This window comes from Kitasatospora sp. NPDC058162 (genome assembly GCF_042884005.1).
GTDB lineage: Bacteria > Actinomycetota > Actinomycetes > Streptomycetales > Streptomycetaceae > Kitasatospora.
Genome location: NZ_JBHVUS010000001.1, coordinates 676192 through 733862, shown reverse-complemented (window position 1 = coordinate 733862; position 57671 = coordinate 676192). Strand labels below are relative to the sequence as shown.

The 57671-nt window shown below is 74.2% G+C and carries 44 protein-coding genes (1 of these 44 running past the window's edge); 25 read left to right on the top strand and 19 right to left on the bottom strand.

Annotation, left to right across the window (positions count from 1 at the left end):
- The 3 genes from ACFVXG_RS02955 to ACFVXG_RS02945 all read left to right on the top strand — a co-directional run.
- Nucleotides 1–11657 carry the 3' portion of a non-ribosomal peptide synthase/polyketide synthase gene (locus ACFVXG_RS02955; RefSeq protein ID WP_387923657.1) on the top strand. It extends 8356 nt beyond the left edge of the window, so only the last 11657 of its 20013 coding nucleotides appear in the window; its start codon lies beyond the left edge, outside the window; it ends in the stop codon at nucleotides 11655–11657.
- A gap of 68 nt (nucleotides 11658–11725) precedes the next feature.
- Nucleotides 11726–11929 (top strand): MbtH family protein, encoded by a 204-nt coding sequence (locus ACFVXG_RS02950; protein ID WP_387923655.1) that lies wholly within the window; start codon nucleotides 11726–11728, stop codon nucleotides 11927–11929.
- A 34-nt stretch (nucleotides 11930–11963) separates the two neighbouring features.
- A complete protein-coding gene (locus ACFVXG_RS02945) occupies nucleotides 11964–12476 on the top strand; it encodes a GNAT family N-acetyltransferase (RefSeq protein WP_387923653.1) in 513 nt (170 codons plus the stop codon).
- A gap of 58 nt (nucleotides 12477–12534) precedes the next feature.
- Here the strand turns inward: ACFVXG_RS02945 and ACFVXG_RS02940 are convergent, their stop codons facing one another.
- A complete protein-coding gene (locus tag ACFVXG_RS02940; protein WP_387923651.1) occupies nucleotides 12535–13044 on the bottom strand; it encodes a hypothetical protein in 510 nt (169 codons plus the stop codon).
- A gap of 146 nt (nucleotides 13045–13190) precedes the next feature.
- Here ACFVXG_RS02940 and ACFVXG_RS02935 point away from each other — a divergent pair, with 146 nt between their 5' ends.
- Nucleotides 13191–13718: a DinB family protein gene (locus tag ACFVXG_RS02935; RefSeq protein ID WP_387923650.1), complete on the top strand. Its 528-nt coding sequence runs from the start codon at nucleotides 13191–13193 to the stop codon at nucleotides 13716–13718.
- Here ACFVXG_RS02935 and ACFVXG_RS02930 read toward each other — a convergent pair.
- Both ACFVXG_RS02930 and ACFVXG_RS02925 read right to left on the bottom strand, forming a co-directional pair.
- Complete coding sequence (locus tag ACFVXG_RS02930; protein ID WP_387923648.1) at nucleotides 13705–15078, bottom strand: MFS transporter; 1374 nt, start codon at nucleotides 15076–15078, stop codon at nucleotides 13705–13707. The genes ACFVXG_RS02935 and ACFVXG_RS02930 overlap by 14 nt on opposite strands.
- Nucleotides 15075–15665 carry a TetR/AcrR family transcriptional regulator gene (locus tag ACFVXG_RS02925; RefSeq protein WP_387923646.1) on the bottom strand — a complete coding sequence of 197 codons (591 nt, stop codon included), beginning with the start codon at nucleotides 15663–15665 and terminating at the stop codon, nucleotides 15075–15077. Before ACFVXG_RS02925 ends, ACFVXG_RS02930 begins: the two co-directional genes overlap by 4 nt.
- A gap of 74 nt (nucleotides 15666–15739) precedes the next feature.
- Here ACFVXG_RS02925 and ACFVXG_RS02920 point away from each other — a divergent pair, with 74 nt between their 5' ends.
- Entirely contained in the window at nucleotides 15740–15913 is a 174-nt protein-coding gene (locus ACFVXG_RS02920) for a hypothetical protein (protein ID WP_387923644.1), read from the top strand.
- Nucleotides 15914–15955: 42 nt separating this feature from the next.
- Here the strand turns inward: ACFVXG_RS02920 and ACFVXG_RS02915 are convergent, their stop codons facing one another.
- On the bottom strand, nucleotides 15956–16132 hold the full coding sequence (locus tag ACFVXG_RS02915) for an antitoxin (RefSeq protein ID WP_387923642.1): 177 nt from the start codon (nucleotides 16130–16132) through the stop codon (nucleotides 15956–15958).
- Nucleotides 16133–16279: 147 nt separating this feature from the next.
- On the opposite strand from ACFVXG_RS02915, the gene ACFVXG_RS02910 reads away from it, so the two are divergent.
- Together ACFVXG_RS02910 and lpdA are read left to right on the top strand one after the other, a co-directional pair.
- Nucleotides 16280–17851, top strand: coding sequence for a M28 family peptidase (locus ACFVXG_RS02910; RefSeq protein WP_387923640.1), 1572 nt, complete (start codon nucleotides 16280–16282; stop codon nucleotides 17849–17851).
- A gap of 275 nt (nucleotides 17852–18126) precedes the next feature.
- Nucleotides 18127–19533 (top strand): dihydrolipoyl dehydrogenase, encoded by a 1407-nt coding sequence (gene lpdA / locus ACFVXG_RS02905; protein WP_350506977.1) that lies wholly within the window; start codon nucleotides 18127–18129, stop codon nucleotides 19531–19533.
- 89 nt (nucleotides 19534–19622) lie between these two features.
- Here the strand turns inward: lpdA and ACFVXG_RS02900 are convergent, their stop codons facing one another.
- The gene (locus tag ACFVXG_RS02900; RefSeq protein WP_387923637.1) at nucleotides 19623–21140 is read right to left on the bottom strand and encodes an MFS transporter; all 1518 of its coding nucleotides are present in this window, start codon (nucleotides 21138–21140) and stop codon (nucleotides 19623–19625) included.
- Between the two features lie 113 nt (nucleotides 21141–21253).
- On the opposite strand from ACFVXG_RS02900, the gene ACFVXG_RS02895 reads away from it, so the two are divergent.
- The gene (locus ACFVXG_RS02895; RefSeq protein ID WP_387923635.1) at nucleotides 21254–22105 is read left to right on the top strand and encodes a helix-turn-helix transcriptional regulator; all 852 of its coding nucleotides are present in this window, start codon (nucleotides 21254–21256) and stop codon (nucleotides 22103–22105) included.
- A 49-nt stretch (nucleotides 22106–22154) separates the two neighbouring features.
- Here ACFVXG_RS02895 and ACFVXG_RS02890 read toward each other — a convergent pair whose 3' ends face one another.
- Nucleotides 22155–23129 carry a zinc-binding alcohol dehydrogenase family protein gene (locus tag ACFVXG_RS02890; protein WP_387923633.1) on the bottom strand — a complete coding sequence of 325 codons (975 nt, stop codon included), beginning with the start codon at nucleotides 23127–23129 and terminating at the stop codon, nucleotides 22155–22157.
- A gap of 165 nt (nucleotides 23130–23294) precedes the next feature.
- Between ACFVXG_RS02890 and ACFVXG_RS02885 the strand changes: the two genes are divergently transcribed.
- Nucleotides 23295–23909: a TetR/AcrR family transcriptional regulator gene (locus ACFVXG_RS02885; RefSeq protein WP_387923631.1), complete on the top strand. Its 615-nt coding sequence runs from the start codon at nucleotides 23295–23297 to the stop codon at nucleotides 23907–23909.
- A gap of 122 nt (nucleotides 23910–24031) precedes the next feature.
- A complete protein-coding gene (locus ACFVXG_RS02880) occupies nucleotides 24032–25216 on the top strand; it encodes a PP2C family protein-serine/threonine phosphatase (protein ID WP_387923630.1) in 1185 nt (394 codons plus the stop codon).
- Between the two features lie 40 nt (nucleotides 25217–25256).
- Here the strand turns inward: ACFVXG_RS02880 and ACFVXG_RS02875 are convergent, their stop codons facing one another.
- Complete coding sequence (locus tag ACFVXG_RS02875; protein ID WP_387923628.1) at nucleotides 25257–26510, bottom strand: threonine/serine exporter family protein; 1254 nt, start codon at nucleotides 26508–26510, stop codon at nucleotides 25257–25259.
- A gap of 131 nt (nucleotides 26511–26641) precedes the next feature.
- A complete protein-coding gene (locus ACFVXG_RS02870) occupies nucleotides 26642–27331 on the bottom strand; it encodes a Tat pathway signal sequence domain protein (protein ID WP_387923626.1) in 690 nt (229 codons plus the stop codon).
- Between the two features lie 288 nt (nucleotides 27332–27619).
- Here ACFVXG_RS02870 and ACFVXG_RS02865 point away from each other — a divergent pair, with 288 nt between their 5' ends.
- Nucleotides 27620–29227, top strand: a complete 1608-nt coding sequence (locus tag ACFVXG_RS02865) for an alpha/beta hydrolase (RefSeq protein ID WP_387923624.1) — start codon at nucleotides 27620–27622, stop codon at nucleotides 29225–29227.
- Nucleotides 29228–29257: 30 nt separating this feature from the next.
- On the opposite strand, the gene ACFVXG_RS02860 is transcribed toward ACFVXG_RS02865, so the two are convergent.
- Entirely contained in the window at nucleotides 29258–29923 is a 666-nt protein-coding gene (locus ACFVXG_RS02860) for a DedA family protein (RefSeq protein WP_387923622.1), read from the bottom strand.
- Between the two features lie 276 nt (nucleotides 29924–30199).
- Here ACFVXG_RS02860 and ACFVXG_RS02855 point away from each other — a divergent pair, with 276 nt between their 5' ends.
- From ACFVXG_RS02855 to ACFVXG_RS02845, 3 genes are read left to right on the top strand one after another with little or no spacing between them, the layout of a single operon-like run.
- A complete protein-coding gene (locus tag ACFVXG_RS02855; RefSeq protein ID WP_387923620.1) occupies nucleotides 30200–31609 on the top strand; it encodes an MFS transporter in 1410 nt (469 codons plus the stop codon).
- 25 nt (nucleotides 31610–31634) lie between these two features.
- On the top strand, nucleotides 31635–32318 hold the full coding sequence (locus ACFVXG_RS02850) for a response regulator transcription factor (RefSeq protein ID WP_387923618.1): 684 nt from the start codon (nucleotides 31635–31637) through the stop codon (nucleotides 32316–32318).
- Nucleotides 32315–33682: a sensor histidine kinase gene (locus ACFVXG_RS02845; RefSeq protein WP_387923617.1), complete on the top strand. Its 1368-nt coding sequence runs from the start codon at nucleotides 32315–32317 to the stop codon at nucleotides 33680–33682. The genes ACFVXG_RS02850 and ACFVXG_RS02845 overlap by 4 nt, the downstream gene beginning before the upstream one ends.
- A gap of 15 nt (nucleotides 33683–33697) precedes the next feature.
- On the opposite strand, the gene ACFVXG_RS02840 is transcribed toward ACFVXG_RS02845, so the two are convergent.
- Entirely contained in the window at nucleotides 33698–34069 is a 372-nt protein-coding gene (locus ACFVXG_RS02840) for a fic family toxin-antitoxin system, toxin component (protein WP_387923615.1), read from the bottom strand.
- A 147-nt stretch (nucleotides 34070–34216) separates the two neighbouring features.
- Nucleotides 34217–34912 (bottom strand): hypothetical protein, encoded by a 696-nt coding sequence (locus tag ACFVXG_RS02835; RefSeq protein ID WP_387923613.1) that lies wholly within the window; start codon nucleotides 34910–34912, stop codon nucleotides 34217–34219.
- A 457-nt stretch (nucleotides 34913–35369) separates the two neighbouring features.
- On the opposite strand from ACFVXG_RS02835, the gene ACFVXG_RS02830 reads away from it, so the two are divergent.
- The 3 genes from ACFVXG_RS02830 (at nucleotide 35370) to ACFVXG_RS02820 (ending at nucleotide 37481) form a co-directional block, all read left to right on the top strand.
- Nucleotides 35370–36041: a hypothetical protein gene (locus ACFVXG_RS02830; RefSeq protein ID WP_387923611.1), complete on the top strand. Its 672-nt coding sequence runs from the start codon at nucleotides 35370–35372 to the stop codon at nucleotides 36039–36041.
- Between the two features lie 76 nt (nucleotides 36042–36117).
- Nucleotides 36118–36780 (top strand): adenylate kinase family protein, encoded by a 663-nt coding sequence (locus ACFVXG_RS02825; RefSeq protein WP_387923609.1) that lies wholly within the window; start codon nucleotides 36118–36120, stop codon nucleotides 36778–36780.
- Nucleotides 36781–37142: 362 nt separating this feature from the next.
- Nucleotides 37143–37481 (top strand): hypothetical protein, encoded by a 339-nt coding sequence (locus ACFVXG_RS02820; protein WP_387923607.1) that lies wholly within the window; start codon nucleotides 37143–37145, stop codon nucleotides 37479–37481.
- 38 nt (nucleotides 37482–37519) lie between these two features.
- On the opposite strand, the gene ACFVXG_RS02815 is transcribed toward ACFVXG_RS02820, so the two are convergent.
- From ACFVXG_RS02815 to ACFVXG_RS02785, 7 genes are all read right to left on the bottom strand, one after another.
- Nucleotides 37520–38173, bottom strand: a complete 654-nt coding sequence (locus ACFVXG_RS02815; protein WP_387923606.1) for a hypothetical protein — start codon at nucleotides 38171–38173, stop codon at nucleotides 37520–37522.
- 86 nt (nucleotides 38174–38259) lie between these two features.
- Nucleotides 38260–39234, bottom strand: coding sequence for a TAXI family TRAP transporter solute-binding subunit (locus ACFVXG_RS02810; protein WP_387923604.1), 975 nt, complete (start codon nucleotides 39232–39234; stop codon nucleotides 38260–38262).
- Between the two features lie 119 nt (nucleotides 39235–39353).
- Nucleotides 39354–41180 (bottom strand): alkaline phosphatase family protein, encoded by a 1827-nt coding sequence (locus tag ACFVXG_RS02805; RefSeq protein ID WP_387923602.1) that lies wholly within the window; start codon nucleotides 41178–41180, stop codon nucleotides 39354–39356.
- Between the two features lie 428 nt (nucleotides 41181–41608).
- The gene (locus ACFVXG_RS02800) at nucleotides 41609–42940 is read right to left on the bottom strand and encodes a SufS family cysteine desulfurase (RefSeq protein ID WP_387923600.1); all 1332 of its coding nucleotides are present in this window, start codon (nucleotides 42938–42940) and stop codon (nucleotides 41609–41611) included.
- A gap of 157 nt (nucleotides 42941–43097) precedes the next feature.
- Nucleotides 43098–44513, bottom strand: coding sequence for a family 2B encapsulin nanocompartment shell protein (locus ACFVXG_RS02795; protein ID WP_387923598.1), 1416 nt, complete (start codon nucleotides 44511–44513; stop codon nucleotides 43098–43100).
- A 343-nt stretch (nucleotides 44514–44856) separates the two neighbouring features.
- Entirely contained in the window at nucleotides 44857–45378 is a 522-nt protein-coding gene (locus ACFVXG_RS02790) for a signal peptide protein (RefSeq protein WP_387923596.1), read from the bottom strand.
- Nucleotides 45379–45549: 171 nt separating this feature from the next.
- Nucleotides 45550–47493 (bottom strand): glycoside hydrolase family 5 protein, encoded by a 1944-nt coding sequence (locus tag ACFVXG_RS02785; RefSeq protein ID WP_387923594.1) that lies wholly within the window; start codon nucleotides 47491–47493, stop codon nucleotides 45550–45552.
- Between the two features lie 309 nt (nucleotides 47494–47802).
- On the opposite strand from ACFVXG_RS02785, the gene ACFVXG_RS02780 reads away from it, so the two are divergent.
- From ACFVXG_RS02780 to ACFVXG_RS02750, 7 genes are all read left to right on the top strand, one after another.
- Nucleotides 47803–48612: a YhjD/YihY/BrkB family envelope integrity protein gene (locus ACFVXG_RS02780; protein ID WP_387923592.1), complete on the top strand. Its 810-nt coding sequence runs from the start codon at nucleotides 47803–47805 to the stop codon at nucleotides 48610–48612.
- 102 nt (nucleotides 48613–48714) lie between these two features.
- Nucleotides 48715–49008, top strand: a complete 294-nt coding sequence (locus ACFVXG_RS02775) for a helix-turn-helix transcriptional regulator (RefSeq protein ID WP_387923590.1) — start codon at nucleotides 48715–48717, stop codon at nucleotides 49006–49008.
- A gap of 431 nt (nucleotides 49009–49439) precedes the next feature.
- The gene (locus ACFVXG_RS02770; RefSeq protein ID WP_387923588.1) at nucleotides 49440–49595 is read left to right on the top strand and encodes a DUF6131 family protein; all 156 of its coding nucleotides are present in this window, start codon (nucleotides 49440–49442) and stop codon (nucleotides 49593–49595) included.
- Nucleotides 49596–49699: 104 nt separating this feature from the next.
- Nucleotides 49700–49873 carry a CsbD family protein gene (locus tag ACFVXG_RS02765; protein WP_387923586.1) on the top strand — a complete coding sequence of 58 codons (174 nt, stop codon included), beginning with the start codon at nucleotides 49700–49702 and terminating at the stop codon, nucleotides 49871–49873.
- 145 nt (nucleotides 49874–50018) lie between these two features.
- Nucleotides 50019–50180: a YqaE/Pmp3 family membrane protein gene (locus ACFVXG_RS02760; protein WP_350507016.1), complete on the top strand. Its 162-nt coding sequence runs from the start codon at nucleotides 50019–50021 to the stop codon at nucleotides 50178–50180.
- 236 nt (nucleotides 50181–50416) lie between these two features.
- Complete coding sequence (locus ACFVXG_RS02755) at nucleotides 50417–51835, top strand: APC family permease (protein WP_387923878.1); 1419 nt, start codon at nucleotides 50417–50419, stop codon at nucleotides 51833–51835.
- A 46-nt stretch (nucleotides 51836–51881) separates the two neighbouring features.
- A complete protein-coding gene (locus ACFVXG_RS02750) occupies nucleotides 51882–53519 on the top strand; it encodes an amidohydrolase (RefSeq protein WP_387923584.1) in 1638 nt (545 codons plus the stop codon).
- Between the two features lie 81 nt (nucleotides 53520–53600).
- Here ACFVXG_RS02750 and ACFVXG_RS02745 read toward each other — a convergent pair whose 3' ends face one another.
- Entirely contained in the window at nucleotides 53601–54311 is a 711-nt protein-coding gene (locus ACFVXG_RS02745; RefSeq protein ID WP_387923583.1) for a TetR/AcrR family transcriptional regulator, read from the bottom strand.
- Between the two features lie 426 nt (nucleotides 54312–54737).
- On the opposite strand from ACFVXG_RS02745, the gene ACFVXG_RS02740 reads away from it, so the two are divergent.
- Nucleotides 54738–57518, top strand: a complete 2781-nt coding sequence (locus ACFVXG_RS02740) for an SdrD B-like domain-containing protein (RefSeq protein ID WP_387923581.1) — start codon at nucleotides 54738–54740, stop codon at nucleotides 57516–57518.
- Nucleotides 57519–57671: the final 153 nt, after the last annotated feature.

Below are 57671 nucleotides of genomic sequence, written 5' to 3'. Positions count from 1 at the left end.
CCGCGCTCACCGGCCGCCGCCCCCGACTGCCCGAACTGCCCGTCCGCTACACCGACTTCGCCGCCTGGCAGCGGAGCCGCGGCGACCGCGCCGAGGCCGAACTCGACCACTGGCGCCAGGTGCTGGCCGGGCTGCCGCCGCTGGAGCTGCCCACCGACCGGCCCCGCCCGGCCGTCCGCGGCACGGACGGCGCGCTGGTCACCTTCACCCTGCCCGCCGGGCTGACCTCCCGGCTGCGCGAGCGCGGCCGGGAGGGCGACGGCACCCTCTACACCGTGCTGCTGGCGGCCTGCCAGGTGCTGCTGGCCCGCTGGTCCGGACAGCGGGACTTCGCCGTCGGCACCGTCACCTCCGGCCGCGAGCAGGGCGAACTCCACGACGTGGTCGGGATGTTCGTCAACACCCTGGTGCTGCGCGGTACGGTCCGCCCCGAGGAGCCGTTCCGCGCCCTGCTGGCCCGGGCCCGCAGCACCCTGCTCGACGCCCTCGCCCACCAGGAGGTGCCCTTCGAACGGCTGGTGGACGCCCTCCAGCCCGAGCGGGACACCAGCCGCACCCCGCTGTTCCAGGTCATGGTGGCCCTGCACAACCTCGGCGCCGAGGCGCCCCGGCTGCCCGGACTGACGGTGGAGCCGGTGACCCCGCCGGTGCGCGGCGCCACCTTCGACCTCTCCTTCGACTTCGTCGAACACGACGGCGGCCTCACCGGCCACCTGGAGTACAGCACCGGACTGTTCGACGCCCGCACCGCCGGGCAACTGGCCGCGCGGCTGACCGTCCTGCTGGAGGCCGTCGCCGACCACCCGGACACGCCGGTCGGCGCCCTGCCGCTGATGACCGCCGAGGAGCGCGAACGCACCCTGCGCCAGGGCCGCGGCGAACCGCTGCCCGAGGATCCCGCCACCACCCTGCCCGCCCTGTTCGAGGCCCAGGCGGCCCGCACCCCGCACACCACCGCCCTGGTCGCCCGGGACGCCACCCTCGACTTCGCCGCCCTCAACGCCCGCGCCAACCGGCTGGCCCGCCACCTGGTCGCCCTCGGCGCCGGTCCCGAACGGCTGGTCGCGGTCCGGCTGCCGCGCACCTCGGAGCTGGTGGTGGCGCTGTTCGCGGTGCTCAAGGCGGGCGCCGCGCTGCTCTTCGTCGACCCGGAGCTGCCCGCGGAACGGGCCGCCCGGCTGCTCGACGACGCCCGCCCGCAGGCCGTGCTGACCGAGCGGACCCTGCGCGGGGCGCTCTGGCAGGCCCTGCCCGACCACGACCTGACCGACGCCGAGCGGACCGCCCCGCTGGACCCGTCCAACACCGCCTACGTGGTCTTCACCTCCGGCTCCACCGGCCGCCCCAAGGGCGTCGCCGTCGAACACCGCCAGCTGGCCAACCTCTGCCGCGACCACCGGCTCGGCCTGGTCGAGCCGCACACCGGCGACGGCGGGCGGCTGCGGGTCGCGCTCAGCGCCTCCTTCTCCTTCGACACCAGCTGGGAGGGCCCGCTGCTGCTCGCCCTCGGCCAGGAACTCCACCTGATCGACGAGGACGTCCGGCTGGACCCGCGGGCCTTCTGCGCCCAGGTCGCCGACCGCCGCCTCGACCTGGTCAACGTCACCCCGTCCTTCCTGCGCGAACTCACCGCCGCCGGACTGCTCGACCCCGGCCGCCGCCACCCCCGGCTGCTGCTGGTCGGCGGCGAGGCCGTGCCCGCCGCCACCTGGCGGCAGCTCGCCGCCGCCCGCGCCGAACTGGGCGTCACCGCCTACAACGTGTACGGGCCCACCGAGTGCACCGTCGACGCCACCTGGGCCCGCTGCGCCGACCACCCCGAGCGCCCCGTCATCGGCCGCCCCGGCCGGGGCCTCGGCGCCCACCTGCTGGACGGCGCGCTGCGCCCGGTGCCGCCCGGCATGCCGGGGGAGCTGTACCTGACGGGCGCCCAGGTCGCCCGCGGCTACCTGAACCGGCCCGGGCTGACCGCCGCCCGCTTCCTCGCCGACCCGTACGGCCCGCCCGGCGCCCGGATGTACCGCACCGGCGACCTCGCCCGCCGGGACGCCCACGGGCAGCTGGAGTTCCTCGGCCGGGCCGACGAACAGGTCAAGATCCGCGGCTTCCGGATCGAACCCGGCGAGGTGGAGGCCGCCCTGCTGACCCACCCGGACCTCGCCGACTGCGCGGTGGCCGCGCGCGAGCACGCCGGGCGCACCCTGCTGGTCGGCTACCCCGTGCCGGCCGCCGACCGGGTGCCGCCCGCCGACGAACTGCGGGCCTGGCTGCGGCGCACCCTGCCCGACCACCTGGTGCCCGCCGCCTTCGTCCCGCTGGCCCGGATCCCGCGCACCACCAGTGGCAAGACCGACCGGCGCGCCCTGCCCGCACCGCCCGCCCAGCCCGACCGGTCCACCCCGTACGTCGCCCCGGCGCCCGGCACCGAGGAGCGGCTCGCCGCGATCTGGGCCGAGGTGCTCGGCGTCGAACGGGTCGGCGCCCGGGACAACTTCTTCGCGCTCGGCGGCGACTCCATCCTGAGCATCCAGATCGTCTCCCGGGCCCGGACCGCCGGGCTGGCGCTGACCACCAAGGACGTCTTCCGGCACCAGAGCGTCGCCGAACTCGCCCTGCACGCCCGGGAGATGACGGCCGCAGCGGAAACGGCGGAGCCCGCGCCCGCCGAGGCGCCGCTCACCCCGATCCAGCACTGGTACCTGGACGCCCGCCGCCCCGGCGAGCCGCTGCGCTTCACCATGACCCAGCGCCTGGAACTGGCCCCCGGCACCGACCCGGCGGCCCTGCGCGCCGCCGTCCACGCCCTGGTGGAGCACCACCCGGCGCTGCGCACCCGCTTCCGGCCCGGCGCGGCCGGCTGGCGCCAGCAGGTGGACGGGCAGCCGCCGGACGGCCTGTTCACCCACCACCCGGCGGCCGGCCTCGACGCCGCCGCGCTGGAGGCCGAGGTGCAGCGCACCACCGAGGCCGCCCAGCGCTCGCTCGACCCGGTCGGGGGCCGCACCGTCCGCGCCCTGTTCTTCGACCGCGGCGAGCGGCGGCCCGGCCAACTCGTCCTCACTGTGCACCACTTGGCCGTCGACGGGGTCTCCTGGCGGATCCTGCTGGCCGACCTCGAAACCGCCTACCGCGCGGCCCGCACCGGCGCCCCGGTCGAGCTCCCGCCGGAGGGCACCACCCACGGCCGGTGGGCCGCCCGACTGGAGCGGCACACCCGCGCGGGCGCCCTGGACGGCCACACCGGGTATTGGACCCGCACCGGCGCGGCCCCGGCCGGGCTGCCCGCGGGCCGCCCCGGCGCCAACACCCACGCCACCGCCGCCACCCTCACCGTCACCCTGGACCGCGCGACCACCCAGGCCCTGCTGCGCGGGGCGCCCGCCGCCTACCGCACCCAGGTCAACGACGTGCTGCTCAGCGCCCTGGGCCGCACCCTGGCCCGCTGGTGCGGCCGGGACGAGGTGCTGATCGGCGTCGAGGGGCACGGCCGCGAGGACCTCTTCGACGGAGTGGACCTCTCCCGGACGGTCGGCTGGTTCACCGCCGAGTTCCCGCTCGCCCTGCGCGTCGACCCGGCGGCGGGCTGGCACGACACCCTGCGCGCCGTCAAGGAGCAGCTGCGCGCCGTCCCGCTGCGCGGCCTCAGCCACGGCGCCCTGCGCCACCTGCACCCGGACGGCCCGCTGGCCGGCGGCGCGGCCCCGCAGGTCGGCTTCAACTACCACGGCCGCTTCGACGCAGGCGCCAGCGCAGGCGCCGAGGGCCTGGTCCGCGGCACGCTGCCCCCGGCCGGGCGCGACACCGACCCGGACGAGCCGCGCCCCTACCTGCTGGAGGTCACCGGCGCGGTCCAGGACGGCCGCCTCGAAGTGGGCTGGACCTACCCCGCGGAGATCTACGACGGGGCTACCGTCCGCGGCCTCGCCGAGGAGCTGCGCACCGCCCTGCGCGAACTGGCCGAGCACTGCGCCCGGCCCGGTGCCGGCGGGCACACCCCCTCGGACTTCCCGCTGGCCGGCCTCGACCAGCCGCAGCTGGACCGGCTGGTGGGCGACGGTCGCGCGGTCGAGGACGTGCTGCCGCTGACCCCGCTGCAGTCCGGCATGCTCTTCCACGGGCTGGTGGACGCCGACGGCGCCTACGTCGACCGGATCGCGGTGCGCCTCGCCGGGGTCGCCGACCCGCGGGCCTTCGCCGCCGCCTGGCAGCAGGTCGCCGACCGCACCCCGGCGCTGCGCTCCGCCGTGCACTGGCGCGGCCTGCCGCACCCCGTCCAACTGGTCGCCGCGCACGCCGAGTTGCCCGTACGCCAGCTCGACCTCCGCGACCTGGGCCCGCAACAGCGGGAGGCCGAGACCGAACGGCTGCTGGCCGAGGAGCGGGCCACCCCGATGGAGCTGACCACCGCGCCCCTCACCCGCCTCACCCTGGCCGCCCTGCCCGGCGAGGAGGTGCTGCTGCTGTGGTCCACCCACCACCTGATCCTGGACGGCTGGAGCACCGGCCACCTGCTCACCGAGGTCTGCGAGGAGTACGCCGCGCTCACCGGCGGCCCCCAGGCGCCCCGGCCGGTCCGCCGCCCGTTCGCGGACTTCCTGGGCTGGCTGCGCGAGCGCGACCTGCCCGCCGCCGAGGCGCACTGGAGCGCCGCCCTGGACGGCTTCACCGCCCGCACCCCGCTCCCGTACGACCGCCGCCCGACCGGGGCCCACCGGGCCCGCTCCGGCGCCGCCGTCCACCGCGCCCTGGACGGGCCGCTGTCCGCCCGGCTGCGCGAGCGGGCCGCCGCCGCCGGACTGACCGTCAACACCGTGGTGGAGGGCGCCTGGGCGCTGCTGCTGGCCCGCCACGGCGGCGGCGAGGACGTGGTCTTCGGCACCACCGTGTCCGGGCGACCGGCCGACCTGCCCGGCGTGGAGTCGATGATCGGCCTGTTCATCAACACCGTGCCCACCCGGGTCACGATCCCGACGGGCGGCGTGCGGCCCTGGCTGCGCGGGCTCCAGGACCGCCAGAGCGAGGCCCGCGCCTTCGACCACCTGGCCCTGTCCCGGATCCAGGCCCTGAGCGAACTGCCCGCCGGGGAGCCGCTGTTCGACAGCATGCTGGTCTTCGAGAACTACCCCGTCGACGAATCCGCCGAGGCCCGCACCGGGGTCCGGGTGGTCGAGGTGCGCGCCGACGACGCCACCACCTTCCCCTGGTGCCTGCGCGCCCACCTGGGCGAGCGGCTCGGCTTCGACCTGGCCTACGACCCCGCGCTGTTCGACCACCGGACGGCCCGGGACGCCGCCGACCGGCTGCTCCTGCTGCTCACCGGCCTCACCGCGGCACTCGCCGACGGCCAGGACGGCGACCTCGACGCGCTGGAACTGCTCACCCCCGCCGACCGCGCGCAACTGGCCGCCTGGCACCCCACCGCCCGCCCGGTAGAACCCCGCAGCCCGCTGACCGTCCTCGCCGGACACGTCCGGCGCACCCCCGACGCCCCCGCCGTGCGCGAGGGCGAGCGGCTCCTGACGTACCGCCAGCTCGACCAGTGGTCCGACCGCCTCGCCGCCCGGCTGCTCGCCGCGGGCCCGGCCGCCGAGGAGCGGATCGCGCTGGAGCTGGAGCGCTCGACCGAGCTGGTGGTCGCCCAACTGGCCGTCCTCAAGGCGGGCGGCGCCTATCTGCCCGTCGACCTCCGGGCCCCCGAGGAGCGCCGCCGCACCCTGCTCGCCCGGGCCGGCGCCACCCGGCGGCTCACCGCCGAGCTGGTCGCCGCCGCCCGCACCGACCCGGCGCCCGGCCAGCTGCCGCCCGCCGACCCCGAGCAACTGGCGTACGTGATGTACACCTCCGGCTCCACCGGTGAGCCCAAGGCGGTGGCCGTCCGGCACCGCGACGTGGCCTCGCTCGCCACCGACAGCCGCTTCGCCGACGGCCGCTGCGCCCGGGTGCTGCTGCACTCCCCGGTGGCCTTCGACGCCGCCACCTTCGAGGTGTGGGCCCCGCTGCTGACCGGCGGCTGCGTGCTCGTCGCCCCCGCCGGGCCGGTGGACGCGGCGCTGCTGCGCCGGCTGGCCGGGCGGGCCGGGCCGACCGCGCTGTGGCTCACCGCCGGGCTCTTCCGGCTGCTCGCCCAGGACGCCCCGGACTGCTTCGCCGGGCTGCGGACGCTGTGGACCGGCGGCGACGTGGTGCCCGCCGCCGCCGTCCGCCGGGTGCTGGCCGCCTGCCCCGGGCTGACCGTGGTGGACGGCTACGGGCCGACCGAGACCACCACCTTCGCCACCGCCCACGAACTCGCCGACCCGGCCGCGGTGCCCGACCCGGTGCCCATCGGCCGCCCGCTGGACGACCGGCGCGTCCACGTCCTGGACCACCGGCTGCGGCCCGTCCCGCCCGGCTGCGCGGGCGAGCTGTACCTGGCCGGCGAGGGCGTGGCCCGCGGCTACCTCGGCCGCCCCGGCGCGACCGCCGCCCGCTTCCTCGCCGACCCGTCCGGCCCGCCCGGCGCCCGGATGTACCGCACCGGGGACCTGGCCCGCCGCCGCCCCGACGGCACCGTCGAGTTCCTCGGCCGGGCCGACGACCAGCTGAAGATCCGCGGCTTCCGGGTCGAGCCCGCCGAGGTGGAGGCCGCACTCGCCGCCCACCCGGGGGTGACCGACGTCGCCGTCGTCGCCCGCACCGACCGGCCCGGCACCCGCCGGCTGGTCGCCTACACCGTCGGCGCCGTCGACCCCGGGGAACTGCGGGACTTCGCCGCCCGCACCCTGCCCGACTACCTCCTCCCGGCCGCCTTCGTCCCGCTCGACGCCCTCCCGCTGAGCCGCAACGGCAAGGTCGACCGCGCCGCGCTCCCCGCGCCGGAGCAGCGGCACGCCGCCGGACGCGCCGAGCGGGTCGAGCCGCGCACCGCGGCCGAACGCCGCGCCGCCGAGGTCTTCGGCGAGGTGCTGGGCATCCGGCCGCCCGGGGTGACCGAGGGCTTCTTCGCGCTCGGCGGCGACTCCATCCTCAGCATCCGGCTCGCCGGCCGGCTGTCCGAAGCCCTCGGCGCCGAGCTCACGCCCCGCGCGGTGTTCGACCACCCGACCCCGGCGGCACTGGCCGAACTGGCCGAACAGCTCACCCGGCGGTCCGGCCCGGCCCGCCCGCCGGTCGCCCCGGTCGCCCCGGTCGCCCCCGTCGTCCCGGTCGCCCGCGACGGCGCGGCGCCGATGTCCTACGCCCAGCAACGCCTCTGGTTCCTGGAGGAGTTCGCGCCCGGCGGAGCCGAGTACGTGACCGCGCTCGCGCTGCGGCTGCGCGGCCCGCTGGACCAGGACGCCCTCGGCGCGGCACTGACCGCCCTGGCCGCCCGGCACGAGTCGCTGCGCACCACCTTCGACGCCGTCGACGGCCACGGCGTCCAACGCGTCCACCCGCCGCAGCCCGTCCCGCTGCCCCGCCACGACCTCGCCCAACTCCCGCCCGGGGAGCGGGAGGAGGCGCTGCGCGCCCTGCTCGCCGCCGAACGCGCCCGCCCCTTCGACCTGCGCCGCGGCCCGCTGCTGCGCCCCGCACTCATCCGGCTCGCCGACCACGACCACGTGCTGGCCCTCACCCTGCACCACATCGTCACCGACGGCTGGTCCAACGCCGTCCTGCTCACCGACCTGGCCCACCTCTACCGCGCCGCACTCGACCCCGCCCAGCCGCCGCTCGCCCCGCTGCCGGTGCAGTACGCCGACCACGCCCACTGGCAGCGCGGCATCGACGCCACCGACCAACTCGCCTACTGGAAGCGACAGCTGGCGAACCTCGAAGCACTCCGGCTGCCGCTCGACCGGCCCCGCCCGACGGTCCGCACCAGCACCGGGGGCACCGTCCGGCTCGACCTGCCCGCGGACACCGCCCGGCGGCTCGCCCGGATCGGCCGGGACGGCGACACCACCCTGTTCACCACCCTGGTCGCCGCCGCCCAGGCCTACCTGGCCCGGCTCAGCGGCGACCAGGACGTCGCCGTCGGCACCGTCACGGCCGGCCGCGAACGCCCCGAGATCCAGCGGCTGATCGGCTTCTTCGTCAACACCCTGGTGCTGCGCTCCCGGGTCGAACCCCGGCAGCCCTTCGCCGCCTTCCTCGCCGACGTCCGGCAGACCGTACGGGACGCCTTCGCCCACCAGGACGTGCCCTTCGAGCGGGTGGTCGACGAGGTGCAGCCGGTGCGCGACACCAGCCGCAGCCCGCTCTTCCAGGTCCTGGTCGTCCTGCAGAACACCCCGTCGGCCGAACCCGACCTGCCAGGGCTGGAGGTGACGGACGTCGAGACCGACAGCACCGGGACGGCCTTCGACCTGGTGCTGGAGTTCGCCCGGGCCGGGTCCGGCGCACTGCACGGCCTGCTCACCTACAACACCGACCTCTTCGAGCCCGCCACCGCCGAGCGGATGGCCGAACAGCTCACCACCCTGCTGACCGCCGTCGCCGAGGACCCGCGGTGCCCGCTCGGCTCCCTGCCGCTGGCCGGCGCCGACCGCCTGGCCGCCGAACTGGCCCTGGCCCGCAGCGAGTTCCGCCCGGTGCCGGCCGCGACCCTGCCCGAGCTGTTCGAACGGCAGGCGGCCCGCACCCCGGACGCGCCCGCCCTGCTCGACGGCGACCGGGTGATCGGCTACGCCGAACTGGACCGGGCGGCCAACCGGCTGGCCCACCGGCTGATCCGGGACGGCGTCGGACCGGAGCGGCTGGTCGCCCTCGCCCTGCCCCGCTCGGCCGCCGCGGTGGTCGCCCAGCTCGCCGTCGCCAAGGCCGGCGGCGCCTTCCTCCCGGTCGACCCCGACTACCCGGCCGCCCGGCGGGAGTTCATGGTCCGCGACGCGGGCGCCGCCGTCGTGCTCGACGACCCCGCCCGGGTGTGGGCCGCCGACGGCCCGGACACCGCCCCCACCGACGCCGACCGCACCGAAGCCCTCACCCCCGCGCACCCGGCGTACGTCGTCTACACCTCCGGCTCCACCGGCACCCCCAAGGGCGTGCTGGTCACCCACGCCGGACTCGCCGCCTTCGCGGCCGCCGCCGCCGAGCAGTACGCCGTCGGCCCCGGCGACCGGGTGCTCCAGTTCGCCTCGCCCAGCTTCGACGCCTCCGTGCTGGAACTGTGCATCTCCCTGCTCAGCGGCGCCGCGCTGGTCACCGGCGAGGACGGCCCGCTGGTCGGTGAACGCCTCGCCGAGGCCCTGGCCGGCCGCCGGATCAGCCACGCCCTGATCCCCCCGGCGGCCCTGGCCACCCTCGAACCCGGGAGCGCCGCCGCACTGCCCGGACTGCGCACCCTGGTGGTCGGCGCCGAGGCCTGCCCCGCCGACCTGGTCGACACCTGGGCCCCCGGCCGCCGGATGGTCAACTCCTACGGCCCCACCGAGGCCACCGTGGTCGCCACCTGGACCGGCCCGCTCACCCCCGGCACCGGCACCGCCCCCGCCATCGGCCACCCCAGCGGCGCCACCCGGGCCTACCTGCTCGACGCCGCCCTGCGCCCCGTCCCGCCCGGGGTGACCGGCGAACTCCACCTGGCCGGCCCCGGCCTGGCCCGCGGCTACCTCGGCCGCCCCGGCCTGACCGCCGCCCGCTTCCTGCCCGGCCCGTACGGCGCCCCCGGCGAGCGGATGTACCGCACCGGGGACCTCGCCCGCCGCGACGCCGACGGCCAACTCCGCTACTGCGGCCGCGCCGACGACCAGGTCAAGCTGCGCGGCTTCCGGATCGAACCGGGCGAGATCGAGAGCGCGCTGCGCCGCAGCCCGCTGGTGCGCGACGCCGTCGTCACCGTCCGCACCGACGCCCCCGGCGGCGGCCGGCTGGTCGCCTACGTCGTCCACACCGACCCGGCCGCAGCCGACCTCGACCCGGCCGGCACCGCCCTCGACCTGCGCGCCCGGCTCGCCGAGACGCTGCCGCCGCACCTCGTCCCCGCCGTCTTCGTCCCGCTGGAGCGGCTGCCGCTCACCCCCAACGGCAAGACCGACCGCCGGGCCCTGCCCGACCCCGGCCCGGTCCGCGCCGCGGCCGGCCCGCACCGCCCGCCGGGGACCGACACCGAACGCCGGATCGCCCGGATCTGGGCCGACGTGCTCGGCGTCGAACAGGTCGGCGCCGACGACAACTTCTTCCTGCTCGGCGGCGACTCCATCCTCAGCATGCAGGTGGTGTCCCGGCTGCGCCGCGACGGCCTCCACCTGGCCACCCGCGACCTCTTCACCCACCAGACCGTCGCCGAACTCGCCACCGTGGTGCGCGCCGCCGCCGAGCGCGCCGACGACGGCCCGGTCACCGGCGCCGTACCGCTCACCCCCATCCAGGAGTGGTTCCTCACCACCCCGCGCGCCGCCCACCACCACTTCAACCAGTCGGCGCTGCTCGAACTCGGCCCCGACCCGGACCGCGCGGCCCTGCGCGCCGCCCTGGACGCCCTGCTGGAGCACCACGACGCGCTGCGGATGCGCTTCACCCGGGACGCCTCCGGCTGGCGGCAGTTCAACCCGCCGCCGGCCCGCACCGAGGACCTCCTCGTCCACCACGACCTCACCGGCCAGTCCGCCGAATCCGCCGACGCCGCCCTCGCCAAGGCCGCCGACGAGCTGCACGGCGGCTTCGGCCTGGCCCGCGGCCCGCTGCTGCGCGCCGCCCTGTTCACCGGCGAACCGGACCGCCCGCCGCTGCTCCTGCTGGTCGCCCACCACCTGGTGGTCGACGCCGTCTCCTGGCGGGTGCTGCGCGACGACCTGGAGAGCGCCTACCGGCAGGCCCGCGAGGGCGCCCCGATCGACCTGGGGGAGCGCGGCACCTCCTTCCGGGACTGGGCGCAGCGGCTCGCCGCCCACGTCGCCGGGGGCGGCCTCGACCACGAACTCCCCTACTGGGAGGAGGCGGTGACCGCCCGCGCCGAACCCCCCGCACGCCCCGCCGAGGGGGCCGGCGGCGAGACCGCCGCAGTCACCGTGGAACTCGACGAGGCGGACACCGAGGCCCTGCTGCGGGCCGCCCCGGCCGCCTACCGCACCCGGGTCAACGACGTGCTGCTCGCCGCCCTCGCCCTGGCGCTGGCCCGCTGGACCGGACAGCCGCGGATCCGGCTCGACCTGGAGGGCCACGGCCGCGAGGACCTGCTGGAGGGCGTCGACCTGTCCCGTACGGTCGGCTGGTTCACCACCGTCCACCCGGTCGGCCTCGACGTCCCCGCGCCCGAACAGCTCGGCCCCGACCGGGACTGGCGCGCCCTGGTCAAGGCGATCCGCCGCCAACTGCGCGCGGTGCCCGGCAACGGGCTCGGCTTCGGCGCCCTGCGCACCTTCGGCCCGCCCGAGGTCCGCGAACGACTCGCCGCCGCCGCCCACGGCCAGGTCGTCTTCAACTACCTCGGCCAGTGGGACGCCCGGCCCGAGGCCGGCGGCGACGGCCTGGTCCGTGCCGAACTGGGCTCCTGCGGCCAGGACCACGACCCCCGCGACCCCGGCTCCCACCCGCTGGAGGTGGTCGGCGCCGCCCAGCGGGGCCGGCTCGCCTTCACGTGGCACCACCGACCCGCCGTCCACGACCCGGCCGAAGTGCGCCGGGCGGCCGAGGAGTTCGCCGAGGCGCTGCGCCAGATCGCCCGGCACGCCCGGCAGGGGCGGCGGGACCGGTAGGGCCGCTGACCCGCTGACCCGCTGACCCACTGACCCGCAACAACCCGCGAGAGAGAGGCAGGAACGACATGGACGAGAACACCCGCTTCCAGGTGCTGCGCAACGACGAGGAGCAGTACTCCCTCTGGCCGGTCGACCTCGACGTCCCGGCCGGCTGGCAGCCCGTCGGCAAGGAGGGCACCGAGGCGGAGTGCTCCGCCTACGTCGACGAGGTGTGGACCGACATGCGGCCGCGCAGCCTGCGCGAGCGCATGGAGAACGCCGGATCCTGAGCCACCGCCCCACGACTACCCGAAGGAGCCCACCGTGACCCCCGTGCTGCGCACCGAACGCCTGGAGTTCATCCCCTACCGGCCCGAGGACGAGGACGCCTTCGTCGCCCTGCTCCGCAACGCGGAGGTCTGCCGCTGGATGGGCCAGGACCTGGTGCCCGAACCGCAGATCCGCACGCTGTTCCGCGCGATCCTGAGCGATGTGTACCCGCAGAGCCTCTTCGACGTCTGGGGCCTGTGGGCGGACGGCGCCTACGCGGGCCACGCGGAGGTGAAGCGGACCGGCAACGTCGACGGCCACGAGCTGGTCGCCGCCCTCGTCCCCGAGTTCTGGGGCCGCGGCCTGGGTACCGAGGTGGTCCGCGGCCTGGTCCGCTACGCCGCCGACGACCTGGGCCTCAAGGAGGTCTACGGCCTGGTGGGCGCCGGGAACACCCCGAGCCTGGCGCTCTGCGAGAAGCTGGGCTTCCGCCACCTGCGCGACTCGGTCGACGAGGACGGCACGGTGGCGAAGGTGGTGGTGCTCTCCACGGCCGACGCGCGCTGACGCGCCGAGCGGCCCCCGGCGCGGACCTGCGCGCCGGGGGCCGCGGGGGCTCGGTCGGTCACGGAGTGGCGCCGGTGCCGATCTTCCGGCAGTCGGGGCCGCCGACGCCGTAGCCGAGAGGAGTCCCGCTGCCGTAGTACCAGTCGCTGTACCCCTGGCAGGTGTAGCCGTTCCAGGTCAGGTAGAAGCCGGCCTCGTAGGTCTCGCTGCCGGTGCTGTAGATGCTCTGGCTGCCGGCGTCCCACCACTCGACGCCGGCCGGGTTGTAGTGGTGCATCCCGGGGTCGTTCGACGCGGCGCTGACGATCCAGGTCTGACTGCTGGCGGACGCGACCTGTGAGACCCACAGGTCCTTGAAGTGGAATTCCGCGTAGGCCCGCTTCTGGCAGAAGTCGAACCCCTGGTAGAAGGTCCCGAGGTCGTACCCGGCGTTGGTGACGACCTCCATCACGTGGCCGACGGTCTCGGTGCAGGTGCCCGCCTGCGCGGCGGGCGCCGCCGCCAGGCCGACGGTGGAGCCGGCCGCGAGGGCGATGGCGACCAGGGTGGACTTGATCCTCAACTTCATTGTCCCGCCTATGGTGTGACGAGCAATCAGATAGTTCTCATGATGGCGCGCACGCGTCAGCCCTGACAAGGGTCGCGACGCGCCGGTGCTCCTGGGCTCCGGTGCTCCGGCGCCCGTTGTCGGTGCCGTGTGGCAGGGTGGCGGGCATGGCACTCATCCCTGACGGGCGGCCGTTCCCGCCGCCGCACGCCGACGAACGCACCACGCTGGAGAGTTGGCTGGAGTTCCAGCGGGCGACGCTGGTGCAGAAGGTCTCCGGGCTCGACGACCGGCAGGTGCGGCTGGCCTCCGTGTCGCCGTCCACGCTGACGCTGCTCGGCCTGGTGCAGCACCTCACCGAGGTCGAACGCACCTGGTACCAGCGGGTGTTCGCCGGTCGGACGGTGCCGCCGGTGTACGGCCCGGAGAACCCGGACGGCTACCGGCTGGACCCGGCCCGGGGGATGGCCGAGGCGCTGGCCACCTGGCGGGCCGAGACCGAGCGCGGCCGCGAGCTGACCGCGGGGGCGCCGCTGGAGACGGCGGGCGCGCTGTCGGAGCGGGTCGCCGGGATCGTCGGCTCGGACACCGTCTCGCTGCGCTGGGTGCTGGTGCACCTGATCGAGGAGTACGCCCGCCACAACGGACACGCCGACCTGTTGAGGGAGAGTATCGACGGCGTCACGGGCGTCTGACGGGCACCGGCGCCGGCCGAGCGGTCGGCCGGGGGAGTCGCAGGGCCAGCAGCGCGCCCGCCACCGCGACCGCGGTCGTCGCCAGGGCGACCGGGGCGAGCGCCGCGCCGGGTGCGGTACGGCCGGCGACGGTGGTGGCGAGCGCGACGCCCAGGGCCGGTCCGATGTTCATCACGGTCTGCTGGAGGCCCCCGGCGACACCGGACTCGGCGCCGGACACCCCTCGGACGACGGCCGAGGTCGCGGTCGCCATCACCGCGCCGAGGCCGCCGCCGAGCAGCAGGAAGCAGCAGCCGGTGGCGGCGCTGCCCGAGTCCGGGCCCAGCCGGCCGGTGAGCAGGGTGCCCGCGGCGATCAGCGCCATGCCCGCGAGCACGGTGGCGCGCACCCCGTGACGCCTCGCCAGCCAGGCCGAGGCGGGCGCGCCCACGATCATCGCCGCCGCGAGCGGCAACCCCCGCAGGGCGTTGTGCAGCGGGTCGAGCCCGAGCACCTCCTGGAGGTAGTAGGTCGCGGGGAAGACCGTGCCGAGCACCGCCGCCGAGGCCGCGAGCAGGACGCCGAGCGCCGGGCCCACGGCCCGTGAGCGGAGCAGCGCGGGCGGCAGCAGCGGCCAGGCGGTGCGGCGCTCGTGCCGGGCGAGGGCGAGGGCGGCGAGTCCGGCCGCCGCGAGGCCGAGCGCCGTACCGGTCGACCACCCGTCGGTCGGCAGGGCGACCAGGGTGTGCACCAGGCAGACCAGGGCGATCGCCAGCAGGCCCGCGCCGGGCAGGTCGAGGCCCCCGGCCGCCGACTCGGTGCGGGCCTCGGGCACGGCGAGGGCCGCGACCAGGGCCGCCGCGGCGGGCAGCAGGCCGAGCAGGAAGACGGCCCGCCAGCCGAAGTGGGTGGTGAGCGCGCCGCCGATCAGCGGTCCGGCGGCGGCCGCGAGACCGACGGCGGCGGTGCGCACCGCGATCGCGCGGGGCAGCTGGTCGGCGGGCCAGACGGCCCGCAGCATGCCGATGGTCGCGGGCTGGAGCAGGGCGCCCGCGACGCCCTGGGCGACGCGCAGTGCGATCACCCAGCCGATGCCGGGCGCGAGGGCGATCGCGGTGGAGGTGGCGGCGAAGCAGACCACCCCGACGAGGAAGAGCCGCCGGTGGCCGTACCGGTCGCCGAGGCGCCCGGCGAAGACCAGCAGGGCGGCGACGGTGACCAGGTAGCCGGTGCTGGTCCACTGGACGGCTGCCAGGGAGGCGTGCAGGTCGCGCTGGAGGGTGGGCTGGGCGACGGTGAGCACGGTGCCGTCCACGGCGACCAGGACGGCGCCGGTGGTGCTCGCGGCGAGGGCGAGCGCCCGGCGGTGGCGGGGCGTCACCGGGCGGCCGGGCCGAGGTGGGCGTCCAGGGCGGCGCGCAGCAGTGGTTCGAGGCCGTCGTCGCCGGTGGCCAGCTGGAGGCTGCCCCAGGTGCGCAGCTGGGCCAGGCCGTGCAGGTTGGCCCAGAGGGCGGCGGTGGCGGCGGTCGGGTCGTCCGACTGCGGGTGGACCTCGGCGACCAGGCCGACGAAGGTCAGGAAGAGCGGCAGCGTGGAGCGGCGCAGGTCGCTGCCGCTGCCCTCCAGCAGGTCGTGCCGGAACATCAGCTCGAACATGCCGGGGTTGGCCGCCGCGAACCCGAGGTACGCGCGGGCGAGCGCCTCGATCCGGCTGCGTGGGTCGGCCCCGGTGGTGGCGGCGAGGGCGTCGGCGCCGGCCATGGAGTCGGTGAGCCGGCCGAAGCCGTGCCGGGCGACGGCGGCGAGCAGTTCGCGGTGGGTGGGGAAGTAGCGGCGCGGCGCCCCGTGGGAGACCCCGGCGCGGCGGGCGATCTCCCGCAGGCCGAGGGCGTGGACGCCCTCCTCGGTCACCAGCTCGATGCCGGCGGCCACCAGGCGGGCGCGCAGGTCGCGGTCCTGTTCGGTCATGGACACTGTCTACCGGATCTTCGTAGACAGTGTCTACTCACTGCCGGGCGTGTCGGCCGGGCAGAATCGCGGGCATGGACGAAGGCGGCGAGTCGGCCTGCTGGCTGGACCGGGTGTGCCCGGAGTGCGGGCGGTTGCGTGAACGCCCCGGCCCGGGGCCGTGCGAGAACTGCGGCGCGGGCGGGGACGGCGGCGCGGGCGGGGAGGCGGACCAGTCAGACCAGGGGCCGGGCCGGGGCGACGACTGAGCGTCGCCGCCACCGGCCCGGCCGGGCAGTACCGGGGCCGCGCTACTGCGGCGGCTGGTCGCGGAACTGGTCCTTCAGCTTGTCCTGGGCGGTGTCGACCTGGCTGCTGTACTTGCCCTCGGTGCGCTCGTCGAAGGCGTCGCCCGCCTTGTCGACGCCCTTCGTGGCCTGGTCCTCGTGGCCCTTCAGCAGGCCCTTGAGCTTATCCAGCATGGACATGTGTTCACCCTCCTGGATGAGACGCCCCCACCCCTCCAGGATCACCGCCCGCGGCGTCCTCCGCACGTCGCGGTGGCGCGGCGCCCTTGGCAAGGCGGTTCCGGTCATGTCAAATCGTGAACTCACCGACCGTCGGAAGGAGTCGTCTTGAAGCCCCGCCCCCAACGCCGGACCTCCCCGCTCGCCGCCCTCACCGTCGTCGCCCTGGTCACCCCGTTAGTGCTGGTCGGCACCGGTGCCGGAAGTGCCAACGCCGACCCGGACCCGGCCCGCCGGGGCGCCAGGCTGGCCGAGCGGCTGGTCGAGGCCAGCAGCGCCGAGGACGCCCAGGACACCCTGGCCGCGCTGCAACGGTTCGCCGACCGCAACGCCGGTACCAGGGCGGCCGGTTCGAAGGGCCACGACGAATCCGCCCGCTACGTCTACGAGCAGGCGCGGCGGGCCGGGCTCAAGGTGTCCCGGCAGGAGTTCGAGTACACCTTCTTCGAGGCCCGCGCCCAGCGCCTGGACGTGCTGTCGCCCCAGGCGGAGTCGGTGCCGGTGCTCGCCATGACGTACTCGGTGAGCGGCCCGGAGGCTGGCCTGACCGCCGAGTTGGGCGTCGCCCCGGCAACCGCCACCACCGGCTGCACCCCCGCCGACTACCCGGCGGGCTCCGTCACCGGCCGGATCGCGCTGATCCGGCGCGGCGGGTGCAGCTTCGCCGAGAAGCAGGCGGCCGCGGCCACCGCCGGCGCCCTCGGGGCGCTGATCTACAACAACACCGACGGCGAGCTGAACGGGACCCTCGGCGAGCCCACCGCGGGCAAGGTCCCGACCGGTGGGATCAGCCGGGCGGCCGGCGAGGCGCTGGCCGCCAAGGCCGCCGCCGGGCCGGTCCGGGTGAGCCTGGACCTCCGCACCTTCATGGAGCCCCGCAAGACCTGGAACGTCATCGCCGAGACCCGCGGCGGGGATCCGGCGAACACCGTGATGATCGGCGCCCACCTGGACTCCGTCCCGGCCGGGCCCGGCATCAACGACAACGGCTCCGGCACGGCCGGCATCCTGGAGGTCGCGAAGCACCTCGGCACCCGCCCGGTGAAGAACAAGGTCCGGTTCGCCTGGTGGTCCGCCGAGGAGTTCGGCCTCAAGGGCTCGGAGGCGTACGTGAAGTCGCTCTCCGAAGCGGACCGGAAGAAGATCCGGCTCTACCTCAACTTCGACATGATCGCATCCCCCAACTACGCGCAGTTCGTCTACAACGGCTCCGGCAGCGCGGGCGGCGGCGCCGGCCCGGAGGGCTCGGCCCAGATCGAGCGCTTCCTCACCGACTACCTGGACGGCCGCGAGCTGCCGCACGACCCGTCCGCCTTCAACGGCCGCTCCGACTACGGCCCGTTCATCGACGCGGGCATCCCGGCCGGCGGCACCGACACCGGCGCCGAGGTGATCAAGTCCCCCGAGCAGCAGGCCCGTTACGGCGGCGCGGCGGGCACCGCCTTCGACGCCTGCTACCACAAGGCCTGTGACGACCTGGACAACATCGACATGGCGGCCTTCGACGTCAACATCGACGTGATCGCCCACGCCGTCGGCACCTACGCCTGGGACCTCTCCTCGCTGCAGCGGCCCGCACCCGCTCGGCGTCCGGCCGCTCCGACCGCGGCCGGAACGGGTATGAACACCCCGGGCGGCGCCTCCGGTGCCGGAGCCGACGCCCACGAAGTGACCGCCTGACGCCCGGGTGGGCCCGCTGCCGTCCTCGGGCGGCGGGCCCACCCGCCCGCCGTGCGCGCGCCGTCCATCCGGCACCTCCGCTCCGCCATCACCCCTGGTGGGTCTAGGTACGGGCCACCGTAGCGGGCACCACTGACAATCCGGTCCGGACCGGGTACGGTGCCGCGCGGAGCGCATCCGCCGAGACCCGGTGGGTGCGTCGAGCCCGGTCCTGACACCATGGGACCGAGATCACGAGATCACGACACCGTGACACCCTCGGAGGAGTCAGCAACATGAGCACGCACTACGACGTCGTCGTCCTCGGCGCGGGCCCCGGCGGCTACACCGCCGCCGTCCGCTCGGCCCAGCTGGGCCTGAAGGTCGCCGTCATCGAGGCCAAGTACTGGGGCGGCGTCTGCCTCAACGTCGGCTGCATCCCCTCCAAGGCCCTGCTGCGCAACGCCGAGCTCGCCCACATCTTCACCAAGGAGGCCAAGACCTTCGGCATCAAGGTCGAGGGCCAGGTGACCTTCGACTTCAGCGAGGCGTTCAAGCGCAGCCGCTCGGTGGCCGACGGCCGGGTCAAGGGCGTCCACTACCTGATGAAGAAGAACGGCATCACCGAGTACGACGGCTGGGGCACCTTCGTCGACGACCACACCCTCCAGGTCGCGCTCAGCGGCGGCGGCTTCGACGTGGTCACCTTCGACCACTGCGTCATCGCCGCCGGTGCCACCACCCGCCTGCTGCCCGGTACCAGCCTGAGCGAGCGCGTGGTGACCTACGAGGAGCAGATCCTCACCGAGCAGCTGCCGGAGAGCATCATCATCGCGGGCGCCGGCGCGATCGGCGTCGAGTTCGCCTACGTGCTGCACAACTACGGCGTGAAGGTCACCATCGTCGAGTTCCTGGACCGCGTGGTGCCGCTGGAGGACGTCGAGGTCTCCACCGAACTCGCCAAGCAGTACCGCAAGCTGGGCATCGAGGTGCTCACCTCGACCCGGGTCGAGTCGATCGACGACAGCGACCCGAACGCCAAGGTGCGGGTGACCGTCACCAAGGACGGTGCGCAGCAGGTGCTGGAGGCCGACAAGGTGCTCCAGGCGATCGGCTTCGCGCCGCGGGTCAACGGCTACGGCCTGGAGAACACCGGCGTCAAGCTCACCGACCGCAACGCCATCGCGGTGGACGGCCGCGGCCGTACCAGCGTCGACCACATCTTCGCGATCGGCGACGTCACCGCCAAGCTGATGCTCGCGCACGCCGCCGAGACGATGGCCGTGATCGCCGCCGAGACCATCGGCGGGGCGGAGACCATGGAGGTCGACTTCGCCATGATCCCGCGCGCCACCTACTGCCAGCCGCAGATCGCCTCCTTCGGCTACACCGAGGCCCAGGCCCGCGACCTCGGCTACGACGTGAAGGTCGCCAAGTTCCCGTTCACCGCGAACGGCAAGGCGCACGGCCTCGGCCACCCGATCGGCTTCGTCAAGGTGATCTGCGACAACACCCACGGCGAGCTGCTCGGCGCCCACCTGATCGGCCCCGAGGTCACCGAGCTGCTGCCCGAGCTGACGCTGGCCCAGCAGTGGGACCTCACCGTCCACGAGGTCGCCCGCAACGTGCACGCCCACCCGACCCTGGGCGAGGCGGTCAAGGAGGCCATCCACGGCCTCGCCGGTCACATGATCAACATGTGACGGACCGGACGTCAGGACGCTGCGACCCCGCCCGGCGGGGCCGCAGCGTCTTCTTTGTGCCAAGGGCCCGTCCTCAGGCCCGCTAGTGCTCATCGCTTCCGTTCGCGCAGCGCCCGATGGGTCAGCACGGCTCCGGTCGCGGACAGTACGGCCAGGACGACCCCGGTGACGTGCAGGGCCCCCGTGAAGCCCGCCGCCAGGGCACTCCGGTGGGCCGGATCCACCTGCCCCTGGACGGCCCGCGCGGCGAGCCTCGCCGCCTCGCCGTCGGGGAGGCCGGGCAGCCGTGCGGCGGTCAGGGTGCTGAGCAGTGCCGCCGCCCCCGAGACCGCCACCGACTCCCCGGTGATCCGCATCGTGTTGAAGATGCCCGCCGCGGCCCCGGCGCGCTCGACCGGCACGGTGCTCACCGCCGCGTTGTCGATCACGCCGAAGGCCAGCCCCACCCCGGCCCCGAAGGGCAGCAGCGGTACCGCCAGCGCCGCCCACGAGGCGTCGCCGCGCACCGTGAGCAGCAGCACGGCGCCCAGCACGATCAGCCCCGACGCTGCGGTCAGCACCGTGCGGACCGAGAGGACGGCGGCCAGCCGGCCCGCCGCGAGCGGCAGCAGCAGGACGGGTGCGGTCATCGGCAGCAGGAGCAGACCGCTGGTCAGCACGCTCCGGCCGCCCACCCCCTGGAGGTAGGCCGGCAGGTACACCAGCAGCACGACGAACCCGAGGGTCACCGTGAAGGGCTGGCAGACCACCGCGAGGAACTCGGCCCGCCGGAACAGCCGGACGTCGAACATCGCCCGCTCCGCCCGGCGCAGCTCCACCACCGCGAAGGCGACCACCAGCAGCAGCGCGCCGCCCAGCGGCAGGAGCGTGCCCGGTGCGGTCCAGCCGGCACCCGTGGCCTGGACCAGCGCGAACGACAGCGCGGCCAGTCCGGCGGTGAAGCAGGCCGGCCCGGCCAGGTCGATCGCGGTGCGATCCGGGCGGCGGGACTCCGGCGCCCGGACCGCGCACAGGTACGCGGGCAGGGACATCGCCGCGACCAGCAGGAACACCGCCCGCCAGCCGCCCGCCTGCACCAGCGCCCCGGCCGCGGGCGGTCCGACGGCCAGGCCGGTGCCGAAGGAGGTGCCCAGCACCCCGAAGGCCAGCTGCCGACGCCGTCCGGACGTCGAGTCGGCCAGCACCGCCGCGCCCGCCGCGAGGACGGCCGCGGCGCCGCAGCCCTGCACCGCGCGAGCCGCGTCCACCACCGCCATCGAGGGCGCGAGCGCGATCAACAGGGACAGCGCCCCGACCAGCGCGATCCCGGCCAGCAGCACGCGGCGTCGGCCGACCCGGTCGGCGAGGCCGCCCGCCGCCAACGGCAGGGCGGCGAAGGTGATGTTGAAGGCGTTCAGCATCCACTGGGCCGAGCCGGTCGAGGCGCCGAGCCGCGCGGCCATGTCGGGGAGCGCCACCGCGGCGCCGGTCACCGAGAACGGCAGCATCATGCTCGCGCAGCCGACCGCGGCGACCGTCGGCCAGTAGCGGTCCGGGTCGGCGCCCGGGACGGCTCGGAGTGGGGCGGAGGTGGGTGGAGAAGCGGAAGTGGGTGGAGAAGTAGTCACCCGCCGATCGTTCGCGGCTGCCGACGGCGGATGAAGGACGTGCCGTTCCCTGGGACCGACAGGGCCACCCTCCGGCCCCCGCCTCCGGGTACCGCGCCGCCATACTGGATCGCATGGCCGATCCGAACCCGCTCGCCGGCAGCCTCGGCGCGTACCTGCGCACCCGCCGGGCCCTGCTCACCCCCGAGGAGGCCGGGCTGCCGTCGACCGCGCGCCGCCGGGTGCCGGGCCTGCGGCGCGAGGAGGTCGCGGAACTGGTCGGCCTCAGCACCGACTACTACGTGCGGCTGGAACAGGGCCGCGCGGAGCGGCCGTCCGAGGAGGTGCTCGACGCGCTCGGCCGGGCGCTGCGGCTCGGCCCCGCCGAGCGCGCCCACCTGCGTGACCTCGCCCGCCGGCCGCGCCGGGCTGCGGCGGGACGGCAGGAGGTGCTGCGCCCGACCCTGCGGCGGGTGGTGGAGGCGATGCCGGCCACCCCCGCCGTGGTGATGAACGATCGCAACGACGTACTGGCCTGGAACCGGCTGGCGGCCGCGCTGATTGCGGACTTCCCGCAACTCCCGCCGCGGGAGCGGAACATGGCCCGCCGGATCTTCCTCGACCCGAACGCGCGGGCCGTGCACCTCGACTGGGACGATGCCGCCCGCGCCACCGTCGGCATCCTGCGGATGGCCGCCGGGCGCCGGCCGCACGATCCCGAGCTCATCCGCCTGATCGGCGAACTGTCCCTCGGCAGTGCGGAGTTCCGCACCCTCTGGGCCGGGCACCACGTGCACGAGAAGGGCCACGGCCCCAAACGCTTCCACCACCCCGCCGTCGGGGAGGTCGCCCTCGACTACGAGACCTTCCGCGTCCCCGGCGCGGCGCACCACCTGCTGGTGGTGTACTCGGCCGCGCCCGGGAGCCCGGCCGAGGAGGCGCTGTGCCTCCTCGGCGCGCTCACGGCCGAACCGGCTCCGCGCTGAACCGGCTCCGCGCTGGAACCGCTCCGCCCGGTCGCTGCCCCCGGGCGGATCAGGGCAGCAGCAGGATGCGGCCCAGCTGGGAGCGGTCCGCCATGATCCGGTGGGCGGAGGCGGCCTCGGCGAGCGGGAGGCGGGCGTGGACGGCGGTCCGCAGCCGGCCGGCCGCGAAGTGCCCGACGGCCTCGTCGACGTCCCGGCGGGCGAGGTCGGGGCGGGCCGCGCGCCAGGCGTTCAGGGAGTAGCCGACCACGGTGCGCAGCCCGAACAGCTTGGTCACCGGCACGCTGCCGGGCTCGCCGTCGGCGGCGCCGTACAGCACGACCCGGCCGAGCGGGGCGGTCAACTCCAGGCTGCGCTGCAGGACTTCGCCGCCGACCGAGTCAAGTACGACGTCCACGCCGCGGGGCGCTGCGGCCCGCACCTGCTCGGTCCAGTCGGGCGCGCTGTAGTCGACGGCGACGTCCGCCCCGAGCGCCTCGAGGAAGCCGAGCTTCGCGGCCGAGCCGGCGGTGGCGATCACGGTGCCCGCGCCGAGCAGCTTCGCCAGCTGGACGGTCAGGTGGCCGATCCCGCCCGCGGCCGCATGCACCAGGACGGTCTCGCCCGGGGCGAGTCGGCCGGCCCGCAGCACCCCCAGGGCCACCGGCGCGGCGAGCGGCAGCATGCTGGCGTCGCCGGGGTCGAGGCCGTCGGGCACGGCGGCGAGCCAGGCGGCGTCGGCGAGCGAGTACTCGGCGAAGGCGTCCAGGACCAGTGCGGCGACCCGCCGCCCGAGCAGGCCCTCGTCCACCTCGGGGCCGACGGCCTCGACCGTCCCGACGACGTCGCCGGTCAGCACGCCCGGCAGCGGGCGGTGGAACACCGATCCGGCCGGCGCCCCGCGCCGGAACCGGGTGTCCACGAAGTTCGCCCCGATCGCCTCGGCGCGCAGCAGGACCTGCCCCGGCCCCGGCGTCGGGATCTCGGCCTCCTCCGGCGTCAGGACCTCGGGGCCGCCGTACTCGTAGTACCGGATGCGTCGCATGGTGCCCTCCCTCGACGGGCCGGCCCGGAAGTGAACTGGACCGGCGGTCAACTTCTCCTCGGGACCGTACTGGACCGCCGGTCCAGTTGTCCACGGGTTACCGTACGGGCACGCGTACGACACCGACGGGGCACGCGTACGAGACCGACTGAGAAGGCGGAGCCCATGGCGGAAGTCCGACGCGAACGCGCCGACGCGGCCCGGAACCGGCGCGCGATCCTGCGCGCCACCGAGGAACTCCTGGCCGGCCACCGGCCCGAGCAGATCTCCATGGAGCAGGTCGCCGCCGCCGCCGGGGTCGGCAAGGGGACGGTCTTCCACCGCTTCGGCAACCGGATGGGGCTGATGCTCGCGCTGATGCAGGAGCGGGCGCTCGACCTCGACGAAGCCGTCCGCACCGGACCGCCGCCGCTCGGCCCCGGCGCCCCGCCCCGGGAGCGGCTGCTCGCCTTCCTGGACGCCGTGGTCGCCGTGGTCGCCCGCAACAAGAGCCTGCTGGCCGCGCTCGGCCACGCCGTCACCACCACCCCCCAGCCGCCCGACCAGGCGCCGCGCGGCGCGCACCCGGTCTACCGGGCCTGGCACGCCCACCTCGGTGGGCTGATCGCCGAACAGCGCCCCGACCTGGACGCCGAACTGCTCGCCCACGTCCTGCTCGGCGCGCTGCACAGCGACCCGGTGCTGCGGCTGCTGGAGCAGGGCGAGGGGCAGCGCCTCGCCGACGCGCTGCGAGCGCTCGCCATCCCGCTGCTCGACGGGCCAGCCGGTTCAGCTGACTGAGCCGACTGAGCCGATTGAACCGACTGAGCCGGCTCGGCCGGACGGGCGCGGGCCGAGGGGCGCCGGGGCGCCCGGCGCCCTAGCGTGGGCGCGACACCGGAGGAGCGGAGGGGTCGTTGCGGATGCGTGCCGCGAAGGCGAACCGGCCGTGGCAGTCGCGGCAGTCCTGGCAGTCATGGCAGCCGTCGGCGCCGTCGGCCCCGGACGCCCAGCTGCCGGTGCTGGTCCGGTACGGTCACCGGTCCTGGCTGATCCCCACCGCCCTGCTGGTGGCGGTGGTGCTCGTGGACGCCCTCACTCCCCGGTCCTTCGAGTCGCTCAGCTGGCTGGCCCTGGTCCCCGTCGTCGCGGCGGGGCTGTGCGGCCCGGCGGTCACCGTGGCGTTCGCCGGGCTCGCGATCGCCGCCTACCCCGGGCTGAACGGCCTCTGGGGCAAGGCCCACGGGATCGAGGACTTCCTGCTGGTGATCGCCGGCTGCGTCCTCGCGCTGCCGCTCAGCGTCTTCCGCGCCCGGGCCGCCGCCTACGTCCACCACCTCCAGGGCGCCGCCGAGACCACCCGGCAGGTGGTGCTGCGCCCGCTGCCACCGGGCTGGGGCGGGGTGGACTCGGCGGCCCGCTACCTGGCCGCCGACGTCGAGGCCAGGGTCGGCGGCGACTTCTACGACGTGGTGGCCACCCCGTACGGCGCCCGGGTCATCCTCGGCGACGTCCAGGGGAAGGGACTGCCGGCCGTCTCCATCGCCGCCGCCCTGGTCGGCTGCTTCCGGGAGGCGGCCTTCCGCGAGGCGGACCTGGCGACCGTCGCCTCCCGGCTGGAGGAGCGGGTGCACCGGCAGAACCTGCTCTCCTCCCGACTGGGCGAGGACGAGGAGCGGTTCGCCACCGCGGTCGTGGTCTGGTTCCCCGAGGACGGGTCGGAGCGGATCCAGCTGGTCAACTTCGGCCACGACTGCCCGCACGTCCTGGGCCCGGGCGGGGTCCGGCAGCTGCCGCCGGGCGACGGCGCCCCGCTGGGTCTCGCCCCGCTGGCCGGCCGGCTCCCGGAGGTGCAGCGGCTCCGGCTGGGCGCGGACGAGACCGTCCTGATCGTCACGGACGGGGTGACCGAGGCCCGGGACCGCCAGGGCGCCTTCTTCGACCTGCGCGCCCACCTGGAGAGCCTGGCCGGCCTGCCCGGCGCCGGGGAGCCCGAGCGACTGGTGGGGGCGGTGGTGGCCGCCGTGTTCCGGCACACCGGCGGGCGCCTGACGGACGACACCGCGCTGCTCGCGGTCCGCAACGGCAGCGGCGCGGCCGCCGGCTGATCCGGGGGCCGCGCCGGGCGGTGGCGGGGGTGGGGCCGGCTCAGGCCCGCGGCTGGGGAACGGCGAAGGAGGGGCGCGGGATCCGGCTGATCACCGAGCCGATCAGGGTGCCGATCGACACCCCGAACACCGCCGACACGGCGGCCAGCACCGACTGGGCGCCGTTGCCCACCTCGATCTGGGCGGTGTTCAGCAGGCCGAAGGAGCCCGGCACCACGATCCAGAACGCCGGGAGGTAGAGCACCTGCCAGAGCGGGCCGCCCGGCAGCCAGTGCACCACCGTGGCCGCGACCGCGGCGCTGACGGCGCCCGCCAGACCGCCGATCGCCGCGCCGTGGACCGAGCCCACCACCACCTGGACGGTGACGCTGACCGCGATCACCGCGACGATCCACGGGATGGCCGGCGGAGGGGTGTTCACATTGACCACGACGCCCGCCACGGCGATCGCCAGGCCCAGCCCGATCACCCACCAACTCGGCTTGGCCACCTGGATGTTGGCCAGCGCACTGGCCGGTACGCCGATCGCCGTGGTGGCCGCCGCCACCCCGGCCAGGAACAGCGCCAGCTGCACCGCGCCGGACACCAGCCGGGCCGTCCCGGCGCTGGCCGCGCCCGCCGCGATCTCCGACAGCCCGGTGACCAGCAGCCCGCCCGGCAGCAGGATCGCCAGGGTGGCCACGATGGTGCGCAGCGGCCCGTCCAGCAGGCCCGCCCGGGTCAGCGACAGGACGAGCAGCGCCACCAGGAACCCGGCGGTGACGGGCAGCAGCGGGCGCAGCCGGGGCAGCCGGCGCGCCAGCATGGTCAGGCCCGCCACGATCACCGAACCGGCCCCGGCGGCCAGCACGTTCGCCGTCACCGGCTGGAGGAACAGGCACACGCCCACGCCGACCGGCAGCGCCCCCAGGTCCGCGACCCAGGCGGGCCAGCGGGCCGGCGCCCGGCGGATGCCGTCCAGCTCGGCCAGGGCCCCGGGGCCGTCCAGCTCGCCGGAGCGCAGCCGGTGCACCAGGTGCAGGACGTCCGCGGTCTGCTCGAACCGCAGCGCGGCGCCGACCGGCTGGAACCTGGTCGCGTCGGCCGCGTCGAGAGAGACGAACAGCCCGTTGGTGAGCGCGGCGACCCGCACCTCGGGAGCCCCCAGTGCCCGCCCGAGCCCGCGGAGTTCCTCCTCGACGTCATGGACGGGCAGGCCCCCGCCCAGCAGGGCGTCGCCCAGTTCGAGCAGCAGGCGGCGGAGCGGATCGGCGGGGGCCTCGTTGCCCCGGACCGGCGGAGACTTGCTAGACATGGCAGGTATCGTCCCATCCCGCCCGGATGGGTCCGAATCTGCCCCGGTCTGATTGTTTCGTGCTGCTGCTGTCGAGCCGCCCCGGGTCGTACCGCTGCGAGACAACCCGGGACGGGGTACGGGGTGCCGGGTCAGTTCACGTAGACCGCCGGTGCGCCGGACTGGCTGGTGTCGGTGACCGGGCCGTAGCTCGCCGAGAAGTAGCCGTCGCCGGGGCAGAGGCCGGAGCCGCCGCTCTTGGCGAAGTGCTCGTTGGTGAAGGTCAGGCTCTGGCCGCCGTTGTCGGCGGTGCCGGTGAAGGCGCCGCTGAGCTGGTAGGTGCAGGTGATGGTGCCGAACCAGCTGTTCAGGACGGCGGTGGCCTGGATCTGGCCGGCGCTGCCGCCGGTCAGGGTGACCGGCAGGCCGGTGCCGTCGTCGATCGAGAGGTTGTACGGGAGGGTGTCGACCGTGAGGCTCTGGACCGAGGTGACGCCGGTGACGTTGGCGGTGCAGGAGTCGAAGGTGAGGCCGGTCATGGACGCGGTCGCGGTGCCGGGGGCGGCCGGGTTGGTCAGCACGGTGGCGGAGAGCTGGGAGGTGGCGCAGGTGACGCCGGTGGTGCTGGTCGCGGTGGAGTAGAAGGTGGCGGAGCCGTTGCCCACGAGCGGCGCGGCGAGGGTGTCGCCCGCGGTGACGGCGGCGCCGCCCGTGCTGCCGGTGGTGAGTACGGGGCCGGCGCCGTCGGCCGGGGCGGCGGAGGCGGGGGCCGCTACGGCCAGGGCGAGTGCGGTGAGCGCGGCGAGGGCCAGTGGGGCGGTGCGGTGGGGGAGTGCGCGCATGGGAAAGCCTCTTCCTCGGTGAGGGGCGAGAAGGCGAACTTTCGCTGCTCCCTCCCGGGAGGCTCCCGGGAAACGGGGGAGCGGGGACGGGGAGCTGATTCCGTTGTAGGGCCGTGTCGGTGGGCCGTCAAGGAGCGGCGGCGAACTTGCTGACTTTTCGTCAACAACGCTCCGGCGGTGCGCGCCGGCCGGATGACAGCGGCCGGAGAGCGATCTGTCAGTGCCCTGACAGTGCGGAACGGAAGACTCCGTGACGCCCACTCAGCCGATCGATCGAGGGAGCCGCCCGTGCCCCGACCCCGCATCACCACCGCCCTCCGCACCACCGCCCTTCGCACCGCGACCCTCCGCACCGCCGCGGCCACGGCCGCCGGTCTGCTGCTGGCCGCCCTCACCCCGGCCGCCGCCTCGGCCGCCGCGCCCACCCCGCCGGTCCCCGCCCTGACCTGGACGAAGCCCTGCACACCCGGCTTCCAGTGCGACACCGCCCAGGTGCCGCTGGACTACCGCGCCCCGCACGGCCGTTCCATCGACCTGGCGCTCATCCGCCGCCCCGCCGACGACCCGGCGCACCGGATCGGCACCCTGTTCTACAACCCGGGCGGCCCGGCGATCCCCGGCACCGCGGCGCTGCCCGCCGCGACCCCGCTGTTCCCCGAGGACGTGCGCCAGCGCTTCGACATCGTCAGCTTCGACCCGCGCGGCGTCGGCGCCTCCACCACCCTCCAGTGCTTCCCCGACCCGGCCGGCGAACAGGCCCTGCTCGGCGGACTCCCGGCCGGCTACCCGGTCGGCGCGGAGCAGCAGTCGCGCTGGGCCGCCACCTACGCGCAACTGGGCCGCCAGTGCGCCGGGAACGACCGCACCGGCCTGCTCGCCCACCTCTCCACCGCGGACGTCGCCCGCGACCTCGACCTGCTGCGCCAGGCCGTCGGCGACCGGCGGCTCAGCTACCTGGGCACCTCGTACGGGACGTACCTGGGCGCGACCTACGCCAACCTCTTCCCCGGCCGGGTGCGCGCCATGGTCCTGGACACCGCCGCCGACCCGGTCGCCTGGTCCACCGGCCGCACCCCGCGGGACCGCGCGCTGCCGCCGTTCCTGCGCACCGGCAGCGACCTCGGCTCGGCCCGCACCCTGGACGACTTCCTCGATCGCTGCGGCGCCGCCGCCCCGACGGACTGCGCCTTCTCCGCGGGCAGCCCGGAGGCGACCCGGGCCAAGTACGCCGGGCTGATGGACCGGCTGGCGCGCGGGCCGGTCACCGTCGGTACCGGGGTGCAGGCCGTCACCTACGACGAGGCGAGCGCCGTCTCCGCCGTCGCCCTGCTGCTGTACTCGGCCCAGCCGCTGCCCGCCCTCGGGAGCCCCGGCTGGGCCGCCCTGGGCGCGCAGTTGCAGAGCCTGTGGACCGCCGCCGACACCCCGGCGGCACCACTGCCGACCGGCGCGCAGCCGGGCCAGACGCAGGTCCTCGGCGTGCTGTGCGCCGACACCGTCAACCCGCCCGCCGACGCGGACTACCCGGCGCTCGCCGACCTCGCCCGGGAGCGCTCCGGCGCCCTCGGCCCCTACTGGGTCTGGCAGACCCAGCGCTGCGCCGCCTGGCCGGCCGAGGCCGCCCGGGACCGCTACACCGGGCCCTGGGACCGCTACACCGCCGCGCCCGTCCTGGTCGTCGCCAACACCGGCGACCCGGCCTGGCCGTACGAGGGCTCCCGCGCACTGGCCGACACCCTGGCCCGGGGCCGGCTGCTGACCGTCGACGGCCCGGGCCACAGCGTGCTCGGCAACCCGAGCGGCTGCGCCGCGGGCTACGAGGAGCGCTACCTGGTGGACGGCGCGCTGCCGCCGCGCGGCCAGGTCTGCGCGCCGGACCGGCCGCCGTTCCAGTAGCAGCCCCACCGCCGGCCGGGGCCGCCCGGTTCAGGGCCCCCGGCCGTCGCCGTCGCCCTCTCCCTCGCCGCTGTCGTCGTCCGACGCCTCACCGCCCCGGGCGTGGTGCCGCCGCAGGAACCAGACCAGCAGGGCGACGGCGACGAGCCCGCCGATCGCGATGGCGGTGACCCGGCCGACGGTGCCCTCCACCCTGGTGTAGGCGGCTCCGGCGAAGTAGCCCAGGAGGGTGAAGCCGATGCCCCAGGCGAGCCCGCCGAGGGCGTTGTAGAGCAGGAACCGGCGGTACGGCATCCGGGACATCCCGGCCAGCGAGGGCACCAGCGGGCGGAAGAAGGCGATGAAGCGGCCGACGAAGACGGCGGCCGGCCCGCGCCGGCGGATCAGCTCCTGCGCCGTGCGGACCCGCTGTGCATGGCGCCGCAGCGGGCGGGTGCGCAGGATCGCCGGGCCGAGGTGGCGGCCGATCTCGTAGCCGGCGGAGTCCCCGAGGACGGCCGCGCAGACCACCACCAGGACCATCCAACCCAGCGAGACACTGCCCTGGTGGGCGAGGAAGCCGCCGAGGACGGCGGCGGTCTCGCCGGGGATGAAGAAGCTGAAGAACAGGGCGTCCTCGGCGCAGACCATGCCGCCGACGACCGCGTACACGACCGGGCCGGACAGGCTGCGCAGCCAGTCGGTGATCGCGTGCATGCGCCGCACCCCGTCGGTGATCGGTCTGCTTTCACCCTCTTCCCGCCCCAATGTAACGCTTGTCCCCGCCCCCGCCCGGCGGGCGGTTCTCGGGGGCCGGGCATCAGCGGGCATCGGCGGGCATCGGCGGGCGGAGGCCGGAGGGCGGCCGGGGGCGGCCGGGAGGGCGGCTTCCTTAGCGGAACGTTAGATCTGCCCGGCGGTCCTTGCCGCCGTCCACCGGGCGGCGGGACGCTCTGGGGCACCCACCCGCCGCACCAGATCCCGGGAGCCGCCATGTCCCCGTCCGCCGCCGTCCCAGCCGTCCCCGCTCCCCGCCCACAGCCGCCCGGCGGGGAGCGCTCCCGGCGGCGGCTCGCCCTGATCGGCGGGTCGTTGGGCAACCTGGTGGAGTGGTACGACTGGTTCGTCTACGCCAGCTTCGCCGTCTACTTCGCCGACGACTTCTTCCCCGGCAGCGACTCCACCGCGAAGCTGATGAACACCGCCGGGATCTTCGCGGTCGGCTTCCTGATGCGCCCCGTCGGCGGCTGGCTGCTCGGCCGGGCCGCCGACCGGCACGGCCGCAAGAGCGCCCTCACCCTGACCGTCACCATGATGTCCGCGGCGGCCGTGCTGATCGCCGTCGCCCCGACCTACGCCCGGGCCGGCTACCTCGGCGCCGTCGTGCTGCTGCTCGCCCGGCTGCTCCAGGGCATGAGCATCGGCGGCGAGTACGCGGCCAGCGCCACCTACCTGACCGAGGCCTCCGCCCCGAACCGGCGCGGCCTCGGCTCCTCCTTCCAGTACGTGTCGATGACCTGCGGCCAGCTCCTCGGCCTGGGCATCCTGATCGTCCTGCAGCACACCCTCAGCAGCGCCCAACTGCACTCCTGGGGCTGGCGGTTGCCGTTCCTGCTCGGCGCCGTGCTGGCCGGCGTGGTGTTCTGGCTGCGCCGCCGGCTGCCGGAGACCGAGGCGTTCGCCGCCGCGTCCGCCGCGTCCGCCGCGTCCGCCGAGTCCGCCGCGTCCGGCGGCCGGGAGCGGGACGACGCCCGCGGCACCCTGCGCGCCCTCTGGGAGCATCGGCGTCAGGCGGTGCTGGTGATGGCCCTGACCCTCGGAGGCACCGTCGCCTACTACACGTACACCACCTACCTGACCAAGTACCTGATCGGCAGCGCCGGGCTCAGCAAGGACACCGCCACCCTGGTCAGCTTCACCGCGCTCGCCGTGTTCGCCGCCGTCCAGCCGCTGGCCGGGCTGCTCTCCGACCGGATCGGCCGCCGCCCGCTGCTGATCACCTTCGCGCTCGGCTGCACCGTCGGCACCTACCCGCTGATGACCGCGCTCGGCTCGGCCCGCGGCTACTGGTCGGCGCTCGGCCTCTCGCTGGTCGCACTGCTCATCGTCACCGGCTACACCTCGATCAACGCGGCCGTGAAGGCCGAGCTCTTCCCCACCCGGATCCGCGCCCTCGGCGTGGCGCTCCCGTACGCCCTCGCCAACGCGCTGTTCGGCGGCACCGCCGAGTACATCGCGCTCTGGTTCAAGAACAGCGGCCACGAATCCGGCTTCTTCTGGTACGTCTCCGGCTGCGCGCTGGTCTCCCTGGTCACCTACGTGCTGATGCCGGACACCCGGCACGCCGTGCTCAGCCCCGAGGAGGCCCCGGCGGCGCCCGCCGTGACGGAGACCGTACGGTAGTCACCTCACAGGTGGGGAGGGTTCCGTGCACATGCTGCTGGTCGAGGACGACGACCGGATGGCGCAGGCCCTCGCCACCGCGCTCGCCCGGCGCGGCCACACGGTGCGCCGGGTGGTCCGCGCCGCCGAGGCGCTGCGGCACGCCCGGGAGGCCGAGTTCGTCCTGCTCGACCTCGGCCTGCCCGACCTGGACGGCCTCGACCTGCTGCGCAAGCTCCGTACGGTGTGCGCCCTTCCGCTCATCGTGGTCACCGCGCGCAGCGAGGAGCGGGACGTCCTCCAGGCGCTTCGGGCCGGCGCCGACGACTACGTGGTCAAGCCGTTCCGGATGGCCGAACTCATCGCCCGGATCGACACCGTGCGCCGCCGCACCGGCGGCGCCGCCGCCACCGAACCGCCCGGCGGGCAGCGGCAGTTGCGCACCGGCGACGTCGCGATCGACCTGGCCGCCCGCACGGTGACCGTGGACGGCGCCGAAGTCCGGCTCACCCGCCGCGAGTTCGACGTGCTCGCGCTGCTCGCCGCCCAGCCCGGCGACGTCCGCTCCCGGGAGGAGATCCTCGACCGGATCTGGGGCGACGCCTTCCTCGCCTCCTCCCGCTCGCTGGACGTGCACGTGGCCGGCATCCGGGCCAAGACCGGCCGGGCCGCCCTGGTCCGCACCATCCGCGGCTACGGCTACCAGCTCGGCGCCCTGGACGGCCGGTGAGGCGCCGGCTGCTGGCCGTGCTCACCGCGCTCATCGGCACGGCCGTACTGCTGCTCGCCCTGCCGCTGGCCGACTCCTACGCCCGCGGCCGCACCGAACACCTGCTGCTCCAGCGCCGGGCCGACGGCGTCCGCTTCGCCGAACTCGCCGACCGGATCCGCACCGACGCCGACCGCCGCGAACTCGACGCCGAACTCACCCGCTACGTCCAGCTCTACGGCGCCGCCGTGACCGTGGTCGACACCGCCGGACACACCGTCGGCCGGGCCGGCCCCGCCCCCGGCGGCGCGGCCGCCCGGCAGGCCGAGGACCGGGCCCTCACCGGCCGCTCCACCGAGGCCCTGCCCACCGTGCTGCCCTGGGGGCCGGACACCGTGGTGCTGGCCGAACCGGTCGGCCAGGACGAACGGGTCGGCGGCGCAGTCCTGTTGACCGTCCCCACCGGTGCGGCCCGGCACGACGTCCTGGTCCGCTGGACGCTGATCGCCGCCGGCGCCGTCACCGCCTTCGGCGCCGCCGCACTGGTCGCGGCCGGCATCGCCCGCTGGCTGCTGCGGCCCGTCCACGAACTCGACCGCGCGGTGGCCACCATGGCCGGCGGACGCTTCGAACCGCACACCGCCGCCGACACCGGCCCGCCCGAACTGCGGCGGCTGCGACGGCACTTCGACGGCATGGCCGCGGCGGTCGGCGAATCGCTGCGCCGCCAGCGGGACTTCGTCGCCGACGCCTCGCACCAGCTGCGCAACCCGCTGGCCACCCTGGTGCTGCAACTGGAGAACACCGAACCGCACGTCGAGCCGGGCCCCGGCCGACAGGCGCACGCCCTGGCCCTGGACGAGGCGGACCGGCTGGCCGAACTGCTCGACGGCCTGCTCGCCCTGGCCCGGCTGGAGGCGGCCGCCGCGCCGGTCGAGGAGCACGACGTCTCCGCGGCGGTGGCCGAGCGGCTGGCCGCCTGGGCGCCGGTGTTCGAGGCGGGCGGCCTGGAGCTGACCGCGGACGTCACCCCGGGCCTGCGCGCCCGCACCCTGCCCGACGCGGCCGGGCGGATCCTGGACGCCCTGCTGGACAACGCCGGCAAGTTCGTCCCGCCCGGGGCCGACGTCCGGGTGACGGTCGCGGCCGCCCCCGACGGCGCCGCGACCGTCCGGGTCCGGGACACCGGCCCCGGCGTCCCGCCCGATCAACTCCCGCTGCTGCTCCGGCGCTTCGCCCGCTCACCGGAACACCAGAACGTCCCCGGCACCGGCCTCGGCCTGGCCATCGCCGACGAACTCGCCCGCGCCTGCGGCGGATCGCTGACCGTCGCGCCCTCGCTGCCGCACGGGCTGACCGTCGAGTTCCGGCTCCCCGCGCCGTAAGTCGCCCTGACCGGTTCAGCGGTACCAGGTGCGGATGGCGGCGGCGGCCGCCCGGACGTCGGCGCGCCCGTCGCGGATGCGGGCCGCGAGCTCGGCGGCGGCCCTCGGACCGGCGGTGACGGTGACGCCCGAGGCGCTGAGGTAGGCGGCGGCGACGACGGCCGCGAAGTGCTCGTTGCCGGTCTCCAGCGCCGGGACCCGGATGAGCTGGTGCATGAGCGCGGCCGCGCGCTGGTGCGGGCCCTCGTACACGGGCACGTCCATCACCTCGTCGGCGTGCCGGGCCACGGCGGCGGTGAGGGTGCCGTAGTCCGTGATGTCGGGGTCGGTCGGCAGGAAGCGGTGGGCGATGTCGAGCAGCCAGGCCCGGTCGATGTGCAGGATCACGCCGCGTCCAGGGCGGGCCCGCGCCGCGGACGGGTGTGCTGTTCGGGTGCCCCGTGGAGTCGGACCTGGTCGCCGAGCCGGACGTTCAACCGCATGCCCCGCAGCGTAGCCAGCCGTATCGCCTGCTACAAACCGGCCTCGCCGGGTTCACTCATGAGCGCTGATCTCCCCGCCGGCACCGAGCACGATGTACACACCGTTGGCATCGAGCCCGACGTCGTGCCGGTCGGACTCCAGAGTGCCCATCACCGCGTTCTCGTTGCCGATGACGTCCGCGCGGTAGTGGAGTTCACCGACCTTGGTGACCTTCGCCGTCCAGCCGCCCGCCAGCTTGAAGGTGCCCGGCCCCTGGTGCCCGCCGCCCATCCAGCCGTGCACCGTGCCGTCCATCGCGAGCACCACGAACATGTCGTTGGCGTCGACCCCGGCGTCGTGGCCGTTCGCCTCCACCGTGCCGTAGACCTGGCCGTTGTGGACGATCTTCGCGACGTAGTGCAGCTCGCCGAGCTTCTTGATCTCCACCGTGCTGCCGTCCGGCAGGGTCTGACCGGTTGCCGGGGGCGTCCCCTTGCCCGCGCCCGCCGGTGGCGTGCTGCGGTGCGCGCCGGTCGGAGTGGTCGAGGCGCCGCCGCCGTGCGCACTCGCCGTGGCCGTGGGCGTGATGGTGTCGGTCGGTGCGGCGGCTGCGGTGGTGACGCTGAGGGTGGCGGTCGGCGCGGCAGCGGTGGTCGAGCCCGAGGAGCTGCTGCACGCAGCGGCCGTCGGCACCAGCAGAGCGGCGGTCAGCACCGTGCCGGCCAGCGTGCGGACGCGGGTCGCGCGGCGGGTGGTCGAACGGGACATCTGGTCCTCCTGCGCGGAGTACGGGTGAGGGCACACTCGTTGCCCGCACCGCCCCGGACGGCGAGCGGAGCGGCGTGCACGATCGAAGTTAGCCCGCCCACGCGACGGAATGGAGCCCTCCGTGTCACCGCCTCGTCACGCCCTACCGATCGCACAGCACCCCCCGGAGTCGGGCGCCATCGAGCGGACCTCGACCCCGATGTCCCACTCACGAAGGGACTCGTAGCATCGGTAGGAGGATTACTGCTTCCTGTCGATCCGAGCAAATTCCTGAGGGGGAGAGGGACCAGCCATGACGGGCTATCCGGATTTCGGCACGACTTTGGCCCGGCTGCTGAGCCACCGTGGGGTGGACGTCGGATGGCTGTCCGCGGAGTCCGGCGTTCCGGCGCCAGAACTCCGTGAGGTGCTTGCGGGCACGGCACCGCTTCCCGCACACCTGGAGGCGCTCGCGCCCGTGCTCGGGTTCCACGCGGCCGACCTCTACGTGATCGCGGCCCTCCCGGTGCCGCGGGCCCTGACTCCTCGGGAGCCGGCCCCGGGCCCTCGGCTCGCGGACATCGTCCACTACGCGCTCGCGTTGCCGCCGGATCAGCGGGACCGGGTGCATCGCCTGGTCGACCGACTGCGCCGGGAGCCCCACGAAGGCCCGCTCCAGCCGCCACGGACGGCGGACCAGCAGGAGGCGGGATTCGGAGCCGCACTGGTCAACCTGCTGTTCGGCAATCGGAACCTGAGGTCCCTGAGCGCCTCGGCCAAGCTGCTGTTCATGCTGACCAACGGCCACCTGTGCCTGGCCGCGACCACGATCGCCGGCCTGGCCCGGGGTGACGTTCCCCTGACCCCGGACATGGTCGCCGGCTTCGCCCGCACCCTCGGCATCCCCGAGGGCGACCTGGCCGCCGTCGTGGGTGTCGAACTCCCCGAACCACGCTGGCCCGATGACCCGTTGGCCGTCGAGATGGCGGAGCTGCTGTGGAACTGCCGTCTGCTGACCTCGGCTCAGGTCGACCAGGTGTACGCGGCGACGCGCTCGATGCTCGTACCGGTCCCCGCTGGCGCCTCCGACGAGGACTGGAACAGCGTCCACTACCGGGACGGCACCTGGTGGGGAGCCCCGAAGCGGTAGGTGCCGATGGTGTGTGCCCGCTCCGAGGAGGGGCCCAGTTGTCCCGAATCAGTGTGCACCTGAAGGGTGATGGGAAATGCGCGTTGTTCTCCTGCAGCCACCGGCGTGGCGGCTGGAACATCCGGCCGGCACGATCGCCGACGTCCTGGGAGCGCTGCGGATCGCGTTCGGCAACCTCGTCCGTGCTCACCTCCGCGAGGGAACCGAACTCGGGATTCGATGCGCCGACGTCTTCCGGTCCGGCGGGCCGGTGCCGGACCAGCTCATCAGTGCCATCGCGCACGACCACCTGCGCCAGGCGGCCCCCACGGCCTTCCTCCTCGAAGGGCACCCGCAGAACACCGCCCAGGCGCGCGCGTTGGACGAACTGCTCCACGAACTCGGCACGCCCCTCGACCGCGTGCTGCATCTGCACCTCTCCGAGCACGAGATCGAGCGCCGCGTGCGGCACCAGGCAGCCCGCCGCCTGTGCCGCGAGAGCTCGCTCCACTGCTATGAACCGGAGGAGGCCGACCTACCGGGCAACGACACGTGCGAAGTCTGCGGCGGTGAGCTGTACCAACGTGAGGACGACAGGGAGGAGCGCATCCGGGGCTGGTTCAGGTCCTATGACGCGTTGGCGGAGCCGCTCATCCAGTACTACGCCGGTCAGGACCTCGTCGTCACGATCGATGCCGTCGGCACGCACGAGCAGATAGCCGGGCGCGCGCTCACCGCGCTCCGCGAAGCCGGCCGCTGACGTCGGTCCGAACGATGTCGCCATGCTCCTGCGCAGTCGCGGAGCCGGCAGAGCCCGACTGGCCGATCCTGCGGAAGCGGCGGGTCCGGTGGCAACGGCGGCCGGGGAGTACAGGCCTCCGGGCAGAACGGCGTGGACGGGACGGCCGGCGTGAGCGGCTGTGTCCTCCTCGTCGCCACCCCGTGAACCCGGGCGCTGCCGCAACGCGACCGGCCCCCGAGACGTCGGGCGATCGCCGCGAACGGAGCTGAACGCCCGCCAGGCCCGGCCGCCGTGGAGTCCGAGGACCTCCACGGCGGCCGGGCCCGGTTGAGTACCGGTACTCATGCGGGGAGGCCGCCCGCGTCGGCGTCATGGCACCCGTGAACACAGCGACGAACACCCTGGTCACCCGGGACCCGAAGTGGTGGCACTATCCGCTGGCCGGCACCCTCCTGATCCCGGTCTGCTGGATCGCCCTGCAGACCGTCATGATCGGCGACGACCTGGCGAGCGACTGCGCCCTGAACAGCGGATGTGCCAGCGGCAGCCGGGACACCTACCGGCGCGTGGTGCTCGTCCTCGGCCGAGGCCAGCTCCTGCTCGCCGTGGCCGCCTGGCCGCTGCCCCTGACCCGTCGATGGACGATCGCCCGCTTCGTCCTCTCCGCGTTGTCCGCCATGTGTGGTGCCGGTACCAGCCTGGTGGTCCTGACCTCCTGAGCCGACCGGCCGGACCTGGAGCAACGGGCAACCGGTGGTCAGATGTCCGCCACCGAGTGCCCGATCTCGCGGGCGTGGGCAGCACTCGTCTCCCAGTCCAGCGCAGGCTCGAGCGCCGCGACCGCCCAGCGCGTCAGCGGGCTGCCCGCCAGGATCGCGGCTACGGCATCGCGATTGACGGGTCGTTCGTGGTAGCCCTCGGCATCCGTGCTGACAGCCTCCGCACTGCCGTCCGCGAGCACCCCGAACAGCCAACCCGCTCCGTCGGACTGGCCCTCGGCGAACACCACCGGCCCGCACAGCCACGTGGAGGCGCCGGCCTCGCGCCAGGCGCACACCGTCGCTTCGAAGAACCCGTCGGACTGCAGCTCCGGGGCTGCCGGGTAGTGCGCCAACCCTGCCGGAAGGCCGTCCAGCAACCCGGGCCAGTGGGCCCGGGGCCGCTCCCGCGCGGCATCGCTCTCGTAGCTGAAGCCGTAGAGGAGGACCCCGGCCGGATCGAAGACGATCCCGTACCGATCGCCGGATTCGTCCTCCATCGTGGCCAGGTCCACGCCTGGGCGCCAGTTCGGCTGGTAGTCATATCTTGGAGAGATCTCGGCGAGCATGAAGTCGAGCAGCGCCAGCGCCCGGAAGCGGGCCCGCAGGACGTCCGGCTCGGCCAACCCGGACACCAATTCGTGAACGTTCATGACGGGCATTGAACAGGACCCCACCCGACAGGCCGTCAGCCGGGTCCGCTTACCGGGCAGGCCACCTCAGGCCCGACGAAGTGCTGCTACCCGTACACCGAACGGTAGTAGGCCGCGGCCCCCGGGTGCAGGGGGACGGCGCCGGTGGAGACGGCGAAGCGGGGCTCCAGTCGGGCGCCGGCCGTTACCGAGCGCAGCAGGGTGGCCCATTGGTCGAAGAGGATGCCGAGCAGGTGCCGGACGGCGTCCTCGGGGACGCCCGGGCGGGCGGTGAGGTAGTTGCCGACGCCGAGGGTGGGGACGGGGTCGGCCAGGCCGTAGGCGCCGGCGGGCAGGGTGACGGCCGTGTACACCGGGCCGTAGTGCTCGCGCAGTTGGGCGGCGACGGTGTCCAAGGGCACGAAGCGCAGCGGCAGTTCGCGGGCGAGCGCGGCCACCGCGGGGGTCGGTACGCCGCCGGACCAGAACACCGCGTCCAGCTCGCCGGCGCGCAGCCCGTCCAGGGATTCGGCCAGCCCGAGGGACTGCTGTCGTACGCCGACCCCCGCCCGGCGCAGCAGCCGCCCGGCGGTCACCTGGTTGCCGGAGCCCACCGCGCCGGTCGCCACCCGGCGGCCCGCCAGGTCGGCCAGGTCGCGGACCGGACCGTCGGCGGGGGCCAGCAGGTGCAGGTAGTTGACGTACACCCGGGCCAGCGCCGTCAGGCCGAGCGGACGGTCGAAGGAGTCGCGGCCCAGGACGGCGTCCTCGGCGACGTCGGCGGTGGTCAGCGCCAGGTCCACCGAGCCGTCGGCGAGCTGCTGGAGGTTGTCGACGCTCGCCGCGCTGCTCACCGGGGTGAGGGTGAGGTGCCCGCTCGCGTTCACGGCCTCGGTGAAGGAGCGCCCGAACGCGTTGTACGGTCCGCCCTCGGGCCCGGTGGCCAGTCGCAGCGAGCGCGTCGGAGCCTCCTCGGCGGAGCAGCCGGTCGCGCAGCCCGCGGTGAGGGCCGCCGCGAGGGCTGCGCCCAGCAGCGTGCGGCGGCGCGGGGCGGTGGCGGCCGTGGCGGCCGTGGCGGTCATGGCCGGAAGGGTAGCGCGGCGGGCGCCGGGGCCGGGAACGCGGGCACCGCCGGGTCCCGGACTGCAGGACCCGGCGGTGCCGGGGGTGTTGCGGGGTGGTGCCGGGCGCGGGCCGGGCGTCAGGCGCGGCGGCCGCGCTTGCGGCGGGCGAGGTAGACCGCGCCGCCGCCGACCGCCAGCAGGGCGACGGCCGAGGCCGCGATCGGCCCGGTGTTGGAGTCGGCGCCGGTCTCGGCCAGCGGCGGGCCGGAGACGGTGCTGGTGGCCCCGGCGACGGCGGTGGAGCCGTCGGTCGAGGTGGCCGAGCCGGCCGGGGTGGTGGCGGACGAGCTGCCGGTGGGCTGGCCGCTCGGGGTGTCGCCGCCGACCGGGGCGCCGGTGGTCGGGTCCAGGATCAGGGTGGCCGACTGCGGGTTCTTGAAGTCGAACATGCCCTCGATGGAGCCGGCGTGCTCGTCGAAGGAGGAGTCGCCGATCCGGCCGGTCTTCCAGTTGTCCTCGACGAAGCGCAGGACGGAGGTCTGGTCGGTCTGGGTGTGGTCGACGAAGTTGGCCTTGGCGTACGGCGAGACGACCAGCAGCGGCAGGCGCGGGCCGAAGCCGCAGCGGTCGGCGTAGCCGCCCCAGCCGGCGTCCTTGCCGCACTGGCCGGCGCCGCTCAGGCTGTCGTTGGCGGCGTCCTTGGACCCGTTGACGGGCTCGGCGAACTTGTGGTCGTACCAGCCGTCCGAGTCGTCGTAGGCGATGACGACGGCGGTGGAGGCCCAGTCCTTGGACTTCTGCAGCTTGTTGATGGTGTCGACGACGAAGTGCTGCTCGTCCAGCGGGTCGGAGTAGCCGGCGTGGCCGTCCTGGTAGTTGGCGGCCTTGAGGTAGCTGACGGCCGGCAGGTTGCCGCCCTGGAGCGCGGCGTCGAAGTCGGTCAGGTCGTACTGGTGGTTGGCCTGGCCGTCGTGGCCGATCTCGGCGACGTCCTTGGGCGCCAGGTGCTTCGGGTTTGCCGTGGACTTGTAGTACTGGAACGGCTCGTGGTGCGGGTTGTAGTCGGTCTGCGAGGCGCCCACGATGTTCTTGTGCGCGGAGTCGCAGGCGGCCTTGCCGTCCTTGGTGCCGGTCGGCTTGAAGCCGCCCTGGAACCAGCCCCAGCTGACGCCCTTGTCGTTGAGCAGGTCGCCGACGTTCTTGCCGGTCATCACCAGCTGGTTGTGCGCGGGGTTGGAGCACTCGTCGAGGCCCGGGTCGGGGTCGTTGATGACGGTGCCGATGCCCTTGGCGTCGGGGGAGGCCACCACGTAGGCGTCGGTGGTCTGCTGGCCGGTCTTCGGGTCGACCGGGTAGCCGCCGTGGGTGTTGCCGGTGACCAGGTTGATCGCGCCGGGGGTGGAGGGCCCGTAGTTGGTACCGAAGGAGTTGTCGCTCATCGCGAAGTGCTGGGCGTAGTTCCAGTAGCCGGTGACGGTGTTGCCGTCGTAGTAGTCCATCACCAGGCCGGGCGCGGTGTACATCGGGGCCTTACAGCTCTCGATGTCGGTGTGCTCGACGAACTTGTCCATCTTGCCGCCGTCGAAGGCGAGCTGCTCGTCCTTGTAGGTGTGGTCCTGGTCGCAGGTGACCGCCTGGGACGGGGTCAGCCGGACCGGGTTGTTCCGGTTCGGGTTCTTGTGCAGCAGGTCGTCGCTCAGGCCGTCCACCTTGGGGGTGTCGGGCTTGGCGGTGAACTTCACCTTGTCGTCGGCGGTGTTGGCCGCGTTCGGGTAGGTGCCGAAGTAGTGGTCGAAGGAGACGTTCTCCTGGAATATCACCACCAGGTGCTTGATCGGGGTGGCGGTCTGCGGGCCCTCGGCGGCGAAGGCCGCGGGTGCACCGGCGAAGGCGGCCAGCGAGGCCGCACCGATCAGGCCGGCGCCGTAGCGGAGCAACCTGTTGCGGGAGGGAACTGCGTGCATGGTCGGTTCCTCGGACGTCATCGTCATGTGTGTCAGAAGTTGGGGCCGTGACGCGCGTAGCACGAGCGGGCGCGGCGGCTAGACGCTAGAGCGTAGCGGTGAACACGGTTGACGGGTCCATGTGAACACGAGGTAAATCGCCGAGGTACGGAACTCTTCGCCAGGGCTGCCACCGGGAAGACAAGTCCGTTGAATGCCCCCCGAATCCGACGAATACGGGACGTCTTCCGACGGTTTCCGGCCAGAAATGTCGCTTCCATCCCGGCCGGGGCCGCCGACGGACCCGGCGCGAAATCGTGGTCGATCTCACGGAACGCCCCCGGCCCCGCTGCGCGAGCGGGGCCGGGGACGGGGCTGGGGGTAGCGCAGGGCGCCGGGGGACCGGGGGCGGGCGGTCGGGGTGGCCGCCCCCGGTCCCCCGGCGCCGGTCAGCCGGCGGTGGACTCCGCCTGGACGCCCTGGAGCGCGGACACCAGGGAGTCGACGTCCTGCACGGTGTTGTACAGGGCCAGCGAGGCCCGGGCCGCCGTCTGCAACCCGTAGGCGGCGAGGGCGGGTTGGGCGCAGTGGTGGCCGGCCCGGATCGCGATGCCCTGCTGGTCGAGCGCCCCGGCGAGGGCGATCGGGTCCGTCCCGGCGAGCAGGAAGGTGAGCACCCCGATCTTGCCCGGGGCCTCGCCGATCAGCCGCAGCCCGGGCACCGTCCGCAGTGCCGCGGTGGCGTACGCGGTGAGCTGTTCCTCGTGCGCGGTGGCGGCCGCGCGGTCCAGCCCGGAGACGTACCGCAGGGCGGCCCGCAGCCCGGCGACCCCGCCGATGTGGCCGGTGCCGGCCTCCAGGCGGTGCGGGACGGGGGCGTAGCTGGTCTCCTCGAAGCTCACCGAGTCGATCATGTTGCCGCCGCCCTGCCACGGGGGCATGGACTCCAGCAGCTCCCGCTTGCCGTAGAGCGCGCCGATCCCGGTCGGGGCGAAGATCTTGTGCCCCGAGAAGGCGTAGAAGTCGGCGTCCAGGGCGGTGACGTCCACCGGGAAGTGGGCCACCGCCTGGGCGCCGTCGACCAGCACCTTGGCGCCGTACCGGTGGGCGAGCGCCGTCATCTCGGCCACCGGCGGTACCGTCCCCAGCACGTTGGAGGCGTGGGTGAGGGCCACCAGCTTGGTCCGGAAGCCGAGCAGGTCCCGGTAGGCGTCCTGGTCCAACTGCCCGTCCGGGAGCAGCGGGATCGGGACGACCCGGGCCCGGCGCTCCTTGGCGATCAGCTGCCAGGGCACCAGGTTGGAGTGGTGCTCGGCGGCGGAGACCAGGATCTCGTCGCCGACGCCGAGGTTGGCCCGGCCCCAGGTCTGGGCCACCAGGTTGACGGCCTCGGTGGTGCCGCGGACGAAGACGATCTCGTCCGGGTCGGGGGCGCCGAGCAGCTTGGCGGCCTCGGCGCGGCCCTCCTCGTAGATCTGGGTGGCCTGCTTGGCGAGGGTGTGCGCCCCGCGGTGGACGTTGGAGGTGCCCGCCGAGTAGTGCTCGCCGACGGCCTCGACCACCTGGCGGGGCTTGAGGGTGGTGGCGCCGTTGTCCAGCCAGACCAGCGGACGGCCGTTGACCTCGCGGTGCAGCTGGGGGAAGTCGCGGCGGACGGCCTCGACGTCGAAGCCGGCCGCGGGCGCGGCGGGCGGTGACGTCCGGTCGGCCCGGGTGGGCAGCCAGTACCGGGGGCCGCCGGCGGCGTGGGCGAGGGCCTCGGGGAGCGGGAACGGGGGCACGGCGGTCGGGGCTCCGGCGGTCGGAGCTGCGGCGGTCGGGGAGGCGGCGAGCCCGCCCGGTGTGCCCGTCGCTCCCGGGGCGCTTGTAGGTCCCGTCGCTCCCGGGGTGCCCGACGCGCCCGGTGCCCCGTTGACGCCGGTGCCGCGCCCGAATCCGTCAGGAGTAGTCATGGTAGTTGGACACCTCGACGTTCTGCAGCACGGCGACGGCGTCGTCCACGAGCGCGGCGGTCGAGAAGTAACTGGTCACCAGGTAGGAGGTGATGGCCTGCCGGTCGACGCCCATCGCGCGCACCGCCAGGCCGGGCTCGACCTCGTCCGGGACCTTGGCCGGCCGCAGGCCCACCACGCCCTGGCGCTCCTCGCCGACCCGCATCAGCAGGATGTTGGTGGTGCCGGGCGCCGAGTTCGCCGAGCCCTTGAGGTCCAGCTTGTCGGAGGGCAGCAGCGGCACGCCGCGCCAGGTCAGGAACGGGCTGCCGAACAGCTCGACGATCTGCGGCGGCACCCCGCGCCGGGTGCACTCGCGGCCGAACGCGGCGATCGCCCGCGGGTGGGCCAGGAAGAACGCGGGCTGCTTCCAGACCCGGGCGAGCAGTTCGTCCAGGTCGTCCGGGGTGGGCGCGCCGCCGCGGGTGCGCACCCGCTGGGTCGGCACCACGTTGTTGAGCAGGCCGTACTCGGGGTGGTTGAGCATCTCCCACTCCTGGCGCTCGCGCAACGCCTCGACGGTCAGCCGGAGTTGGGCCTGGACCTGGTCCATGTCGGAGTTGTAGATGTCGGCGACCCGGGTGTGCACCTTGAGCACGGTCTGGGCGATGCTCAGCTCGTACTCGCGCGGGGCCTCGTCGTAGTCGACGAAGGTCTCCGGGAGGTACGGCTCGCCGGAGTGGCCGGAGCTGAGGGCGATCGGGTGCTCGGCGTCGGTCGGGGCCTGGGCGGCCGCGAACTCGTCCAGCTGGGCGCGCAACGAGGGCTCCCGGTCGGCGAGTTCGGTGAGCAGCCGGCGGTCCAGGGTGAGCACGGTACAGGTGCTGACGGCCTTCACCCGGTACGGCATGGCGGAGCCGGCGGCCCAGGCGGCGGCGTCGAAGAAGTCACCGTCGCCGAGCACCGCCAGCAGGGCGTCCTGGCCGTAGGCGCCGTCGGCGCGCTTCTCGGCCCGGCCGGAGGCGAGGACGTGCAGCTGCTCCGCCGGGCCGTCGGCGTCGACGATCAGCTCGCCGGGTGCGACCTCGCGCTCGGTGAACCCGGCCGCGAGCGCGGTGAGCACCGGGCTGTCGACCTGGCTGAGGAAGGCCAGTTCGCGCAGGTCCTCGGCGATGACCCGGGTCGCGCCGGAGCCGTCGACGTAGGTGCTGACCAGGCCGTCGCCGAGGATGAAGCCCCGGCGGCGGTTGACCCGGAAGACGCCCGCCTCCAGGTCCACCCAGGGCAGCACCCGCAGCAGGTAGCGCGGGGTGATCCCGAGCATCTGCGGGACGGTCTTGGTGGTGGTGGCGAGGTTGCGGGCGGCGGAGGTACTGAGGCTCTGCTGGCTGGGCTGGTTCTGCGGAACGGCCTGGGTGGTCACGGCTGGTCCCCTCTGCGGCAGGTGTGGGAGACGGGATCCGACGGGGCGTCGGAGCGCCTCGCCGATTCTTGCCGCTGGAACTGTTTGTCGTGAGCACGTTTGAAGGCACCGGATAGCGGACAGCCGCTGCGCGAATGGGTGACTCAAGGCCGCCAAACTCACTCGAACGGGTGAGCTTTCTATAACGGGTGCCGATGCTTCCCCAAGCACGGCTTGGAAGCACGGGGGGCGGGTTGGGGCGCACGGCGGGGGCACCCCGGCCGGACCGGCTGGGGGGCAGGTGGCTGCTGCCGCCGTCGTGCGGGGGCAGCGCCTGCCGCCGCTGCGCGCGGGGGCCGTCGGCTCAGGCGTAGACCGCGATCCGGGGCTCGACCGTCCCCCGGGCGGGTCCGTGCAGGACGGTGAGCCGGTAGCTCTCGGTGAGGGTGTGGCCGGAGTGCAGGACGATCTTCGCCGGGATCAGCGCGGTGTACAGCGTGCCGGTCTGGCTGGCCAGCGGCACGGTGTGCCAGCGGCCGTCCGTCCCCCGCAGCTCCAGCCGGACGTCGGAGGTGCTGAGGAACGGGCCCCGCTGGGGCGACTCGACCAGGATCTGCGGGGCGATGGTCTGATCCGTCGGGGTGTCGTTGCTGTAACTGAAGGTGATCCGGTGCGGCGCCCGGTCGGTCGGCAGCGCGGAGTCGGGCAGCTCCACGAATCGCACCGGCACGGCGGCGGCCGGACCGGACACGGTGGCAGCGGTGGCAGCGGCGGCCGGGGGCGCGGCGGCCGCCCGCGCGGGCGCCGTGAGCGCCGTGGCGGGCAGGACGGCGAGGGCGGCGGCGGTCAGCACCAGAGCCCGACGGGGGATCGTCCTGGTCGGCATGGCGCCTCCTTCGGTCGAGGGGCGGCTGGGGGCCGGTCGCCCGGCGGACGGTGTCCGCGGGGCCACGGACGGTCGCCGGCCGGGCGGTTCGTACTCCACCACCTTGCACGTGCCCGGCGGATGGCGCATCCGCCGGGTACGGGTCGGCTCCCGGGGGTCGGCTCCCGCAGGTCAGCCCAGCGGGCGGCAGAGCAGCGCGTCCGGGGCGCCGTACTGGAGCCACCGCCAGGTGTCGGCGACCCCGGCGACGTACTCGCCGTCGGTGCACTGGCCCTTGTAGGAGCCGGGCGCCCAGTCACTGGCCACCGAGCCGCCGTTCGCGGGCCGGTTGTCGCCGTGGTCGAACCAGACCGTGCGGCCGGTGGTGGGCAGCGCGGTGGCGGCCGGGGCGCAGAGCAGCGCGGACATCGCGTTGTTGTGGACGCCGTAGCCGACGGCGAAGGTGTTGTCCGGGCACTGGAGCTTGTCGTAGCCGGAGGCCCAGTCGCCGCCGGTGACGTAACGCTGGTCGGTGACGCTCACCCAGTCGCCGGTGCCGAGGGCGGGTTGGCCGGTGTCGGTGCACAGGCCCCGGCTGCTGCCGCGGCCGAGGCCGGCCAGGCGCTGGCCGTCCGGGCAGTCGCCCTTGCGGTTGCCGGGGCTCCAGTCGGGCAGGCCCAGCATCCGGGCGGAGACGTTCTGGTCGCCGTGGTCGAGGTCGAGCATGTTCCAGCGGGCGACCGGTGCGACCTGTCCGGTGTACGAAGGGGCGTTCACCAGCTTGTTCCAGTCGGCGGCGCGCCAGTCGCCGGGGTCGTTCAGGCCCAGCTGCCGGCCGGCGGTGTCGTAGGAGAGCAGCGCCCAGCTGTCGTTCGGGACGCCGTCGTGCTGCCAGCCGACCAGCGGCCAGACGGCGAAGTCGGTGTCGTTCGCGGCGAGGACGTCGGTGAAGCGGTCGAACCAGGCCTGCTCCTTGGCGTCGGTCGAGCCGCGGCCGGCGGCGCCGAACTCGCTGACCCAGACCGGGGCGGTGAAGTGCTGGCCGTCCTGGGTGACGAACAGGGCCTCCTGGTTCACCACTTGGGCGAGCTGCTCGGGGGTGAAGTCCTCGTAGCGCGGGTCGGAGGTCGAACCCGGGCCGCTGCCCGCGCCGGTGTTGGCCGGGCCGGTGTAGGCGTAGAAGTGGGCGGCGTAGACCAGCTTGTCGGACCGGGTCAGGGTGTTGGACAGGGTCGCCACCGGGGTGAGCATCGGCCGGCCGTGGGAGAACCCGGCGGCGGGGATGCCGTACCAGTTGATGCCCTCCATGATGACCAGCAGGTCGGGGTCGGCCTGGAGGATCCGGTTTCCGGCCTCCTCGAAGGCGGCGTACTCGTCGTGGGCGTCGCCCAGGCCCCAGTTGGGGTTGTCCCAGGTGTCGCGGCGCACCTCGTTGCGCAGGTCCGCGCCGACCACCCGCTTGTCGGACTTGTAGCGGTTCGCCATGAACACCCAGTCGTCCTCCCACTGCTGGGTGCTCTGGCCGCTGTTCCAGCGCTCGTTGCCGTCCAGGCCGCAGCAGAAGCGGTAGCTGGTGGTGTGGTTGTTGAGGATGACGGCGAACCCGTCGGCGGTCAGCGCGGCCACGACGGCGTCGTAGACCTGGAGCGGGGTCTTGCCCCTGAGCTGCGGATTGGCGGCCACGGCGGAGTCCGGGACGGTGCCGCTGTCGTGGATCAGCGCGTTGGCGAACGGCAGCCGGACGGCGTTCAGGCCCAGGCCGTGGAAGCCCGTCAGGATCTGGCCGAGCGGCGCCCGGTCCAGGCCGAGCGGGATGTTGTACGAGACCTGGCCGGCCTGGTTGTGGGACGGGTCGGTGGTCGAGCCGCTGCCCTCCCAAGTGCCTTGGGCGCCCGCCCAGTTGCCCGCCTTGAGCTTGAAGCGGTCGCCGTTCGCGTCGACCACGTACCGCCCCCGGGTGCTCAGCGGGCCGCTCCAGGAGGCGGCGAGCCGGGCGCCGGTCAGCACGGGCGCGGCGGTCGGGGTGCTCGGGGCGGCCGGGGCGGCTTGTGCGGGTGAGGGGACGGCGCTTGCGAGGGCGGCCAGCAGGGCCGCCACCACGAGCACGGCTCGGCGGGCCGGGCGGATGGGTGTCACGGGATGTCTCCAGGACGGGGTGGCGAGGGGGCAGGGCTTGTCGACGGTACGTCAGAACAACTGTTCAGGACGAGACCCTGGACCGGTTGCCCGTGGGGGCCGCACGACCACTCGCCGGTGGTGAAAGGGGACAGGCGACCGTGCGTGGGCCCCGTGACGGTCAGGCCCGACCCGGCCGTGACGGTGAGCGCCGAATGTGCCCCGCCGGGTGGCATCCTGACGGGATGCACAAGCCGACGGGCGCCGAGCACGGCGACGATCCCGTGACCGTGAACCGACCGGCGCCGCGCGGCGCCCCCCGGGGGTGACGTGTCCCGCCGGAACCGGGCCGCACCGCCCGCCCGTACCTGGTGGCAGGTCCTGCGGGCGGTGGCCCACGACGTGTGGGAACAGGGCCGGACCATCGAACTCCTCCAACGGTCGATGGCGTTCGCCGCGCTGTTCTTCGTGACGCTCGTTCCTCTGCTGATCGTCATCGCGGCCGCCTTCCCCTCGCGCGGCAGCGGGATCGCCGAGTGGATCACCGACGGCCTGGGCCTCACCGGGAAGGGCGCCACCGCCGTCACCCGGCTCTTCGTCTCCCGCGGCCAGGTGCTCAGCACCACCACCGGTTTCGGCCTGGCCGCGCTGGCCGTCTTCGGGGTCTCCCTGATGGCCGCCGTCCAGGGCGTCTACGAGCGCATCTGGCGGCTCGACCGCGGCCCGTGGCACGCGGTCTGGCGCCAGACCCTCGGCCTGGCCGGGCTGATCGGCTACATCGTGCTGGCGGCATGGAGCAGCACGCCGTGGCGTCATTCGACCTTCCAGCCCACCGCCCGCATCGCCGCGACGACCATCGGCGGCGTCCTGCTGTTCTGGTGGCTCCAGCACCTGCTCCTCGCCGGGCGCGTCCCTCCCCGGGACCTGCTCCCGGGAGCGGTTGCGACCGTGGCGGCGCTGACGGGCCTGCGTCTCTTCTCCCGGCTGGTCTTCTCGCCCCTGTTGGTGTCCAACGCGGTCTCGTACGGGACGGTCGGCACGGTGCTGGTCGTCCAGTCCTGGCTCATCGGCGTCGGCTACACCGTCTACGGCGGTGCGCTGGCCGGGCGAGGCGTGGTCCGGGCCCGCCGTGGGCCGTAGTACCGGCCGGGCCGGGGCCGCATCCGGCCGTCATGCCATCCGGAGGGTGCGCGCGAATTCGGCTCCATGTCCCGGGTGACGCGATCGTCCTATCCTGAGGAGGTGGAAGCACACCCGGCGGCCGTACACCGGTGGACGTTCCTGACCAACCACGCGCGCGTCCTGGTGCAGATCGCCCGCGACCCGGGCATCAGGGTGCGGGACATCGCGACACGCTGCCTGCTGACCGAGCGAGCGGTCCAGCGGATCATCGCCGACCTGGAGGCGGAGGGCTACCTCAGCCACCAGCGCGTCGGACGCTCCAACGTCTACCACGTCATCGACGGCAAACAGCTGCGTCACCCCGCGGACAGCGGCCCGACGCTGGCCGAACTGCTGGCCGTCCTGCTGCGCTGACCGCGTCCTCCCCGCGGGGCGGCGATCGTCCGGTTCGTTCCCGCACTCCTCGGATTCCGCGGACCACGTGTCCATCGCAGGAGGCCGGATGCACGTCTCGCGATTGACGAATCACCGTTCACGTATCGGTTGACGTGAGAAGGGATTCGGCAGACGCTGGAGGTGTCGTCCCGTGCCCCCCGGCAGGAGAAGCGCAACACCGCGCACCGCGCCGACCGGACCCTGGCGGTCATCGCGGCCGGTAACCGGGTCGAGCGCTGCCGGAAGCGCCTCCGGCCCCCTGCGCAACGGGCACGAGGACACCCCGTGAGGCCGAACGAGAAATGAAGGAATTCCGGGATTCCCGAATCGACGGCCGAAAACGGGGAAGGCGCAGTCCCCTCCGCGCCGGCGAAGGATCACATCGCAAGGGCGGAAGAACGGAGTTCGTCGTGATCTTCCTCGGAGTCATCCTCCTCGTCATCGGATTCGTCACCGGGATTTCCATCCTGTGGACCGTCGGCATCATCCTGCTCCTCATCGGCCTCGTCCTGATGGTCATGGGCGCGGTCGGCCACGAGGTCGGCGGCCGCCGGCACTACTGGTAGGCGCGGGCCGTCCGCTCTCCCGCCGCTCACCAGGACCGACCGGGGTCCGTCGGCGGAGGCTGCCGCGTCCACTCCACCGGTCGCGATCACGAAAGGAACCAGTCATGGGTATCGGCAAGAAGGCCGCCCACAAGGCCGAAGCGGTCAAGGGCAGTGTGAAGAAGACCGTCGGTCGCGCCACGGGCGACCGCAGCCTGGAGGCAGCGGGCCGCGGTGACCAGGCCAAGGGCAACCTCAAGCAGGCCGGCGAGAAGATCAAGGATGCGTTGAAGCACTGACCGCCCGGCCTCGCGGCCTCCCACGGATCCCCGGGACGCTGAGCCCGCCCGGCCCTGTACGGAGCCGGGGGAGGCGCCCGCGGATCCCCTCCGGGCCCGACTCCTGAACGGAGTTGGGCCCACAGGCGTGAATCGAGGGACGATCATGGTGAAGGTTCTGCTGATACTGCTGTGCCTGGTCCTGCCGGGTCTCGCGGTGCTCATCAAGGACGGCCCGAGCATCAAGGTGCTCTGGGCGTTCCTCCTGCAGCTGTGCGGTCACGTACCCGGCGTCGTCTACGGCATCTACCAGGTCGTCAAGGACTGAACCCGGCGAGATGGCCGGGCTGGGGGGGAATACCGGCGGCCTCGACCGGCGGAAGGGGTGAACAGCGCCTGCGGGACGCTTATGACAACAGCATTGACGTGTAACCACGCCGCCGGTTTCATGGCTCGCACTTCCCCCACCCCCACACCCCCCACGAGCTAGGCGGTGATCCGTTGGCATCGACGGTGAAGGACGAAACGGGCAGCGGCCCGAGAGCGGGCGCGGCCCACGGCGCCATGCACAAGTCCATCGGCCTGCTGGACGGCGCGGTCATCGCCGCCTCCAGCACGGCCGCCACCAGCAGCATCGGCATCGGCCTCGGCCTGATGGCGGGCGTCGTCGGCCTGCACCTGCCGGCGATCATGCTGCTGGCCTTCCTGCCGGTGCTCGCCATCGCGGGCGGCTACGGGCGGCTGAACGCGGTCGAACCGGACGCCGGCAGCAGCTACCGCTGGGTCGGCCGCACGCTCAACCCCTGGCTGGGCTTCCTCACCGGCTGGGTCAACACCGTCGGCACGGTGGTCTTCATGGCCTACACCACCACCGTCACCGGCTCGGCGGTCATCCAACTCCTCGACCAGGCGCACCTGCGCAGCATCGCCGGGCTGCGCCTGGACGCCGACTCGACCGTCCAGTGCACCCTGCTCGGCCTGGTCGTTCTGATCGGCGCCGCCCTGGTCGCCGTCCGCGGCCTCGACCTCGCCGCCCGGCTGCAGAAGGCGCTGCTGGTCTTCGAGTACGCGGTGCTGCTCGGCTTCTGCGGCTACGGGCTGTTCGCCGGGGACCAGCCGTTCTCCCTCCAGTGGTACAACCCCTTCGACCTGCCCTCCTTCGGCGCGGTGGCCCAGGGCATGGTGCTCGCGGTGTTCTGCTACTGGGGGTTCGAGTCCGTGTTCAGCGTCGGCGAGGAGGTCCGCGACCCGCGCGACGCCTCCCGGGGCGGCTTCCTCGCCCTGGTGGTGATGATGCTGCTCTTCCTGCTCGCCGGGACGGCCTTCCAACGGGTGCTCCCGCTCGACGAGTTGGCCGACAACGGCGCCCACGGACTGACCTACTTCGGCACCAGGCTCGCCCACCAGCCGCTCGCCGCCCTGCCGTTGATCGCGCTGACCTTCTCCGCCGTGGCCTCCCTGCAGTCCTCGGTGATCCCGACCGCGCGCGGGATGTACGCGATGGGGCGCGACGGCGTGCTCGGCCCGGTGTGGACCAGGCTGCACCCCCGGCACGCCACGCCCGCCGTCGGCACCCTGCTGGTCACCGGGTTCGCCGTCCTGCTCGCCCTCGCCTCGATCGCCATCCCCACCGTCAACGACCTGATATCCGCCGCCGTGAACGCGATCGGCATCATCGTCGCCCTCTACTACGCCCTCACCGCCGTCGCCTCCGCCGTCCGCTTCCGCGGCCTGCTGCGCACCGACCCGCTGCAGGGCCTGCGCGCCGTGGTCGGCCCGCTGCTCGGCGCGGCGGCCCTGCTCGCCGTCGGCGGCTACCTGGCCTGGACCTTCTACGACTCCACCGACCACTTCGAACTCTCCGCCGACAACGGCTGGTTCGAGCTGACCGTGGTGGTACTGATGATCGTCACCGGACTCCCGTCGGCGGCCTGGGCCCGCTGGCGGCGGCGCGCACCCTACTTCCTCGACCCGACCGCCTGACCCGGCGCTTGACCCCCCGCCGTACCGCACGAACGGAGCACCACCCATGACCGAGGCCGATCTGGTCTTCACCCACGGCCCCGTCCACACCGGCGACGCCGCCCGCACCCGGGTGAGCAGCCTGGCCGTGACCGGCGAGCGGATCACCGCCGTCGGGCACGACGAGGTCCGCGCACTGATCGGGCCGCGCACCGAGGTCGTGGACCTCACCGGCAAGCTGCTGCTGCCCGGGTTCCAGGACGCCCACGTCCACGCGGTGTACGGCGGAGTCGAGTTGGCCGCCTGCGACCTCACCGGCACGGTCGGCGTGCCCGAGTACCTGGAACGGATCCGCGGCTACGCCGAGGCCAACCCCGACCAGGAGTGGATCACCGGCAGCGGCTGGTCCCTGGAGAGCTTCGAAGGCGGCCTGCCCACCCGGCAGTTGCTCGACTCCGTCGTGCCCGACCGCCCGGTCTACCTGACCAACCGCGACCACCACGGCGCCTGGGCCAACACCCGCGCGCTGGAACTGGCCGGCCTCACCCGCGACACCCCCGACCCGGCCGACGGCCGGATCGAACGCGAAGCCGACGGCACCCCGGCCGGGACCCTCCAGGAGGGCGCCACCGGCCTGGTCGCCCACCTGGTGCCGGCGGCCACCGCCGCCCAGCGGCTGACCGGCCTGCTCCGGGCCCAACGGCTGCTGCACTCGCTCGGCATCACCGGCTGGCAGGACGCCCTGCTCGGGGTCTTCAACGGCCAGCCGGACCCGTCCGACGCCTACCTGGCCGCCGCCCGCTCCGGCGCGCTGACCGCCCGGGTCACCGGCGCGCTCTGGTGGGACCGTGCGCGCGGCACCGAGCAGATCCCCGAACTCGTCCGGCGACGGGCCGAGTTGAGCTACGGCCGGTTCCGGGCCGGGTCGGTGAAGATCATGCAGGACGGCATCGCGGAGAACTTCACCGCCGCGATGACCAGCCCCTACCTGGACGGCTGCGGCTGCGCCACCGCCAACTCGGGCCTCAGCTTCGTCGATCCGGCCGCCCTGTGCGGATACGTCACCGAACTCGACGCGCTCGACTTCCAGGTGCACTTCCACGCCCTCGGCGACCGGGCGGTCCGCGAGGCGCTGGACGCCGTCGAGGCCGCCCGGACGAAGAACGGCCGGCGCGCCACCCGGCACCACCTGGCCCACCTCCAGGTGGTCCACCCGGACGACCTGCCCCGCTTCGCCCGGCTCGGCGCCGTCGCCAACATCCAGCCGCTGTGGGCCGCCCACGAACCGCAGATGGACGAACTCACCATCCCCTTCCTCGGCCCCGAACGCGCCGCCTGGCAGTACCCCTTCGGCGGACTCCAGCGTGCGGGCGCCACCCTGGCGGCGGGCAGCGACTGGCCGGTGAGCAGCCCGGATCCGCTGGCCGGCCTGCACGTCGCCGTCAACCGGATGGAGCCCGGAGCCACCGACGGCCGGGTCTTCCTGCCCGAGCAGCGCCTCGACCTCTCCTCCGCGCTCGCCGCCTACACCGCCGGATCCGCCCACGTGAACGGCCACGACGACGCCAGCACCCTCGCGGCCGGGCACCTCGCCGACCTGGTCGTGCTCGACCGCGACATCCTCACCGGCCCCCCGGAGGAGATCGCCGACGCCCGGGTGCTGCGCACCTACGTGGGGGGTGAACTCGTCCACGCGGCGGACTGATCGCGGGCGGCCGGGCTCGGGGCGGGTCGGACCCGTCCCGAGCCCGTTGCCACCGTCGGGCCCGCCGCCCGGCGGCCCGGTTCAGCCTTTCTCAGCAGCAGCCAGCCGGGCCGCGGCCGCGTCGAGCAGCAGGTCGAGCGCGTACGGATAGCCGCTGCGCCGCATGTCGGTGGAGAGCAGGTGGGCGGTGGCGGCGATGTGGGGGTGGGTGGCGGCGTCGAGACGGCCGTAGGAGGCCTGCCAGACCTGGAGGTCGGCCGTCGCCGCCGCGGCGGGGAGGGCGAGCGCGGCGGCGTCCAGGGCGGCGAAGCCGAGGCTCTGGTCGACGAAGGAGTGGTAGATCGCGACGGCCTCCGGGTCGGGGAAGCCGGCGGTGCGCAGCACGCCGAGGATCGCCTCGACGGCGGCCGCCTCGTGGGTGCGGCCGGTGGTGCGGTGGGCGGCGAGCAGGGCGGCCTGGGGGTGGGCGAGGTAGGCGGTGTGGATCCGCAGGCCGATGGCCCGCAGGTCGGCGCGCCAGTCGCCGGTGGGCCGCCAGCCGGCCTGGGCGCGGCCGATGAGCTCGTCGGCGATGGCCAGCAGCAGGTCGTCGGTGCTGTGGAAGTAGCGGTAGACGGCGCTGGGGTCGGCGCCGAGCGCGGCGCCGAGCCGTCGCACGGTGAGCGCCTCGGCGCCGTGCTGCTCGATCAGGCGCAGCGCCGTGTCGATGATCAGCTCCCGGGAGAGCACGACGCCCTGTCGGGTGGGCCGCCGCCGACGGCGCTGGGGCTCGGGGACCACGCGTTCGCTCATGCCCCGCAGGTTATGTCAGCGACGTTGACGTAGAACAGGGCTGCGGGCGAACGTTGCTCCTGGGACTGCTGAGTCGGAATGAATCGTGGGCAGTTCTGTGCAAGCCGTGCCGAATTCCCGGGGCATTCGTAGTGCTGTTCGAGGGTCGGTCACCCTCCGTGGTCGAGCGACTTTGTCGATATGGTGCTTGTTCTGTGCCGAGGGCGCGTGGAGGTCTGCATCCCCGCTGGTGGGAGCGGTCGAGAGATGACTGTTCATCAGGCAAGTTGTGATGGATACGTCTGACAGGTCATCAAAGTTCCACGATCGGCCACCCGGTTGGGTGAATTCCCTTTAAGCTCACGTTAATCACAGCGGTTTCAGGCCACGCTGTGGGCTCCCTCACGAAGTCGGGCCGTTTGGGCTCTTTGGATGATGAGAGCAGGGATGAACACAACGAATCAACTGAAGGACGGCGCCGCGCGCGGCCCGGACCGGTCGCGGCCGGGCCGGCCCGGCCGTCGCATCGTGGGCCGCCTCGCGGCACTCGCCGTCGTCGTCGGCAGCAGCTCGCTGGCGGCGGTCCCGGCGGCGGTCTCGCAGACCGGCGACGGGACGGTCACGGTCCGGGTGATCCGGGCCGTGGACGACTCCGGCACGTGGACGCCGGCGCTGGAGCCGAACATGGCGGGCGTCAAGGTGACGCTCACCGACGACGCCGGTGTCTCGATCGACGGCACCACCGCGGCGGACGGCACGGTCACCCTGGCGCCCGCGACCGGCAAGGCCACCGGCGGCAAGTACCGCGTCCAGGTGGTGAATCCGAAGCCGGGCGTGCTCTTCCCGGCCTTCGCCTCGCGGCAGGGCCTGGACGGCGCGCCGAACCAGCTCAGCTCCAACGAGGAGTTCGTCGACCTCAGCGGGGGCAAGAACGTCTCCTACACCACGGGGCTCTGGAACCCGGCGGACTACTGCCAGAAGAACGCGCCGCTGGTGACCGCCTGCCAGACGCCGACCTACCAGGGCAAGTCCCAGCGCACGCTGGTCTCCTACCCGTACAACTCGCGTGGTCAGGAGGGCCCGGGCAAGGACGTCGTCGCGACGAACGTCGCCACCGACGCCGACACCGGCACGATCTTCGGCATCGCCTGGAACAAGGCCGACAAGCGGGTGTTCTCCGCGGCGACGGCCAAGCGCACCACCGACTACGGCCCGGCCGGCTCCGGCGGGATCTACGTCACCGACATGAGCGACCCCACCAAGCCGGGGAAGACGACCGTCTTCACCACCGTCCCGAACGCGGGCAGTACCGCGCACGGGCCGGGGACGGACGACGCCTTCCTCGACGTGCCCGGAAAGGAGAGCCTGGGCGGCGTCAAGATCACCGACGACGGCAAGGACCTGTTCGTCGTCAACCTGAACGACCGCAAGCTCTACCGCTACGACGCCACCGCGCCGACGGCCTCGGCCCCGAAGGCCGTCTACCCGATCCCCGACCCGGGCTGCCCGTCGGCTGCGGACTGGCGGCCGTACGGTCTCGGTCTGCAGGACGGCACCGGCTTCCTCGGCGGGGTCTGCTCCGGCGAGTCCACCGGCAAGCTCACGGACGTGCGCGCCCTGGTCCTGCCGTTCGACCTCGGCACCGGGGCGTTCGGCAAGGCGGTGCTGGACCAGCCGCTGGACTACCCGCGCCAGTCCACCGTCGGCTCGGGCCCGTGCGACGGTGCGGGCTGGTTCGCGTGGACCAGCACCTTCCCGGCCTCGCAGAACGGCAAGGTCTGCGGCAACTCCACCATCGCGTTCCCCGAGCCCGAGCTCGGCGAGATCCTGTTCGAGACCGACGGCTCGATGCTGCTGGCCTTCAAGGACCGCTTCGCCGACCGCGGACCGGGCGCCCCGGCGCCCAACTCGGCGACCGTCATGTCCGGCGGCGACCTCAACAAGGCCTGCCCGTCGAACGGCACGTACGTGATGGACGTCAACCTCGGCTGCGGCAAGACCGTCCGCGGCGCCCGGTTCTTCTCCACCGGCTGGGACGAGGTGGGGCACCACAACACGGTGTTCGCCGGCATCGCGCTCTCCAAGGTCGAGAGCACCGTCGCGGGCTCCGCCTTCGACCCGGACCACACCGCGGTCGGCTACGGCACCTCCTTCATGGAGCGCTCCAACGGCAGCCACGACCCGAAGTTCGGCCTGCGGCTGACCCCGGCGGGCACCGGCTCGCCGTTCGGCAAGGGCGCGGCCATGGGTGACCTGGAAGTGCTCTGCGACCAGGCGCCGCTGCAGATCGGCAACCGGGTCTGGTACGACCCCGAGCGCAAGGGCATCCAGAACCCGGGCCAGACCCCGGTCAAGGGCGCCACCGTCAACCTCTACGACGAGTCGGGCAAGGTCGTCGGCACCACGAAGACGACGGCGCGCGGCGAGTACTACTTCGACAACAGCGACGTCCCCGGAGGCCTCAAGCCGCACACCAAGTACACCATCCGGATCGACAACCCCGCCGACTACGCCAAGGGCGGCCCGCTGTACCACTGGGTGCCCACCGACCACGACGTCGGCGACAACCACTTCATCGACTCGAAGGGCATCGTCCCCGCCGGCGCCAAGTTCCCCGAACGGGCGCTGACCACCGGCGGACCGGGCGAGAACGACCACACCTTCGACTTCGGCTACCGCCAGCAGGAAGGCGCGCTGAAGCTGGTCAAGAACGACCAGGACGGAAAGCTGCTGGCCGGTGCCAAGTTCCAGCTCTGGCACGAGACCAACGGCACCGACGGCCTGCAGACCACCGGCACCAAGCCGGACACGCCCGTCGGTGACCCCTGCACCACCGGCAACGACGGCATCTGCCAGGGCACCGGCGTGCCCGGGACGTACTACTGGCAGGAGTTGAGCCCGCCCGACGGCTACTCGGCGCCCGACAACACGGTCTTCGGGCCGCTGGTGCTCACCGCCGACAACCTGGAGGACGGGGTCAGCGTCACCGCCGTCAACAAGCTGATCCCCACCCCGACGCCCACCATGTCGTCCACGCCGACCCCGACGTCGACGCCGACGACCCCGCCGAGCACGCCGGCCCCGCCGGCGCCCGCTCCCGGCGGCGAACTCCCGCACACCGGTGCCAGCAGCGGGCTGCCGCTGATCGCGACCGGCGCCGCGGTGCTGATCGCCCTCGGTGCGGGACTGTTCCTGGTGGTGCGCCGACGCCGGGGCCAGCACCGATAGCCGTACCGTCGGTCATCCCGTCCTGACGGTCATCCCGTCCTGACGGGGTGACGCCCCGGCCGGGGGGGGGGGGGGGGCGGGGGGGACCCCGGCGCCCCCGGGGGGGGGGCACCCGCCCCGCACACGGAGGCGGAAGGCCGCCCCCGCCCCCAC

Excerpts from the sequence above, each read along its gene's own strand:
- ACFVXG_RS02745 (WP_387923583.1), bottom strand. The coding sequence starts at position 54,311 with ATGAGCGAACGCGTGGTCCCCGAGCCCCAGCGCCGTCGGCGGCGGCCC.
- ACFVXG_RS02935 (WP_387923650.1), top strand. The coding sequence starts at position 13,191 with ATGGCACTCATCCCTGACGGGCGGCCGTTCCCGCCGCCGCACGCCGAC.
- ACFVXG_RS02875 (WP_387923628.1), bottom strand. The coding sequence starts at position 26,510 with ATGTCTAGCAAGTCTCCGCCGGTCCGGGGCAACGAGGCCCCCGCCGAT.
- ACFVXG_RS02765 (WP_387923586.1), top strand. The coding sequence starts at position 49,700 with ATGGGTATCGGCAAGAAGGCCGCCCACAAGGCCGAAGCGGTCAAGGGC.
- ACFVXG_RS02940 (WP_387923651.1), bottom strand. The coding sequence starts at position 13,044 with ATGAAGTTGAGGATCAAGTCCACCCTGGTCGCCATCGCCCTCGCGGCC.
- ACFVXG_RS02790 (WP_387923596.1), bottom strand. The coding sequence starts at position 45,378 with ATGCCGACCAGGACGATCCCCCGTCGGGCTCTGGTGCTGACCGCCGCC.
- lpdA (WP_350506977.1), top strand. The coding sequence starts at position 18,127 with ATGAGCACGCACTACGACGTCGTCGTCCTCGGCGCGGGCCCCGGCGGC.
- ACFVXG_RS02885 (WP_387923631.1), top strand. The coding sequence starts at position 23,295 with ATGGCGGAAGTCCGACGCGAACGCGCCGACGCGGCCCGGAACCGGCGC.
- ACFVXG_RS02815 (WP_387923606.1), bottom strand. The coding sequence starts at position 38,173 with ATGAACGTTCACGAATTGGTGTCCGGGTTGGCCGAGCCGGACGTCCTG.
- ACFVXG_RS02860 (WP_387923622.1), bottom strand. The coding sequence starts at position 29,923 with ATGCACGCGATCACCGACTGGCTGCGCAGCCTGTCCGGCCCGGTCGTG.
- ACFVXG_RS02855 (WP_387923620.1), top strand. The coding sequence starts at position 30,200 with ATGTCCCCGTCCGCCGCCGTCCCAGCCGTCCCCGCTCCCCGCCCACAG.
- ACFVXG_RS02810 (WP_387923604.1), bottom strand. The coding sequence starts at position 39,234 with ATGACCGCCACGGCCGCCACGGCCGCCACCGCCCCGCGCCGCCGCACG.
- ACFVXG_RS02895 (WP_387923635.1), top strand. The coding sequence starts at position 21,254 with ATGGCCGATCCGAACCCGCTCGCCGGCAGCCTCGGCGCGTACCTGCGC.
- ACFVXG_RS02870 (WP_387923626.1), bottom strand. The coding sequence starts at position 27,331 with ATGCGCGCACTCCCCCACCGCACCGCCCCACTGGCCCTCGCCGCGCTC.
- ACFVXG_RS02825 (WP_387923609.1), top strand. The coding sequence starts at position 36,118 with ATGCGCGTTGTTCTCCTGCAGCCACCGGCGTGGCGGCTGGAACATCCG.
- ACFVXG_RS02740 (WP_387923581.1), top strand. The coding sequence starts at position 54,738 with ATGAACACAACGAATCAACTGAAGGACGGCGCCGCGCGCGGCCCGGAC.
- ACFVXG_RS02890 (WP_387923633.1), bottom strand. The coding sequence starts at position 23,129 with ATGCGACGCATCCGGTACTACGAGTACGGCGGCCCCGAGGTCCTGACG.
- ACFVXG_RS02750 (WP_387923584.1), top strand. The coding sequence starts at position 51,882 with ATGACCGAGGCCGATCTGGTCTTCACCCACGGCCCCGTCCACACCGGC.
- ACFVXG_RS02760 (WP_350507016.1), top strand. The coding sequence starts at position 50,019 with ATGGTGAAGGTTCTGCTGATACTGCTGTGCCTGGTCCTGCCGGGTCTC.
- ACFVXG_RS02920 (WP_387923644.1), top strand. The coding sequence starts at position 15,740 with ATGGACGAAGGCGGCGAGTCGGCCTGCTGGCTGGACCGGGTGTGCCCG.
- ACFVXG_RS02755 (WP_387923878.1), top strand. The coding sequence starts at position 50,417 with ATGCACAAGTCCATCGGCCTGCTGGACGGCGCGGTCATCGCCGCCTCC.
- ACFVXG_RS02805 (WP_387923602.1), bottom strand. The coding sequence starts at position 41,180 with ATGCACGCAGTTCCCTCCCGCAACAGGTTGCTCCGCTACGGCGCCGGC.
- ACFVXG_RS02950 (WP_387923655.1), top strand. The coding sequence starts at position 11,726 with ATGGACGAGAACACCCGCTTCCAGGTGCTGCGCAACGACGAGGAGCAG.
- ACFVXG_RS02880 (WP_387923630.1), top strand. The coding sequence starts at position 24,032 with ATGCGTGCCGCGAAGGCGAACCGGCCGTGGCAGTCGCGGCAGTCCTGG.
- ACFVXG_RS02925 (WP_387923646.1), bottom strand. The coding sequence starts at position 15,665 with ATGACCGAACAGGACCGCGACCTGCGCGCCCGCCTGGTGGCCGCCGGC.
- ACFVXG_RS02835 (WP_387923613.1), bottom strand. The coding sequence starts at position 34,912 with ATGTCCCGTTCGACCACCCGCCGCGCGACCCGCGTCCGCACGCTGGCC.
- ACFVXG_RS02915 (WP_387923642.1), bottom strand. The coding sequence starts at position 16,132 with ATGTCCATGCTGGATAAGCTCAAGGGCCTGCTGAAGGGCCACGAGGAC.